Consider the following 51,755-nt stretch of genomic DNA (forward strand, 5'->3'; position numbering starts at 1 on the left):
CATGGCCCGGCTTGTCCTTATGCTTCTTTTTCTTCCCAAACGCAGGAGCCCCGTCGAATTTCGGCGCACGCTCGTCGTGTGGCTTGGCGCGGGGCTTGAATTCACGTGGCTCGCGCGGGCGATCATCGCGCTGTTCACGATGATCGCTGTCGCGGCTCTCGCGCCGGGGCGTGTGTGACCGCTCTTCCGCAGGCGCTTGCCGCTGCGGCGCGTCCGCCATCGGCTCGAGGCGGATATTGTCTTCCTTGTCCGGACGCTTGATCTTGGCAGCGAAGGATTCCGCGACCCGCTCGGAAATTTCGAACTCGGTCGTCGTGTCCATGATCTTGATGGCGCCGATGTCGCCCTTGTCGATGCCGCCGCGACGGCAAATCATCGGCAGAAGCCAGCGCGCTTCCGCGTTCTTTCTTCGTCCAATGTTGGCACGGAACCAGACGGTGGCCTCACCCACGCCGTGTTTCGGCGACGATCTCCCCGATTTGGGTCGAAGCCTTTCGGCGCGATCATCGCCGCGCGAATTGCGAGCGTCGTCGCGTGGCGTTCGATCGTCGCGCGGCGTGCGATCGTCGCGCGGCGTGCGGACATTGTCGCGACCGCGATCGTCACGCGGCCGGCTGCTTCGCTCGCCGGGATCCATGATGTCTTCCGGCGACGGCAGCCGCGCGCGATAAAGCCGCGCGAGTGCGGCGGCGATATCCTCAGCCGACCGCTCGGCCAACAGCGCCTGCGCCAGCACCAGATCGTCGGCGGTCGTCTCCTCCGTGAACAACACGTCCTTCATGCGGTCGTGATCGAGCTTGCGGATTTCCTCGGCCTGCGGTGCCGTCCCCCAGACCGCGTCGATCCCCGAGACGTTCAGCAGCATTTCCGCACGCCGCCGTCGGATCGGCGGCACCAGCAGGACGCTGGTCCCCTTTCGGCCCGCACGTCCCGTGCGGCCCGAACGATGCTGCATGACCTCGGCGTCATTGGGCAGGTCGGCATGGATGACGAGATCGAGGCTCGGCAGGTCGATGCCGCGGGCGGCAACGTCGGTCGCCACACAGACGCGGGCGCGCCCGTCGCGCAGCGACTGCAGCGCCATGGTCCGCTCGTTCTGCGTCAATTCGCCTGACAGCGCGACCACGGAGAAGCCGCGCTCCAGCAGCGCCGCCTGCAAATGCCTGACGTGATCGCGCGTGCTGCAAAACACCAGCGCGCTCGGCGCCTCGTAGAAGCGCAGCACGTTGACGACCGCGTGCTCGGCATCAGCGGGTGCGATCCGGATCGCGCGATACTCGATATCGGCGTGACCGCCCTCGTCGCCGGCGACCTCGATCCGGAACGCCTGCTGCTGATACTGCTTGGTCAGCGCCACGATGCCGCGCGGAAACGTCGCCGAGAACATCAGGGTGCGGCGCGTCTCCGGCGTAGTCTTGAGGATGAATTCCATGTCCTCGCGAAAACCGAGATTGAGCATCTCGTCGGCCTCGTCGAGAACGACGACCTTCAATTCCGAGATGTCGAGACGACCACGGCGCAAATGGTCGCACAACCGGCCGGGCGTGCCGACCACGATGTGAGCGCCGACCGCAAGCTCGCGCTGCTCGCGCCGCGGATCCATGCCGCCGACGCAGGAGACGACGCGTCCGTCCGCGTGCTCATACAGCCAGGCCAGTTCGCGATGGACCTGAAGTGCGAGCTCGCGGGTCGGCGCCACGATCAAGGCAAGCGGCGCGCCCGCCCGCTCGAACCGCTCGGAATCACCGAGCAGATCCTTGGCCATGGCCAGACCATAGGCCAGCGTCTTGCCGGAGCCGGTCTGGGCCGAAACCAAGAGGTCGCGGTCGGCTGCCTCGTCCGCCAGCACGGCGAGTTGAACGGGGGTCGGTGAATCATATTTGCGCTCGGCCAAAGCTTGGGCGAGCGGCGGGGTCAGGGCCGGAAAAGACACGGGATGGAGAACCTTGGTTAATTCAGGCGCGGAACGGCGAACCGAGGGGCCAAAGACGCCGCACTCGCGGCAGAAGGCCCAATCACACGCGTGACGATTTGATTTGGACGCTCTTTACGCCAAGCGCGGGCAAATCACCATGCTTATGATGCATGGCGTTGGCGACACGGTGAACAGGCCCGGGAGGCTCGCCCGGCGCTTTTGGCCCGCTTTTGGACCAAAACGGCGCACTTTACGGGTCATCCTAGCTGGATTGCGCGCGATCGGCGGTGCCGGATGCATGTATGACTTCGTCAAGCCGACGTCAGCGCCAGGGAACGACAGGGGCAACTATCGCGCCGTGCACCGGGCCTTGCGGTCCTCTTCGGCACGTTTCTCGCGCTCCGAATCCGCCAGCATTCTTCTTTTGAATGATACACCTTCTCGTATACTTTCGGTTCGTGTGAAGGTCCGTCGTAGGCGTTAGCGAAATCGGCAAGCGGTATGGTCAAAGCGACCGGCGAATCGGTCTTGTCGATGGCCCCGACAAACAAACTTTGTCCCCGCTTGAGTTGATCAACCAGCTCCGGTCCGGCCAGATATTCGGCCGTGCAGCCGCTGGCAAGGCAGTGCATGTAGGGCCGCTCTATGGGCTGGCCCTGATCGATGATGATCCGAACACCACTCCCCCGGCTCACGCTGGGTGGAAGCATGACCCGCAGAGCCTTTTTGTCGTCCACACTTCGCTCGACGAGCAGCGCCGATACAACCGATCCACAGTTGATGTTCGAAAGATTGTCCGGGCCGATGACGTTTCTGCGGCCATCCTTGCCGATGAAGCACGTGTCGCCCAGGCAGTGCTTCGTCCAGGGAGAGAAAGTCAGCGCCGGAGTGCCAGCCTCCTCAGCGATGACCGGCGTGGCAACGAGACAAGCGAGCGCGACCGAGCCGAACCAGCGCAGTGGCATGTTGGACATCGAGCTTTCCCCGAGAGCACAATAGGCTGAAGCATGCCGCAGACTTTGTCCGCATTAGGGAGGCCCTTGCCGCGCCGGCCATTCGATCACAAATCTTGCCTTACGAAAGAGCAATTCAGGGTGAAACATGGCCGACGGGATCTCGCTTGCCGACAAGCTCGCAACCTTTCAGGACCATTGGTCGCCGCGCACGGTCACGACCTTCAACGATTGCGACGTCATGGTGGTGAAGGTGAAGGGCGAGTTCACCTGGCACAAGCACGACGACACCGACGATTTCTTTCTCGTCCTGAAAGGCAAGCTGGACGTCGAATTGCGGGACCGCACCGTGACGCTCGGTCCCGGCGAACTCTATGTGGTGCCCAAAGGTGTCGAGCATCGCCCGGTGGCACGCGAGGAGGTTCATCTCCTGCTCATCGAGCCGAGCGGCACGCCGAACACGGGCGACAAGGCAACCGCCGCAGCGCGCAAGCTCGCATAGGAGGCAACGCGCGTGGCGCGGCTCTAGTCCCTGGCGGTCACCAGTCTGCTGAAGCCACCGACCAGCCGCGCGCGTGCCCACGCAACATAGTCTTTCGCCGTGCGGCTCAAGGCGCGAATGACGCGCCAGGCTTCGGTGGCGCGCAGCCACGCCCTCACGTCGGTGAATTTCCCGTAGGCCCACGCGAACGCCGGAATCCGCATCAGCTTGTCACGCGTAAGATGGAACAGCCGCTCGACCAGCACCAGCTTGAGCAGCTCGCAGCCGATGAACGCCGCCGCACCGCTCACGACTTGGCCGGTTGCGACGAGGTAGGCTGCCACCGGCTTGATCGGCTCCAGAATGATCACGGGCACGGAAAACAGCGCGAGCGATGGATAAGGCGGCAGCGATCTGATCCAGGCGCGCAAGCGCTTGAACTCGAAATGCCGCGCAATCCAGCGTGCGATCGGCTTCGCGACGGCCATGAAGACCGCATCCACCAGGAAGTAGATGGCGGCCAGGATGTAAGTGACGGGTTTCAGGATTTGCTTCACGATACCTCTCCCGCGAACTGAAAGCCGGAACTGGGGCCTAAGTTTCACCTCAGCGTGGATAAGTCGGGGATTCTCGATGGAACTTTCTGGGCGTCTCAGATCTCCGCGTAGATCTCCAGCAAATTCCCGTCGGGATCGCGGAAGAACAGCGTGCGGTGTCCAAACGACTGGTTCGTCGGCGGTGAGACCAGCGCCACACCGTGCCGCACGAGCTCGTCGGCGCATGCATCGACCTCAGTTGCGGACACTTTGAAGGCCAGTTGCAGCGAGGCACTCCCCGCCGGCGTCGGCGCATCCGCTGCGGTTCGGCTCGGTCTGGCCAGCGCCAGCGTGTTGCTGCCGAGGCCGTACTCGATCCAGTTGGGCGAAAGCTCACGCAGCAGGGACAAGGCGAGAACGTCCTCGTAGAAGCGGCGCATCGCGGCCATGTCGCGCACGAAGATGACGGTGTAGTCGATTGCGCGGATGGCGTGGAAGGGGGAGCGCGGCTCGTTTGACTGCGGCTCCATGGGTTTCTCTGCCAGGCGGTCGGCGACGAAGGTGCCGTTCGGCTGGTGAAAGACGATCTGGTTAATCCGATCGTCTTCTCCGCGAAATTCCACGGCAAAACCGTCCAGCTCGACGATGCGGAACCGGCGGCCCTGCTGCGGCTCGAGGCGATAGGCCGGCTGGAAGTCCGGCTTCAGAATGAGCCTGCCTTCGCTGTCCAAGGTCACGCGATGGGTCATGGCGCCGCTCCTGAACCGCCCGACACAGCGTGCGCGGAATGCGGGATCGAGGCAGTCGCCCGCGGCCCGGCGCTCGAACACGATGTCCTTCACCGTAGGCTCCAGCGGCACCGACAGATGCACGATGTTGCCCTCGCGGTCGGTCTGGAAGGTGATCGGGAGATTATCCGGATGAAGCTGGTCGATGATCTCCGGCGTGACGAACGTCTCGAAATGCCAGTGTGAGAGTGGCGCGCCCATGCCGCGCCACGACCAGTGCAGCACGCCGTCCCGCTCGCGGATCGATATGACACCATAGGCGGGATGGGCATAGTCCGCCGCATAAGTGGACAAAGCATGCGCCGGCCTTGTGTCCCTGTGACGCGCTTTCTCGCGCACCTCCTCGTTGGCGGGAATGTGAGCGATGAAGTCGTCGCGCATCTTGCGGAAGCGTGAGAGCCAGTCGACCGGCTCCCGGCCGCGCAGCCGATCGATGATGTACCACGTCAGGATCGATGTGACCTCGTTTCGACTGCGGTTCGTCAGCACGGCCACGCCGATGCCGGCGTCCGGCACCAGTGTCATCAGCGAGCCCCAGCCGTTCCAGCCGCCGCTGTGCAATACTACGCGCTCCCCCTGATACGTGTTGGACTGAAGCCCCAATCCATAGTGCCAGTGGCCGAACTCGGAAAATTCCGACTTGCCAACAGGCGCGAGCGGCGCGTGCAGCTGGTCCACCAGCGATGCCGGCAGCAGGCGTTCGCCCTCGAATTCGCCCCTGCCGAGATGCAGCCGCATCCAGTTGGCAAGATCGGCCACCGACGTGTTGATGGCGCCTGCGGCCGTGGTGCGGATCGGCAGCCGCAGCGCCGGCGACCGCGTGTCGACGTCGATCTTGTAGGGCCGCGCCGGCTCCTGTGCAGCTTCGAGTTCATCGAGCGAGAAACTGACCGTCATGCCGAGCCGGTTTGTCAGGCGCTCGCGGACGAAAGCCTCATAGCTCTGGCCGGTTACGCGCTCGATGAGGAGACCGGCGGCGTTGTAGCAGAGGTTGCAGTATTGCCAGGCGGCGCGGATGTCCCGGCTCAGTTCGAGATGCCGCATCAGCAGCAGCATCTCGGCCGGCGCGAGGTCTCCGGGCAGGTGAAGCCAGTCGTGTCGCGGTAACCCCGACTGATGGCTGAGCAGGTCGCGAACGGTGACGCGTTCGGTCGCGACCGCATCCGAGAGGCGAAACTCCGGCAGATAGTCGCGGACCGGCTTGGTCCAGTCGAGCAGCCCCTCGTTATGCAGCAATGCAATCGCGGTCGCGGTGAAGGATTTCGTAATCGAGCAGATCACGAATTGTGTACGCGGCGTGACCGGCAAATCGGCCTCGACGTCGCGTTGACCGTACGCGCGCGTGAGCACCACCTTGCCGTCCTGCACGATGGCGAGCGCTGCGCCCGGCACCTTCCAGACCGCCATCGCGTCAGCGGCAAGTCGGTCGATGTCGGGGATGAGGGATGCGAGGGAAACGTCGGGAAATTCGGATGAAATGTTCATTACACCTGCCGGGCCTTGCGAGCTGCGCAGGCTAGCGGGTTCAACGTCAAATGGAAGTCGCCGATGCGATTTTTTTGCGACAGCGTGCTCTTCACTCCACCAATTCCGGCCACGGCACGATGGTCGATTTCACCGTCTTCATCGCCATCGCGTCCCTCACCGCCTGCGCGACGCCTTCTTCCGTGAACGGATAGATCGTCTGCATCTTCAGCCAGGGATATTTGTCCCGCGTGCGGTAGAGCATGTCGACGCCGAGCGGCAGGTCGTTGCCGGTAAAGCCCCAGGATCCCAGCACATTGAGGTCCTTGGTGCAGATGCGGTGCCATGAGGTCTCGATCGAGCCGGCGTCGGTGAACTGGCCCATCTCGACATAGGTGCCGCCGTCGCGCAGCATCTCGATGCCCTCGGGGCCGGCGGTCGGATGGCCCGAGCAATCCATCACCAGATCGGCGCCGAAACCGCCGACGATCTCGCGCACGCGCGCGATGCGGTCCTGCGGCGATTTGATCTCTTCGATGTTCACCGTCGCTTCCGCGCCGAACTCGCGGGCGAGCTTGAGCCGCGGCTGCTCCGGCGCGCCGACGCAGATCACGCGCCCTGCTCCCATTTCCTTTGCGGCCGCGACTGCGAGAATGCCGATCGGGCCCGAGCCCTGGATCACCACCGTGTCGCCCCAGCTGAACCCGCCGGCGCGGGAGGCACGGTTGAAAGCGCGGATGCAGGAGGTCAGCGGCTCCGACAACGCGCCGAGCCGCAGCGACATGTCGTCGGGCAGCTTGTAGATCTTGGTGCCCGGCAGCATGTCGAGATCGGCATAGACATATTCGGCCCAGCCGCCCCACATGTGCGGCGCCTTGTCGAAGCCGAGATAGCGGCCGTAATAGACCGGCGTCAGGCATTTGTTGGCGGTCTGCGGATAGTGAATGCAGTAATAGCAACGCCCACACGGCATCAGCGGCGGGATCATCACTTTCGATCCGACCTTGAGCGGCTTGCTCATGAAGTCCTCGGTGAATTCATCGCCGCATTCAACGACGACGCCGCCGATTTCGTGGCCGAGCGTGAACGGCCAGGGCAGCGGCTTCGGCCAATGACCCTTGAGGATATGCAGATCGGTGCCGCAGACGCCGCAGGCGCCGATCTTGATCAGCGCGGCCTTCTTGCCGACCTTCGGCCATGGCACGGTCTTGATGACGGGCTCCGAACCCGGCCCTGCGTGGGTGCAGACGCGGATCTGTTCCATGGCTGTTTCCTCGATGCCCGCTTGTTATGATTGATGGTGCGGATCTGGGTCAGCCTATGACAGCATCGCGACGTTGGAAATACCAAGGCGTTGACACGCCGCAGTTGTATCCGCAGGCTGCACATGCGCTAGCTTCGCCTGCCTCGGAGCTCCGCCGGAATCAGACCATGGATTTGCGACCGGGCTCGGAACGAATCGTCGTCACGCCTGACACCGACCCGCGGGACGGACACGTTCAATGGGCGCCGGGCAAATCGCTGTGGCTGGCGGGCATGACGGCGGTCGCCATCGTGCTTGGACCGGCCTGCTTCTCCTGGTCGGCGTTCGCGCTGTTCATCGCGACCAGCGCCATCACGCTCTGCTGCGGCCATTCGGTCGGAATGCATCGCAAGCTGATCCATGCGAGCTTCGACTGTCCGCTCTGGCTCGAACGTCTGCTCGTTTATCTCGGCACGCTGGTCGGCATGGCCGGCCCGTTCGGCATGATCCGCCTGCACGATTTTCGCGACTGGGCGCAACGGCAGCCGGAATGTCACGACTATTCCCGTCATCGCGCCGGTTTCTGGCGCGATGCGTGGTGGCAATTGCATTGCCGGCTGGCGTTGCGTCATCCGCCGGATTTCAGACTCGAGCCGCGGCTCGCCGGTGACCGGTTCTACACCTTGGTCGAGCGCACCTGGATGTTGCAGCAATTGCCGTGGGCCATGCTCTTCTTGGCAATCGGCGGAGTGGACTGGCTGGTGTGGGGCATTTGTGTGCGGGTCAGCGTCTGCGTAACCGGGCACTGGCTGGTCGGCCACTTCTCCCACACCCGGGGCGATCAGGTCTGGGTTATCGATGGCGTCGCGGCCCAGGGCTACAATGTCGGCCTCGCCGCGCTGATCAGCATGGGCGAGAATTGGCACAACAATCATCACGCCTATCCGGGCTCGGCGAAGCTGGGACTCTTGCCGGGACAGGTCGATCCCGGCTGGTGGCTGATCCGGTCGCTTGAGGCTGTCGGGCTCGTCTGGAATGTCAGGACGCCCGATAATCTCCCGGAGCGAGCCGGCCTGCGACGGCTGACGGGCGCGAAGTCGCGCGATGGAGTAGCCGATGCTGCGTGACTATCGCGAAGAGGATGCTGAGCCGATCGTACGCGTTGCGCTGGCCGCATTCGCAGAGTTCGAGCCGCATTATTCCGACTGGCCGCTGTTTACGACCCATGTCGCGAAGATGCCGGAGCTTTCCACGACCGGCGAGATCATCGTCGCCGAAGATGGTGGCCAGATCGTCGGCGCTGTCGCCTATGTCGGGCCGCAAGCGCCGAAACCGGCGTTTTTCGAACCGGCCTGGCCGATCATCCGCATGCTGGTGGTCGATCCCTCGGCGCGCGGCAAGGGCATCGGCCGGCAACTAACGGAAGAATGCCTGCGCCGCGCCGAGCGCGACCAGTCGGCGATGATCGCGCTCCACACGACGCCCATCATGACGGTGGCGCTGCCGATGTATCTGCGGATGGGATTTGTCCGGGTTCGCGAGGCGCCGGATATTCTGGGCGTGCCTTATGGGGTGTATGTAAAGGCACTGGGATAGGACGGCCGCCGTTCCCGCAATTCAGAAAATCGATGCCGATCATCGAAATAAATGATTTCTCTGTTGGAGGAGAGCCAGCTAGTCCTCGCCCCGCACGGCGTCGGACGGGGTTTCGCAATGGACATGGTCGCACTCGGCATATTCCTGACTGCGGCCGTGGGATTACTGGGATCGCCGGGTCCCGCGATCGCGGCGCTCGTCGCGGTCGGTCGCGCCCGGGGCTTTGTCGGGGGATTGCCGTACTATCTCGGACTTCAGGTGGGGCTCGCGATCGCCGCCGGCGTGACCGCTGCAGGACTGTTTTCGCTGCTGGCGGCGTTTCCATCGGCACTGCGTGTCATGACGATCGCCGCCACGATCTACCTCATCTATCTCGCCTACAAGATCGCATCGTCCCCTGTAGGAGACGCCGCCGCGGAACGCAGCGGCACACACGCCTCGCCTGCGGCCGGATTTCTCCTGGGCATGACGAACCCGAAGGCCTATCTGGCCTTCGCGTCCCTGCTGGCGTCATACACCTTGATCAAGGAGAGCGCGCAACACGACACGCTTGCGAAGTGGTTCCTGCTGGTCGTGGTCATGATCGTGGTCGACATCATCTGGCTCTATGTCGGGGTGTTCCTGCGCGGACTGATGCTGTCGCCGAATGGCGAGCGCGCGCTCAACGTCACGCTCGGACTGATGGTGCTGATCGCGGCCGGATTGGCGTTCGTTTAGCCCGTAGCAAGAAGCACAGCGAAATGGGGCCAGCGGTCCCGGATTGCGCTTCGCTCCATCAGGGCTACCGTGACCCGACACACCAATTGTCTTGAGCACCGGCCAGCGACCGTGTAAGGCCGCAAGAGTCCTTTCCTGGTGATCTCTTGAACCCCCTCCCGCAAAATCCAGTGGCCGCGTCCGGCTCTTTCGCGGCGATGAAGTCCGTGCCGTACCGGCTCCAGTTCATCGCCTACGTGCTGGCGATGATGGCGGACAATATCGAGCATGTGATCAGCTATTGGGTGGTGTTCCAGAAATTCCATTCGCCGACGCTGGGAGGCTTTGCCGTGCTGTCGCACTGGCTGCCGTTCCTGCTGTTCTCGGTCGCGGTCGGCGGGCTCGCCGACCGGGTCGATCCGCGCCGCATCATCCAGTGCGGCATGCTGCTGTTCATATTGGCCTCGGCCGGATGGGGCTTCTTCTTCATCACCGACACCATCGAGATGTGGCACGCGATGCTGCTGCTGGTGATCCACGGCAGCGCCGGCGTGCTGTGGCAGACGCCGAACCAGCTGCTGCTCTACGACCTCGTCGGTCCCGCCGATCTTCCGAGCGCGGTACGGCTCAACGCGATGGCGCGCTATCTCGGCATTCTGGTCGGACCTGCCGTCGGCGGCATCATCATGCTCACGCTCGGCACCTCGCACGGCATCATCTTCAACACGCTGTTCTATCTGCCGATGCTGCTGTGGCTGTTCTGGGCGCCGGTGCGCGACAACAGCATCGCCGTGCGGCGTTTCGCGGTACGCGGCTTCGCCGACATCATGCTCACCATCCGCGCCATCGGTACGCAGCCGGTGCTGACAGCGATGACGTGGCTTGCCGGCCTCACCTCGTTCATGATCGGCAACGCCTATCATGCGCAGATGCCGGGCTTTGCCGGCGATCTCGGCCATGGCGATCCCGGCGTCTCCTACAGCGTGCTGCTCGCGGCGGACGCCGGCGGCGCACTGCTCGCCGGCATGGCGCTGGAATCCTGGGGGCGGCTGAAAGGCACGCCGCGTACCGCGATCATGCTCGCGATGCTCTGGAGCGTGGCGCTGTTCGGCTTCGCCGCAGTGAAAATCTATCCGGTTGCGATCGTGCTGCTGTTCTTCGCCGGCTTCTTCGAGCTATCGTTCAATACCATGGCGCAGGCGCTGGTACAGCTGAACGCGCCGCACGACATCCGCGGCCGCGTCGTCGGCCTCTACAACATGGCCGGACTCGGGATGCGGGCCTTCAGCGGCATCACCGTAGGCGTCCTGGGTGCTGCGATCGGCATTCACTGGTCGCTCGGGCTCTCGGCGGCGGTGCTGCTGGCGCTGCTGTGTCTGCTCTATCAGCGCGCGACGAGGAAGGCAGAAGGTTGACTCTCGTCCCTCCCCACCGCACCCTCGACACAGGGCTTGGGGAGATGAGGCGTTGCGCAATCGCTGGGGCATTCTTGCGATCCTGTTCGTCGTGCGCCTCACCATCGCGTTCCAGTTCCAGAGCGTGGCAGCGGTCGCGCCGCTGCTGCAACAGAGCTTTGGCGTCGGGCTCGCCGATATCGGCATCCTGATCGGGCTGTATTTCACACCTGGTATCGTGCTGGCGCTGCCGGGTGGCGCGATCGGCCGGACGCTTGGCGACAAGCCCACCACCATCGTTGCCCTGCTGCTGATGACGGCTGGCAGCCTCGTCATGGCCACGACCGATATCTGGGGCTGGCAGATGGCGGGTCGTCTCACCTCCGGCGCCGGCGGCGTGCTGCTGACGGTGCAGCTCACCAAGATGGGCACCGACTGGTTTGCAGGTAAGGAGATCGCAACCGCGATGGCGATCTTCGTCAACTCCTGGCCGGCCGGCGTTGCGATCTCGCTGCTGGTGCTGCCGGCGGTCGGCACGTCCTATGGCGCGGGCGCCGTGTTCCTGTCGACCGGCGCGCTGACCGCGATCGGCATTTTGTTGATCATGCTCTATCAGCCGCCGCAGGGCACCACCGTCAGCGCAGCCGGCTCGGGGCGTCTTGATGCGCTTGCTCTATCGGCGGTGATCGTCGCGGGCCTGATCTGGGGCCTCTATAACGTCGGCTTCGCCATGATCTTCTCGTTCGGCCCCTCCCTGCTCGCCGAGCGCGGCTGGAGCATCGCCGCGGCAGGCTCGGCAATCAGCGTCGTGATGTGGTTGTCGGTGATCTCGGTACCGGCAGGCGGCTATCTCGCCGATCGCTTCAAGCGGCCCTTTATATTGGCGATCGCCGCCAGCCTCATGGTGGCCGGACTACTGGCCTGGCTGACCCGGTCCGACGCGGTATTCACGATCCTGGTCCTGGTCGGCCTGTTCGGCGGCCTTCCGGCTGGCCCGATCATGAGCCTGGCCGCCCGCGTGCTCGCACCGGAAACCAGGGCGATCGGGATGGGCGTGTTCTACACACTCTTCTATGCCGCGATGATGCTGGGGCCGGCGGTGGCAGGTCGGCTGGCCAAATCGGCAGGCACAGCCGCGGTCGCGCTCGACCTCGGCGCGCTGACGGTACTCGCCTGCCCGCCCCTGATGTGGCTTTTTGAACGCATTGTGTCTGTCCGTCATCGACGCGCCCAATCCTAACGCGGCATTAACCCTGTGCACCTTAGGGTCGTCCCGGACTCCGCCAGGCGGGGGGTCGGGTTGTGAAAATGGCGTTGGCGAACAAAAAATTTCTTCCGGCCGCCGAGGAACGACGGCGTTTCCAGCGGGTGAAGGTTCACCTGCTCGGCCGCTACATGCTGCCGGACCGCCGTGAATTCCCCTGCCAGGTGATCAATATGTCGCCGGGCGGACTGGCCCTGCTCGCCCCCGGCATCGGCAATGTCGGCGATCGCGTGGTCGCCTATCTCGACCATATCGGCCGCGTCGAGGGCAAGATCACCCGCATCATCGACAACGGCTTCGCCATGACGGTGGGTGCGACGCCCCGCAAGCGCGACAAGCTCGCGGCCCAGCTGACCTGGCTCGCCAACCGCGACATCCTCAATCTGCCGGAGGACCGCCGCCACGACCGTATCGTGCCGCGCAACCCGATCGCGGTGCTGACGCTCGAGGACGGCACCAAGATGACCTGCCGCATCATCGACCTCTCGCTATCAGGTGCCGCCATCGCCGCGGAGAACCGCCCGCCGTTGAAATCGACGGTTCTGCTCGGACGGGTCCAGGGCCGCGTGGTCCGAAACCTCGAAGACGGCTTCGCCCTGGAGTTCTTGCACTCGCAGCCGATCGAGACACTCGAAGAGAGCGTTACCGCGCGGTAAAGCGCGAAGGCAGCAAAACCACTGGATTTCCAGCCCTGAAGGCGGCCTCCGCGATGCGGACGCCGCCTTTTTCATGCGTGCCTACGGGTCTCGCGCCGGTTAACGCGGGGCCTGTTGCGCGCGCAAACGACAGTTCCGCCAGCGTTTCCGCATTAATCCATAAAATTTGAATCAATTGCAGTCGTTTCAAATTTTATTCGAATTTGATTCAAGTATAAATCGAATTTGACGCTCGTTTTACTTTCATTCGTCTCGACTTTACTTGGCTGACTTAGCGGCAACTCAAAAGCTCCGTGCGAAATGTGGTCCCAACAAGAAACGGGGGCCGCAATGTTGGACTTCAGGGGACAGGGGAAGGGTTTGGCGCTGGCTGCCATGCTCTTCGGGATCAGCGCGACAGTGCAGGCCGGTGAGAGCCGTCTGCTCTACGCGAGCCTCGGCGACAGCACGCGTGCGCCGATCGGCTGGGTCGAGTTTTGTGCGGACAATACCGCGCAGTGCCAGGGCGGGCCGACGCAGCCGCGCGACATCGTGATGTCGCAGACCGCGTGGCGCGATCTGGTCAAGGTCAATCGCTGGGTCAACGAGACCATCAAGCCTTTGACGGACCAGGAGCACTGGGGCGTGATCGAGAAGTGGTCGCTGCCGACCGACGGTTATGGCGATTGTGAAGACTACGTGCTGTTGAAGCGCAAGATGCTGATGGACGCCGGTTGGCCTCGCGAGGCCCTGCTCATCACCGTCGTGCGCGACAAGAAGGGCGAAGGACACGCGGTGCTGACGGTGAAGACCGACAAGGGCGAGTTCGTTCTCGACAATCAGAACGAGAACGTCATTGCCTGGACGGAGACCGGCTACCGCTTCGTCAAGCGCCAGTCGCAGGGCGATCCCAACGTCTGGGTCTCGCTCGGCGATACCAAGCCGGCGGTCTCCACCGCCAGCGCAAGAGACCAGTAATTCGATCAGTAGGAACGAGACAACAGGTTACGCGACCCGGTCACATCCCCACCCCTCCCCGTCCCAGACCGGTTCGCGCGCGGCCAGCCATCCCCCAATGGCTGGCCGCAACTTTTTTGGGGGTGCGCTATCAGTTCAGCGACGACCACGGCACGCGCGCGGCGGTGAAATCGCGCCACGTGCTTTGCAAGGACGGCTGTACGCCGACCGATGCGCGCGCCTGCCAGCCGGCGATGGCCGCAGCAGCAATGGCGCTGTCGGGCTCGGCGCCGAGCCCGTCGAGCAGCGATGCCGTGACCGCCATGTCGTTGAAGGCGCCGAGCTCCTCCTGCAAGCCGGCGAGCCGTCGCGAGAATTTTCGCGCGGACTTGCGATCGGCAAAGAGCGGCAGCAGGAACTCGCTGAGATAGCGCAGCCGCTTGGTCGCGAGCCGCACCCGGTGCAGCTCTTCTGCGGGAAGCGACTTGAAGCGGCGGCCGCGCTTGAGCACCTTGGCATGTTGCGCCGACAGAATGCGCTGCGCGAAGTTGACGGCGGGCTCGGCGAGCTGGCCCAGATCTTCGGCGGCAACGCCGTTGCGCCAGCCCCTCGTCTCGATCCAGTTGCCGAGGCCGATCAGGAAGACGGCGCAGCGGCGATCGGCGAGCGCATGATGCGCCTTGCGATAGGCATCCGATTGACGCCCGGCCGCAGCCCGGCCCAGCGCGTCGAAGCCGGCGACCGACGGACAGGCCGTTGCGATCGTCGGCAAGGTCTCGAGCTGGAACACGTCCCAGTCGCGCGCGGCGGAGAGGTCCTGCGCCAGCCACTTGGCCTCCGATCGCAGCGCATCGAGATTGCTGAGGGCGCCGACCGATCGCATCAAATCGAGCGCAGAGCGCAGCCGGCGCAGCGAGACGCGCAGCTGATGCACGCCCTCCGGATTGCGTCCATCCTCCGCCGCCGGCAGCGACTGAAGCAGATGGAGGAAACAGGAGCGAAGGATCGTCGCGAAGGCTTGGTCGAGCGCGACCGATGCATCGAGGCGAAGTTTGCGCGGGCGTCTCGCCGCCGGCGGCTTGTCGGCGGCGAGATCAAAGCCCCGCGCCGACTTGGTGCGGATCGACGGCTTCACCGCCCCCTGCTCCGCAAGCAGCGAGGCGATCTCGTAGATCGTGCTTGCGGCGCCACTCTTGAGCTCCAGCTCGATCTCGCTCACCGGCAGCGAGCGATGGCCGGCCGTCAGCTCACCCTGGTCGAAGGCGATTTCGACGGTACCTGACGGCAGGTCGATCATCCGCGCGTGACGGTGGATGTCGGCGGTGAAGACGGCCTCGAGAGGATGCGCTTCGAGATGGCTGCGAAGCTTCTCCGGAATGAAGGGCATTGCCAAGGCGAGATCGGGCGCAAGCGACGGCACGCTCGCCTCCCACTCGCCGCGCCGCAGCGGATCGTCCACGGCATCGGTCTTCACGGTCTGCACGAAACGCGCGCCGCTCTGGCGCACGCGCAGGCTGAGGCCGTTGCGCCGAAGCAGGCGCTCGGGCGTGTCGTAATAGACGGATTTGAGATGTTTTCGCGAGCCCTTGTTGCGCGCATTGGCCGCAATGACAGGTGCGGCGTTGAAATGCGCCATGCGATCGGCATCGACGAGAAGCTTGAGCTCGATCTCGCCCGCAGGACGCGCGGCAGCGTTCGACTGGGCCGGTTCCGGTGCAGGCGTCACGTCCAGCGACGGCGTCTGATCGATCACAGCGCCCTCGGCGATCGCAGGTTCCGCGCCTGGCCCGGCCGGTTCAATGTGCCTGAGAAAGCCGGCGACGACTTGCGTTCTCTTGTTGTCCTTGGGGACAGGACTCCCGTCCGGCGCGCCCATAGTTTTGCGAGCCGGCGTAGCGTCTGATTTTAGCATTTCCGATGACATGACGATTTGATGACAGAACGACAGCATATAGCTGGTGCGGCCCGCGAGGAATAGTCACGTTAACTCGCAGCGCGCGATCGTCCACACGTCGTGCCCGATGCAATATCCGGCAAGGACTGTCATAATTCGACTCGGCATGACGAATTAAATTGCCGTCGCGTACGGTGAGTGATCGAATTGATAGCGAATCTCGCGGTTCCCGAAAGCGAGATGAAGGCGTCAGTGAGCTTGACTCATGCTAGCCGAGAAATTCTTTCTGGTTCTGGAGACGCTTAGAAGTCACGCCTCCGACGACAGACCTGAAATTGTGACGAGCCCTGCCCGGCTTCCCGCGGTCCCGGAGACCGAGTTCGGCTCGCGGCGCAAAGGGCCGGTTCCCGGAGAGCGGGACTAGAAGCGATCCAAAGTCAGGGCATCTTTCGTGCACATGCGCGTCAATGCGCGAGCGCGTTCTTGTAGACCTTGCCGCCCTTCATGATCACCACGAAATTCCTGGCGGGATCTTCGACCAGCTTGATGTTGTCGAGCGGATTGCCGTCGACCAGCAGGAGATCGGCGAGCGCGCCCTCCTCCACGACGCCGAGCTTGCCGGGGTAAGGGTTTCTCGGGCCGGATAGGCCCAAGAGCTCGGCATTGGTCGACGTCGCCATGATCAGCGCTTCGGCCGACGTGTACCAGCGCGTCAGCGCCGTCAGCATCGCACCCTGCTTGTCCGCCAGCGCCTTCGAGAACAGGACGTCGGTGCCGAACGCGGTCTTGATGCGGTACTTCTTCGCCAGCGCATAAACGCGGTCGGTGCCGGCAACCACTTGCCGCATCTTGTCCTGCTCCGCGGGCCCCAGTGCAGCGGCGCCGGAGATATCCAGGAATGGCTGCGTGCTGAGCCAGATCCCCTTCTCCGCCATCAGCTTCGCGCTCGCCTCGTCCATGAGATGGCCGTGCTCGATGCATCTGAGGCCGGCTGCGATCGAACGCTGGATCGCGACCGGTGTGTAGGCGTGCGTGGCGACATAGGTGCCCCAATTGTCGGCGGCTTCAACCGCGGCGCGCAGCTCCGGTTCGGTGAATGTGGAAACGTCGAGCGGGCTGAAGGGCGATGCAACACCGCCGCCGGCGGTGAGCTTGACCTGCGAAGCGCCCTGCATGAGCTGCTCGCGCGCGCGGACACGCACCTCGTCCGGACTGTCGGCGACCATGCTGCCGCCGATCCGTTCCATGCGGCTGAGCATGCCGCCGATGGTGCGCGGCAGATCGGCAATTTGCCGGAAGTCGCCATGGCCGCCGGTGATGGTGATCATCGCGCCGGACGGATAGATGCGGGGGCCTGTGACGAGATCCTCGTCAATGGCCTGCTTGAGGCCGAAGCTCGGCCCGCCCATGTCGCGCACGGTGGTGAAGCCGCGCATCAACGTCGCGGTCGCCTCGCTCGCGGCGAGCAGATTGTTGTAGCCGATATCGCCCGCGAGCACGGCCATCGGCGTCGGACGGACCAGCATCGCATGCCAATGCGCGTCGATCAGTCCCGGCATCAGTACGCGGCCGCCGCCGTCGATCACCTGACCGGTGGCGGCGATGTCGCTCGCCGAGATCTTCTCGATCTTCCTGTCCCTGACGAGAACATTGGACGCGGCCGAGAGCGCGGCGTTCTTTCCGTCGAAAATCCTGACATTGCGGAACAGGACGGCGGAGTCCTGCTGGGCCAGCGCAGGCCACGCGCCACAGATGAGCACCGCAAACAGCACCGCGAGCCCGGCCCGCGCCTTCAATCCAGACATCATCAGTTCTCCGCGCCGACAGGCTGCTACGCAGTTGCGCTCAGGGGCCGCATTCTTCACCGTCGCCAATGCGCTGTTCATTGGCTGGATGGCCATCGCTGCGGGCGCTTCGAGATTTTTCATGCGTTCAGCCAGAGATCGCACCATGGCACCATACCGCAGAACGGATTCAACTGATGTCGGCTCCGTTCTAGAACTCGACGCTCCGGACACAGTTGATTCCGTCGTCTGGACCGAGTCAATTTGCAACTTTAGGGAGATTATGCGGCCCTGCCATACGACTCCGGCAGGATGAATCGCGTGCGCAATGCAGCGGGAATTGTTGGCATATGCGTAAGTGCCCCTGTCCCGCATACGTCGAACTCTAATCAGTCGAACTCTAATCAAAAGGCGGATAGCGAAGTGAAGCCACTATCAACGCCAGATTGCAACTACCTTGCGCTGGAGTACGATCCCGCGCGGGCCGCGTGATGGATGGGGCAGGAGGAAATCTCGAAGACGGCCCGGCATCAAGTGAGCGAGGCGTAAGATGGTGGCACAGACGAGTGACGGACGCATTCTGCTGGTCAAGAAGCTTGGCGGACTCTTCGCAATCATATTCGGATGCCTGCTGACGGCCGTCGGCGTGACATTCGAATATGGCGGCACGACTTTCATCGGCGTGCTGCTGCTGATAGTTGGAGCCGCCCTGCTCGTGCTGAAGATTATCAGACGAAACCAAGGGCCTCCGTTGACCTAGAGCATGATCCGGAAAAGTGCGAAGCGGTTCTCCGAAAAGATCATGCGCAAACAACAACCTCAAGCGCGATGACGATTCATCCCGATCTCATCGCGCTTTAACCTGCGGCCGCGGCGGAACGAGAACGTCGCTGCCTGGACAGAGACCGGCTGCCGCTTCAACTGCGCTGTTGACTGATCCAGCGGTTGCTTCAATGGGTACCGCCACAGGCAATCACAAGGAGCTGCCATGGCGTCGTTCCGCCCCGTCATCGCGTTGTCCAGGGGTCTCGAAGTTCTGCGGGTGATCAACCAGGAACGGCAGTCGACCGTCGGCTCGCTGCACAAAGCGACGGGGCTGAACAAGGCAACGATCGTGCGCATGCTCGAGACGCTGGAGCATGAAGGCTATGTGGTTCGCCGTACCGAGCCCGCCAGCTACGCGCCAACGGGACGGGCGCTGCTGCTCAGCGCGGGCTATGACGAGCCCACCTGGATTGGCGGCATCGCCGAACCCATCCTGAACAAATTCCGCAAGCAGATCCATTGGCCATCAGACATCGCCGTACTCGATCAGGAGTCCATGGTCATCGCCCACACGACGCGGGTGGACGGCTCCCTGCTGTTCAACCGTCCGCCCGGCTTTCGCTTTCCCGTTCTGGGCACCTCGATGGGACGCGCCTATCTCGCCTTCTGCGAGCCCGCCGAGCGGGAGCGCATCGTCGCCCGCCTTGCCCTCAGTCCCGAGCCCTGGAACGATCTGGCGCGCAATCCCGGCAGGCTCGCCAAAGTGCTCCGCACGATCCGCAACGCCGGCTTCGCTGTCATGGACGAGAGCTACAGCCGCCACGTTTTCGGCGGCGCAGTTTGGGCAATCGGCGTTCCCGTCGTGCTGCGGGATCGCCTGTTCGCCAGCATGAACGTGATGATGCTCCGCGAAGCGGTCAGCACGGAGGACGGCGCACGTCGCTTCGTACCGCCGATGAGGAAAGTCGCCTCCGCGCTTGCCGAGGCGCTTGGCGCCAAACTTGCCGCGCCGAGCACTCTATCTGCCCAACGCTAGCCATTTCATACAGTGAAACGATATTTCTATTTCTTGACGCTCTTGCTTGCCCGTGTGAGACCTCTTCCCGGTGGCTACCGGCCGCCCAATGACGCAATGAAAAGGGGAGGCCGAAGTGTGGACATGCGCCAGAATTGTGGGTGCCGCAATTGCATGCCTGACGCTGGCCGTTGCTGACACCGCTTGGGCCGAAGCCTGGCCGACCCGGGCAATCAGGATCGTCGTCTCCACGCCGGCAGGCGGCATCACCGATGCCTTCGCCCGCTCCTATGGCGACTATATCTCGCAGAAGCTTGGCCAGCCGGTCATCGTCGAAAACAAAACCGGAGCCAGCGGTGCGCTGGCGGCGCAATCGGTGAAGGAGTCCCCGGCGGACGGCTATACGCTGATGTACACGATCTCATCCACCCTGCTCGGTAACCGGCTGCTGCTGAAATCGCTGGCCTATGATCCGGACAAGGATTTCGCAATCGTCGCGGTGACGCCTTCGGGACACCTGCCTTTGGTGGCCCATACGGTCACCGGCGCAAAGACGCTGGAAGAGTTCGTCGCCTATGCGCGTGCCAACAAGGTCACGGCCGGCTCGTACGGCATCGGCTCGTTCGCGCACATCGCGATCGCCCAGCTCAACCGGCAATTCGGCCTCGACATTTCCATCGTGCATTACCGCGGCGAAGCGCCGATGTGGCAGGATTTCGCAGCCGGAGTCATCCAGGCGGCGGTTGGCAGCTATCAGGCCGCGCTTCCGGTGCTCGATACCGGCGTCGGCCGCGCGATTGCCGTGCCGACACCGGTGCGCATGAAGAAGCTGCCCGAAACCAAGACGTTTATCGAGCAAGGCGTCACCGGCAATGTCTTCCAGCTCACCAGCTTCACCACGCTGGTTGCGCCCGCTGCGACGCCAACAGACCGGATCGAACTGCTCGCCAAACTGATGGTCGAAGGCGGCAAGACGGAGCGTGTGCAAAAGCTGCTCGATGCCTTCGGGGTCGACCAGCCGGCAATGGATCGCGCGTCGTCGTTGGCGCTCTACGAAAAGGAAGGGCCGGTCTGGCTCGAATCGATCAAGACTCTCGGGTTGGAGCCGCAATAGCCGCCGCCTCGCCCATCCGGGTGCGGACGCGCGTCGTTGAGCTTAGATGCCCAGCACGTCCGCAAGCCGCAACTCGTCGGCAGCAGGATCCTTCAGGAACAGCTCGGCCTCGATCTCGTTCAGATGCGACAGCATCTGCGCGCGCGCGGTCTCTCTGTCACGCTTGCGGATCGCGGCGACGATGCCGGCGTGGTGATCGGTGCCGCAGGCAGGCGTATCGTGACGGCGATAGAGCAGGATGATGAGCGAGGAGCGCGCGATCAGCTCCTTGAGGAAGCCGAGATAAATGCTGTGGCCGCTCATCTCCGCGATGAGCCTGTGAAACTCACCGGAGAGCCGCACCGAGGCACGCGCGTCGCCGCGCAGCTCTGCCTCGCGTTCTTCGGTGAGATGTTGCTGGAGACGACCGATCCAGGCCGGCGACACCGCCTCACAGGCGTGATCGACGATGGTCGGTTCGATCAGACGGCGTGCCTCGAACACTTCGCGGGCGTCGCCCGGTGTCGGCCGCGCGACGAAGGCGCCGCGGTTCTTTTCGATGCTGACGATGCCCTCATGGGCAAGCTGCTGAAGCGCCGTGCGGACCAGCGTGCGGCTGGCGCCATAGATTTCGCCGATCTCGTCCTCACCGAGCTTGGTGCCGGGCAACAGGCGATGCTCGAGGATTGCCGCGGTCACGCCCTCCCGGATACGGCTGACACGATCGCTCGCATCTGGCGCATCGGATTTCGGGCGAGTCTTGGCAGCCATGGGTGTGAGGGCTCGATCGGCGACTATGGCCTCGAATCCTAATCGACGAGCTGTATCCAATCACAGGCGAAAGATTATACAATCTGCGCCTGTTTTGTGTGCACGCAACTGCGAAGGCGGTGAGCCGCCCGGACGCACGCGCTCCGCTCTAACAATCTGACTCCGCTGCACTGTTTCGGAATTTGGCCGGCCGCGGGCGATTGGCATGGACCTTGCGGGGAGAGCAGAGCTTCGCCCTCCTCCCGGATACGCCATGGCCACTCCCGCCGCTCTCGAACTGGTCGCCGTCACCAAGCGCTACGACACCACGCTGGCGGTCGACACCGTCAACCTCAAGATCCCGGCCGGCACCTATTGCTGCCTGCTCGGCCCCTCCGGCTGCGGCAAAACCTCGACCCTGCGCATGATCGCGGGCCATGAGGCGGTCAGCGAAGGCGACATTATTCTCGGGGCACAGAACGTCACTGACCTCGAGCCGGCCAAGCGCGGCACGGCGATGATGTTTCAATCCTACGCCCTGTTTCCGCATTTGACCGTGCTCGACAACGTGGCGTTTGCCCTGAAAATGCGCGGCATAGACCGTGCCGTCAGGCACAAGCGCGCCGGCGAATTGCTCGAGCTGGTGGCGATGACCCCCTATGCCGCGCGCCTCCCGGCGCAGCTCTCCGGCGGCCAGCAGCAGCGCGTCGCGCTTGCGCGTGCCCTGATCACCGAGCCGCAGATCCTCCTGCTCGACGAGCCGCTGTCCGCGCTCGATCCGTTCCTGCGGGTGAAGATGCGTGGCGAGTTGAAACGGCTGCAGCGCGAGCTCGGCATCAGCTTCATCCAGGTCACCCACGGCCAGGAAGAGGCGATGGCGCTCGCAGACCACATCGTGGTGATGAACCAGGGCAAGATCGAGCAGCAGGGCACCGCCCGCGACATCTTCCACCATCCCCGCACCGAATTCGTGGCGCGCTTCATCGGCGGCCACAACGTCCTCAGCGACGCCGGCAAACTCATCGCCGTGCGCGCCGATCAGCTCGGCATCGTGCCGATCGCTGACGGCGCGGTCGGCGCGCCGGCGCTGCTGACCCAGACCGAGTACCAGGGCTCCTATGTCGCCGTCTCGCTCACGCTCGACGACGGCACCGCCCTGTTCTCCCACGTTTCCGAGGCCGCCTTCGACGTCCATCCGTTCCGGCCGGGCGATCGCGTGCTGGCCACCTGGGATCCCGCCAAGGCGCAGCGCCTGCAATAACGCCATTGTTTTGAAAATGCGCAACACAGAGGAGTGACTGGAATGACCGAGACGACCAGGAAGACCGGCGTCAGCCGCCGCACGCTATTGAAGAGCACCGCGGGTCTCGCCGGCCTCGCCGCCGGCTCCGGCGCCATCACCGGCTTTCCCTACGTGATGTCGGCCGAGCCGAAAGTGCTGCGCTATCTCGGCACCGCCGTGAACGAGGGCGACGAGATCTCCAAGCAGTGCCTGAAGGACACCGGCATCAAGATCGAATACATCACCGCGACCACCGACGACGTCACCAAACGCGTGATGACCCAGCCGAACTCCTTCGACGTGCTGGACACCGAATATTTCGCGCTGAAGAAGATCGTGCCCTCGGGCAACATCCTTGCCCTCGACGCCAAGAAGATCAAGGAGTTCGACAACATCACGCCGGTCTTCACCAAGGGGGTCACTCCCGGCGGCAAGAAGATCGGGGGCCAAGGCACCGCGCCCTGGAAGGTGCTCTATCTCGAGGGCAAGGATTCCAAGAAGTTCGCGACGTCGGCGACCGAATTCGTCACGCTGATCCCGACCGTCTACAACGCCGACACGCTCGGCATCCGTCCTGATATCATCAAGCGCCCGATCAGCTCGTGGGCTGAACTTCTCAATCCCGAGTTCAAGGGCAAGGCCTCGATCCTCAACATCCCCTCGATCGGCATCATGGACGCCGCGATGGTCGTCGAAGCCACCGGCAAATATAAGTATGCCGACAAGGGCAACATGACCAAGGAAGAGATCGATCTCACCATGAAGGTGATGACCGAAGCCAAGAAGGCCGGCCAGTTCCGCGCCTTCTGGAAAGACTTCAACGAGAGCGTCAATTTGATGGCTTCAGGCGAGACCGTGATCCAGTCGATGTGGTCGCCGGCGGTGACGAAAGTCCGCTCGATGGGCATCGCCTGCACCTTCCAGCCGCTCAAGGAAGGCTATCGTTCCTGGGCGTCGGGCTTCTGCGTCTCCAAGGGCGTGTCGGGTCAAAAGCTCGAATGGGCCTACGAGTTCGTCAACTGGTTTCTATCAGGTTATGCCGGCGCCTATCTCAATCGCCAGGGTTACTACTCCGCCGTGCTCTCCACCGCGAAGGCACATATGGAGCCCTACGAGTGGGCGTACTGGATGGACGGCAAGGCGGCCGAGAAGGACATCAAGGCGCCCGACGGCTCGCTGCTGGAGAAGGCCGGCGCGGTGCGCGACGGCGGCTCCTACGAGGACCGCATGGGCGGCGTCGCCTGCTGGAACGCGGTGATGGACGAGAACGACTACATGGTCCGCAAGTGGAACGAGTTCATCGCGGCGTGATGGATACGTCGGAAGACATCCTGCAACAGGCGGCCCCGGGCTTGATCCCGGGGGCGGGCACAGCGCGCGCCGCAAAGCCGACGCGGCTGTCGCCCTCTTTCATCTCCTGGCTCCAGGCCGGGCCGATGATGCTGGTGTTTCTCGCCTTCTTCCTCATTCCGCTCGTCTTCGTCGTCATCGTCTCGTTCTGGGACTACAACGAATACCAGCTGCTGCCGGCCTTCTCCGGCCGCGGCTACTCCGACACGTTCGAGGGTTGCATCGCGCAGCTCCCCGATCTCTGCACCATCGCAAAGACCTATCTGAAGACGCTGAAGCTCTGCTTCCTGGTCTGGGTGATCACGCTCTTCATTGGTTTCTGGGTCGCCTACTTCCTCGCCTTCCACGTCAAGTCCAAGACCTGGCAGATGGGATTGTCACTGCTCTGCACGATCCCGTTCTGGACCTCCAACGTGATCCGCATGATCGCCTGGATTCCGCTGCTCGGGCGCAACGGCCTCGTCAATTCCGGTCTGGTCAAGACGGGACTGATCAACCATCCCGTGGAATGGCTGCTGTTCTCCGAATTTTCCGTGGTGCTGGCGCTGGTCCACCTCTTCACCTTTTTCATGGTGGTGCCGATCTTCAATTCGATGGTGCGCATCGACAAATCGCTGATCGAGGCCGCCTATGACGCCGGCGCCACCGGCTTCCAGACGCTCGTCAACGTCATCATTCCCCTCACCAAGCCCGGCATCGTGATCGGCTCGATCTTCGTCATCACCATCGTGATGGGCGACTTCATCACCATCGGCGTGATGGGCGGCCAGCAGATCGCCGCCGCCGGCAAGATCATCGAGACGCGGGTCAACGCGCTGCAATTCCCGGCCGCCGCCGCCAACGCCGTGATCCTGCTCGTCATCACCTTCCTGATCATCACCTTGATGTCGCGCATCGTCGACATCAAGAAGGAGCTCTAGAGCATGAAGGAGGGACGCCCGCGCTCTTTTTACGTGCTCGCGATCTTCTTCGCGGCCTACACGCTGTTTCTCTACGGCCCGATGATCGCGATCTACGTGCTGTCGTTCCAGGGGCCGGCGGGCGGCCTCACCTTCCCGATGAACGGCGTGTCGACCTTCTGGATCGCAAAACTGTTCCAGGGCACCGGCATCGTCGATCTCGGCGCGGCCTTCCGCCGCTCGCTGCTGCTGGGTGTGATCGTGATGATCGTCACCGTCGTGCTGTCGGTCGCGGCCGGCATGGCCTTCCGCCGCAAATTCAAGGCGCAAAGCATTTTGTTCTACTCGGCGATCGCGAGCCTGATCGTGCCCTCGATCATCACCTCGCTCGGCATCTCCCTTGAATTCCGCATCATCGACGATCTGATCAAGGCGCATTGGAACGAGAACTTCGAGACCTCGATGGGCCTGCTCACCTCCGGCCTCGGCGCGCATCTGACCTGGACGCTGCCGTTCGGCCTTCTCATCATGTTCGCGATCTTCAACCGCTTTGATCCCCGGCTGGAAGAAGCCGCGCGCGATCTCGGCGCGACGCCGTGGCAGGCCTTCCGCCATGTCGTGCTGCCGATCATCCTGCCCTCGGTGATCGGCATCGGCCTGTTTGGCTTCACGCTGTCCTGGGACGAGCTCGCCCGCTCCAGTCAGGCGATCGGGGCGGTGAACACGCTGCCACTCGATCTGCAGGGCCTCACGACCACCGTGACCAACCCCGATATCTATGCGCTCGGCACCGTGATCTCGGCCGTCTCGTTCACGGTGATCAGCCTTGCGCTCGGCACCATCCACGTGCTCAACAAGCGGCAGGCGGCCAAGGGCTCGGACGCCGGCAAAGGACTTGTCTGATCGCGATGCGACTGCACGTCGTCAATCCCAACACGACCGCGTCGATGACGGCGAAGATCGCGGTCGCTGCGCGCGCGATCGCCCTGCCCGATACCATGATCGATGCACGTCAGCCCACCATGGGCCCGGTCTCGATCGAGGGCTTTTACGACGAAGCCTTCGCCGTCCCCGGCATGCTCGGCTGCATCCGCGAGGCCGACCGCGACGGCGCGGACGCGCACATCATCGCCTGCTTCGACGACACCGGCCTCGACGCCGCGCGCGCGGTCGCGAAAGCGCCGGTGATCGGCATTGGCGAAGCCGGCTTCCACATCGCGAGCCTGATCGCCGCGCGCTTTGCCGTGGTGACGACGCTCGGTGTCTCCATCGTGCCGATCGAGCACAACTTGCGGAAATACGGCCTCGCTGAGCGTTGCGCCCGTGTTCGCGCCGCGGAGGTCCCGGTGCTGGCACTGGAAGAGCGCAACACCGACGCGCTCGCAAAAATCTCCGCGGAGATCACCGCCGCGATCCGCGACGACCGCGCGGAGGCCATCGTGCTCGGCTGCGCCGGCATGGCCGATCTCGCCGCCGAGCTCGCCGCCACGCATGGCCTGCCCGTGGTCGACGGCGTCGCCGCCGCGGTGACGCTGGCAGAATCACTGGTGCGGCTGGGACTGAAGACGTCCCGGCTCGGGCCCTATGCGGCGCCGCGATCGAAGACCTATTCCGGGCCGTTTTCGCCGTTTCAGCCCTGAATCCTGCCACCCCGCCTGGACGCAAGGGGACGAAGCTTACTTTTTTGAGCTGCAGCCTCTTTTTGGTTCCAATTGTTGCCGAACAGTAACACTTTCGGGACATCCCGGCCGCCGCTTTTGGGTTGCCGGACTTCGCCACTCACCAAGATTCAATTTGGGTTTTGTCAGCGATGATCGATCTCGCAGAGGACACATCGTCCAACCCCCTGCTTCGCCTTGGCGCCCAGCCGATCGCGCTGACCGCCGCCGCCCTTCTCCTGCTGATCGCCGGCGTGACCTCGATCGCGATCTGGCGCGCCTATACGGGCTCTGCACCCGAACCCGACCGTGTGGTGGCGTCGCGGCAGCTCCAGACCCGCACCGCCCAAGCCTCCGAGCAGCTGGTCGAGAAGACCAAGGGGCTAGAGGCGACCCAGCAGGAATCGATCGACCAGCTCCAGGTCGTGCAGGACCAGCTCCAGACGATGAGACGTCTGATGGCGGCGCAGCAAGCCGACACCAAGCGCCTGTCCGAGCAGGTCACGACGCTGAACGAGTCCATCGACAGCCTGCGGCAGTCCTTCGCTAGCACGCGGGCCACCGAGGCCGAGACGCCCTCGGTTACCCGCAGGAAACCGGCGCGACATCGCCTCCACGCCAGCGCGCGCAAGCGCTCGCGCGGTTAGCTTGCGACATTAATTTTTTCGACTTGTGAACTGGATCACATTCGCCTGTATGATTCCGCGCCATGGTGTCCGCTACCGGATGGCGTGAGCCGATTTCAATGTCCGGGGCTGGCAAGGTCGTTGACGGTATATTGCGTCAACGGCCTTGTTTTTTAGTGGTTAGCTCTGCGTCGAGACTACTCGCAGACGTCCACGCGGCGGACACGCCAGCCTGACGGCGTCATCACGCGCTTGCGCACGACGTAGCAGCCGCCATAGCCGCCATCGTCGTAGCCGGTACCATAGTAATAGGGATCGCCGTAATAGGGGTTTCCGTAGCCGTAATAGCCGCCGTAGTAGCCGGCACCGGCGAGGCCTACCCCGATCCCGACGCCGGGCCAGAAGCCGCCGCCATGCCAATGGCCGCCATGGCCCCAGCCGCCACCGCCATGCCAGCCCCCGCCGCCATGGAAGCCGCCACCATGACCGAAACCGCCCGCAGCCTGGGCCGCCTGCGGCGCCGATAGTCCGACCGCCGCGACGGCCAAGGCCGCCATCATCATCTTGCGTAACATCACTCGATCCTCCGCGTGGACACGCTCCACGCTTTCACACCAGGACCAAGCTAACGTCACACAGGCGTTCCTGACAGCCTCCCTGCCTCACTTCCGCGCGAGCATCAGCAGCCGCGGCAGATGCTCTTGAGTTTCTTGTCGAGCATCCGGTTTTCAGCGTTCACCGTAGGGTCCGCGTTGGGATCCGCCCCCATCCCGGTGCCGGTCGTGACACCGGACGAACCCGACGACTGCGCGGTGCCCGCGCTATTGGTGCCGGGGGGCGAAGCGGGGGAATTTGCAACGCCACCAGCGGTGCCAGTCGTTCCGGCGGAGCCGGTACCGCCGGTTGCTTGTGCGAACGACACGGCCGGCATCGCGGCAAGGCTGAGGATCACGATCAAGGTCTTCGTTGAAATGGTTGCTGGCGATTTGGCCATCGGAAATTCTCCCTTTGGCCGTCAACGGTCCTGACAAGGACCCGTTCCGGAACAAATGCCGTCACATCAGCTTGAAACAGGGAGGCAGTCACGATCATGCGCAAACTGATCGCGTTCGATGAGGACACGTTCGACAAGCTGAAGCAATTGGGCCGCGACAGGATGGCGACGTTCCAGGAGCTTGCCGACGAAGCCTTCGCCGACCTCCTGAAGAAGCACGGCATCCCCATCGATCTCAGGGACGCGCTGCGCAAGAGCGCGAAGCTCGATCGTGAAACGAGCAAGGCGACGGCGCATCCCAAAACCAGAAAGGCAAAGTCACGATGACCGATCGCGATCCCTTTGCAGAGGGCGAACGCGCCGCGCGCGAGAACATTCCGGCAGGGGCCAATCCTTATCTCGACGGCAGCGACGAGCATGCGCTCTGGGCCGCCGGCCACGAGAAGGTCGCAGCAAGCATCGAAGCGCGCGAATCCGAGGGGAGCTGACGCCACGCTCGCAGCAGCTATGCTGCCGCCACCATCTTCTCGGTGCGGTCCTCGATCATGGTCACGAACATGTGGGACTCTTCGCCGGCGCCGCCGATCTGGACCCGGCGGGCGGAGATGACGCGGCGCCCGCGCGCCGGATTGTCGATGGTGTCGATGATCGGCTCGAGCTGTTGCTTCTGCGCGAGAAGCTGCTGGTCGCGCCGTTCGATCAATTCCGCCGCTTCCGGGGAGAACAGTTCCCGCGCGGTCTTGCCGATGATCTCGCCGCGCGACATGCCGATCATCTTCTCGGCGGCCTTGTTGACGAAGACGTAGCGCTGGTTGCGCGCGTCCTTGGCGATGATGCCTTCCGCCACGTTCTCGATGATGGTGGCGAGGAAGCGTTCCATCCGCTGAAGAATGCGCTCGCGCTGGCGCTGTTCGGTGACGTCCTCCTGCACCGACACCCATCCGCCGCCGTCCATCGGACGCTCGTAGATCTTGATGATACGGCCGTCATTCAAGGCGATCTCGTTGGCGGCCGGCTCGCGCTTGGCGATCCGGTCGAGGATTGCCGCGAGAAATTTCGCGATGTCGCCGCTGAACAGCCCGCTCTTGACCCGATGCTCGAGGATTTCCTCGAGCGTCGATCCCGCCTGGATCGTCTCGGGCAGATTGTAGATCTGCCGGTAGTTGCCGTTCATCGCGACGACATTGGCCTTGCCGTCGAGCATGATCAGGCCCTGCGGCATGCTGTTGATCGCGGCCGAAAGCTGCCACTTCTTGGCCTGGTACTTGTCGTTGAAATTGTCGCGCTCGGTCCTTGCCGCGTCGCGTGCCTGCGCGGTGCCGAGCTCGAGCTCCTCCAGCTCGAAGATCCGTGCGACGGCGTCGCGGAAGTGCTGCACGGCGCGTGCGAGATGCCCGATCTCGTCGTGGCGGCCGAGATGCGGCACCTCGCTCTTGACGTCGCCGTCGGCGATCCGGTCGGTCGCCTGGGTGATTTCGGCCAGCGCCCCGACCACTGAGCCCCGCATCACGACGACGTTCAGCCCGGCGAGAACGAGGGCCGCGAGCCCGAGCACAAAGAGGTAGGCGGCGGCGTAGCGGTTCTCATTGGCGAGATCGTCGGCATCGCGGGCCCGTTGACCATAAATTCGTTCGAGCGTCTCAAGATCGCTGTTGAGCTTGCTGCGCAGCGTCCGGTTGGCGTCGTTGTCGCCCCATTCGCGCGCCGCCGCCGGACTGATCTCCAGCCCGCGCCGCACCAGCTCCTGGCGGAATTCGATGAACTGCGCGATGCGCTGGCGAAAGCCGGCGATTTGCTCGGCGTCGTCGTCGCCGACGGTCCGCTCCATGCTCTTGACGGCGCCAGCGAGCTCGCGGTTGCGCCGCAGCAGCCCCTCGGCGAACGGCTTCACACTGGCGCGATCGGCGGACATGTAGATACCGCGCGACTCCATCACGATGGCGTAAATCAGTGTGTTGATGCGCCCGACATTGATCGCAGCCTCGGCGGAGCTGGCGTGCATGTGACGATAGGTCGTCTGCAACCGCACCGTCTGGATCGACATCACGAGCAGGAAGGTGGTCACGATCGCGAGGAACCCGGCGATGCTGTAGACCTTCTCCGCGACGCTCAGCGTGTCGGAGCCGCGCGCGAAACTGACGAACTTCTTGAATAGTTTGGTTCCGGCATCGAGCCCGGATCCCAGCGCCGCAGCGTTCATGGCGCCGCTCCTCCTGGTTGAAAACGCTCGAGGATAGGCACCTGGGCGCTAGCGGAGGATTAAATTACCTGTCGGTATTGTTACGGTAGGGAACCAGGCTGCGCAGGATCCGGCACGGCCCGCCGGCCTCAGCCGATCCGCTTCAGGCCCTTCGTGAAGCGTGGGCCGTTGGCGACGTAGAACCTGGCCGCGCTCCCCATCTTCTGGACCTGGGCGTCGTCGAGCGTGCGGATCACGCGCGCGGGCGAGCCAATGATCAGGGAGCGTTCGGGGAACTCCTTGCCCTCGGTGATGACCGAGCCGGCGCCGACGATGCTGTTGCGGCCGATCTTCGCGCCGTTCATCACGATCGAGCCCATGCCGATCAGCGCGCCCTCCTCGATGGTGCAGCCGTGCAGGATGACGTTGTGGCCGACGGTGCAGTTCTTGCCGATGACAAGCGGAAAGCCGAGATCGGTGTGGCAGGTCGAGCCGTCCTGCACATTGGCACCCTCGCCGATCTCGATCCACTCATTGTCACCGCGCAGCACGGCGCCGAACCAGACGCTGGCGCCCGGCTTCAGGCGCACGCGGCCGATCACGGTGGCGGTCTCCGCAATAAAGTAATTGCCGTCGGCGGGAAGATCGGGCGCCTGCCCGTCGAGCTCGTAGATCGCCATGGAAGTCTCCTGTCACACCGGGACTGGCATAGCGAAACGGGAGCGACGTGGCAAAGGGCAGCCAGACCGGGCAGCCCTGAAAGCGTCAGCCGGAAAAATCAGCCCAGGACGCCGGTCGCACGCAGCGTCATCAGGAAGAAGGTGCCGCTCATCATGCTCCAGAAGCCGGCGATGACGGTTGCCATCGCCACGAACTCGACGCGGCGGCTTTCAAGCCGCATGCCGCGCAGCGTGTTGCGCATGATGATGAAGGGCGCCGCGAACACCAGAAACGGCACCGCCGCGAACGTCCTTGGCGCCACGCCGTCCTGCAACAGGCCGAAGCCGGCGGACCGCTGCGTGGCCGCCTGGTATCCATTCGCGAGCGCGCCCGCGAGCGCGAAACCGATGCAGATCGAGAAGAAGGTATTGAAAGCTTCAGGTGTCATCGGAACGGTCCGCCCTTACGCAACGCGAGGTGCCCTCGTGTGACAAAAAGTGCCGGTTAACGCTACATTATCCTTAAGCGAGGGTTAACGCCGCCGCCCGGCCCACGCAGGGCCCTCCCCCGGTACCCGGTAGCCTGGAACCTTCCGCGAAATCGCCGCCGCATGGCATATTCGGCGCTGATTCGTCGGCCATCGGCCGACCTCGGGTCCGCGCGTGTTCATGATGACGGTGTTTTCGGCAGCCTCCCCTCGCACTCCCCGCGCCCGCGCGCATGTCGTGCCGATCGTGCTCGGCGGCGCGGCGGCGCTGTGCGCGGTCGCGCTGGTCGCCTATCTGCTGTGGCCGACCTGGGGAACCGGCGGCGCGAGCGCCCCTGACAAGCTGCCGGTGAGCATCGGCAGCACGCTGTTCAACCTGCCGACCACCGCGATCCGGATGAAGATCCAGCGGCACTCCGGGCCGCAGGAGCGTATCGATCTCGACTTCCTCTATCCCTCGCTGGAGCCGCCCGGCGCGCCGAAGCACGTCACCGCCGACACGGTGGAAACGGCCGTGCAATCGATCGACCGCATCTTCCTGTCGATATCAGCCCATCACGATGCGCTCTCGCCCGAACAGCGAACGGCCACGATCTATCCGCGCTATCTCGACCAGGCCACGACCATGCCCGAGGACGGGCTGACGATGCGGATGTTCCGCGCCGAGACGCCCTACGGCAGTGAGGATTTCTACTCCGCTTCAAGCCCCGCGCTGACCGCGCGCTGCACGCGCGATGGGGCCACGCCCGGCATGTGCCTCTCCGAGCGCCGCGTCGGCGGTGCCGACCTCACCTTTCGCTTTCCGCGCAGCTGGCTGACGCAATGGCGCGAATTGGCGGAGGCGATGGACCGGCTGACGGCACAGCTGCGCGGGCCGAAGGGCTGAGCGCGGCGTCTCTGCGCCCTGCGAGACCGGCTTGCAGCGATGAGCTGGAGCTTCCCGACTAAAAAATCGAAAACAACCCCATGCACAGTAGCGAAGTATCCGGCAGCATTGAATATTTCGTATTTTTCGAAGTCTGACTTGACCCGTCGGGCAAAACAGGAGCATGATGCCATCATGGGTCGATCGACTTGAACGATGCGGCAAGGCAGCTCCCACCCGGCCCCCAATTAAGCCGACCTCGTCGATGCGGGCGGCATCACTGTCGCTGATGCCACGGCGCGGCTGCGCGTTCTTGCAAAGAAATAGAGTATGAGGCTGCGGCGCGAGCTGCGGGAATAGTGTCCGTCATTGCGAGCGGAGCGAAGCAATCCAGACTGCATCCGCGGAGGGACTCTGGATTGCTTCGCTTCGCTCGCAATGACGAAAGAAAAAAATCACTCCTGATCGACGAGATCGTCCTCGAGGATCGCCATCTGGAATTGGAACGAGCGATCATCGTCCTCGTCGTCGACGAACAGCACGCCGATGAATTCCTCGCCGATATAGACTTCGGCGGAATCATCCTTCTTCGGCCGCGGCACGACGCGGATCTTGGGATTGCCGAATACGCGCTTCAGATAGGCGTCCAGCTTTCTGACTTCTTTGACGTCCACGGCAAGTCTCCGATCAAAATTGGCTGGCCGCGTTTTAGGACGAGACGCGACGAACCGCCAGCATGAATTGCCAAAGAATTTGGGGACGAAAAAGGCCGGAGAATCCGGCCCTTACAGGCGAAATCAAAGCCCCATGGCGTTGATCATCTGATCCATGGTGCGCGACGGCTCGGCGCAGCCAGCCTCGCCGACGATCTTGGCGGGCACGCCGGCAACCGTGACGTTGTGCGGCACCGGCTTGACCACGACCGAGCCTGCGGCGATGCGCGCGCAATGGCCGATCTCGATGTTGCCGAGGATCTTTGCGCCGGCACCGATCAGCACGCCGTGACGGATTTTCGGATGGCGGTCCTCGTTCTCCTTGCCGGTGCCGCCGAGCGTGACGCCGTGCAGGATCGAGACGTCGTCCTCGATCAGCGCCGTCTCGCCGCAGACGAAGCCGGTGGCGTGGTCGAGGAAGATGCCGCGGCCGATGCGCGCGGCCGGATTGATGTCGGTCTGGAATACCGCGGACGCACGGCTCTGGAGATAATACGCAAAATCCTTGCGGCCCTTCAGCCAGAGCCAGTGCGCGAGACGATGGGTCTGGATGGCGTGAAAGCCCTTGAAGTAGAGCAAGGGATCGATGAAGCGCGAGGTCGCGGGATCGCGGTCGTAGACGGCGACGAGATCGGCGCGGAAGGCATTGCCCAAATCAGGATCGTCGCGCAGCGCCTCGTCATAGGTCTGCCGCACCAGATCGCCCGACAGCGCGGAGTGATCGAGCCGGTCGGCGACACGATGGATCACCGCATCTTCCAGGCGGCTGTGATGCAGCACCGTCGAATAGATGAAGGTCGCAAGCTCGGGCTCGCGATGGACGATGTCCTCCGCTTCGCCGCGGATCCGATCCCAGATCGGATCAAGCGTTGCGAGCTTTCCTCCCGGATTGACCTGATGCACTGCCATAAGATCTGCTCTTTCGAATTGGCTGGTTTTGTTGGCTCTATAACACAGTCTAGGCGACAAAGTCCTGACGGGCTTGCCTGAGAGTGAACAGTGCCTTGCCCCGCGAAAGCACGCCAACGCGTTGAAACACAACAGTTTCTTCTGGCGCCCCCAGGCGGCAAGGTTGGCTAAAAATGGTCAGGCTTTTGGCAAATTCAAGCCGGGCCGCGTCAAACTATTGGTGAATTCTCCCCCGACCCTTATTGCGGGCATGGTCCCGGCGACCACGGAGCGAATTTGACCACCACCACCGATCATTTGCGGGCGCGAGCCGCGGACTCACTCTGGCTGCGGCTGGCGGCGATGGCCCTGCCCCTGCTCATGATCGCGCCGGCGTTCTGGAACGGCTATCCGCTGCTTCAATGGGATACCGGCGGCTACCTGGCGCGCTGGTACGAGGGCTATCTCGTCCCCAGCCGCTCCACCGTGTTCGGCCTCTATCTGCACTATGGCGAAAGCTTCGGATTCTGGATCAACCTCGCGGTCCAGTCGCTGGCGACGCTGTGGTTGCTTCAGCTCACCTTGCGCGTCCTCTCGATGATGCAGACCTTCCGCTTCGTCGCGATCAGCCTGCTCCTGATCCTTTCGACCGCATTGCCTTGGCTCGCCAGCATGCTGCTCACCGACATTTTTGCCGGGCTCTCGATCCTGTCGCTGTTCCTGCTGGTCGTCGGCGGCAGCAGGACTTCGACGCTCGAAAAGATCGCACTGTTTGCCTTCACCGCCTTTGCCGCCGCGACCCACAGCGCCACGCTCGGCGTGTTGCTTGGACTCTGCGTCGCCGGCTGGATGGTGCGGCCGTTCCTGGGCGCGCGGCTGCCGCTGGCCGGTCTGGCGCAGGCCAGCCTGACCATCGTCGCCGGCGCCCTGATGCTGGTGACAGCGAACCACGCGCTGTCGGGCAAATGGGCCTGGACGCCCGGCGGCACCGGCGTCGCCTTCGGCCGCATGATGCAGGACGGCATCGTCGCGCGTTATCTCGATGACCACTGCCCTCACGAAAACTTCAAGCTGTGTCCCTATCGCGACCAACTGCCGGCGACCGCCGACGAATTCCTGTGGGGCAAAAGCATGTTCAACACGCTTGGCCGCTTCGATGGGCTCAACGACGAGATGGGCGCCATCGTCGCGGGTTCGCTCAAAGACTATCCGGCCTGGCAGGCCCGCGCGGCGCTACGGGCGCTGGGCCAGCAATTGCTGCATGTGGCGACCGGCGAAGGCACCAATGGCTGGATCCCGCACACCCGTGGCATCATCGAGCGCTACATCCCCTCTCAGGTCGCGCCGATGCGCGGGGCGCGCCAGCAACACTGGGAGCTCGACTTCGACGTCATCAACCGGCTGCACGTTCCCGTCGCGCTGGCCTCGATGCTTGCGCTGGTCGCACTGCTCGCGCATTCGCTGGCTCAGCGCCGGCTGGACGATCTGACCTTGCTGGCGGCGACCGTCACGCTGGCGCTGCTCGGCAACGCCTTCATCTGCGCCGTCATCTCTGGCCCGCACGACCGCTACGGCGCACGAATGGTGTGGGTTGCGACCTTCGTGGTGCTGATGGCGCTGGCGCGCGCGCTCGGTGACGACATCGAAGCGCGATGAGATCGGCCGTTTCGCGGTCGACCACCCTGCCGACGTCCTTCTCGAATCGACCGCGCGCTGGCGCGCCAGTTAGCTCTCTTTGACTGCTGGGCGCCGAGAAAGGAAGCAGCTTGCCGGCGGGCAGGAGCTGCTCAAGGTCGCCGTCGGTTGCATTGGTCGCGAGGTCCGATAGCAGCCCTTAGTGGGCTCCAGCACCGCCCCGCCGCCTGTCAGTCAGGTCCGCAAGTGACCCAAAGCGGAAATTGTCGAGCCATGCTAGGGTGATCTTGCAGCGAGGGAGAAATCCGAATGAAAGGGACTATCGGGAACGCGATGGCTCTGCGCGTCTGGGGATTTTGTCTGGCGATCTGTTGCCTTGCTTCTACATGCGCGGTTGCATGTAGTCCGTCCACGGAGCGAGGCATCTTCTTTGAACATGTTCCAACCGACATCGACGCACCGGTGATAATCGAAACGACGATCTATGGCGACGGCTCGCAGGTGGGCGATGTTGCTGGCAATCAGATGATAATAATGAACGCGCGGGTCGACAGGGTGATCAAGGGGCCGATCGATGCCAAGACATTGAAGATATTTGTTTACCTTGGCGCGTGCACCCGAGTTGGCGCGGGAAAAGGCATCGTTCTTGGAGAGCTTCGCGACGATCCCTTGCGCGGTCCGATGCTAAAAGCAATTGAGGGAGCCAACTCCCGGTCGTACTCCAAAGAGTTCCGAGAAAAGCAAGAAGCCATCTGGGCTGCCGTAACTCACGAAAAATGAATGTCCATTCCAATGTCGCCTTCTGACCCTTAGCAGACCTTGGCACTTGCTCCTGCGATGTCTGCAAGCGACCCGTTGCAGACGTTAGTTGCTTCGCCGTCGGCCCTTCCGCGCAAAGAGTATCAATAGAGGATAGGCCAGCGCGAGAATGAAGATTGCGTCGAACAAATAGACCGTTATCAGCGTCCCAACGCTGAGGCGCCGAGCTTAGCTGACCTGCGACGCGCAGCGGCTCGAGGACCGCTTGCGACCCGAAACGGACAAAATCGTGCCATGGTCTTAACGCGTCGATATTGACGTGGTGCAGTCCAATTCAGAGGTCTGGCTTTGGTGGTCGTAACTCGCTTCTCGAAATGCGCGTTCATCCTTGGGCTCTTAACGCCATCCGGCGTTCTGGCAGAACCTTTCTTTGGCGTGCAATGCACTCATGTGTGGGGGTTAGACCAAGTAGTGCAGGTGCAAGCGCCGATTGCTGCCGGCCCGAATGCGGTCCAAGACACGAGAAAAAGCTTGATTGACCACTTTGGCGAACCTGCGTTTGAAAAACAAATGCCCGATGGCGTCGCATTGGCCTGGTTCACTCCTCAGAAAAACTCCGTGACGATAGGGCGGGACATTAAAATTCAAATTGTCCAAGGCACTCTGCACATCACCTGTGGGTCAACTTTCTAAGTCTGGATATCCTCGATGCGGAAAGCGCCAAGCAACGAGCGTTCTTGATGGTGATGCTGGTCCGCTTCTGACCCATTGCAGGCCTTGGCGACGGAGTAAACATCGGCGTAAGCTTGCGAGGCAATCAATGGGAGGCTTGTGTGCCTGCGAAGGCTGGTCTGAGACTTGGAGTGCTGTTGGTCGGGCTGGCTCTGATCGGCTCAACGCCGATGCAGGCGCAGAACCTCGCACTAAGTCCGTGTACACGCTACACCGCGCCTGGTGCCTCGTGCGCATGCAACCACGGCGTGATGCGTGGACGTAACGCCTTGGGCAAGCCCGGGTGGCATCTCGACGAAAGGCAGCACATGATCCGAGATGGATGGCACGCGACCTACTACAAGGGCACCCACAACGCTGTCTGCTCACGAGGCTCATGATCGAGCCTAGAATTAGAGCAATACTACTGCTCGCTCCTCGCCGAGGAGCAAGCGGACAAGTCTGCTTTTGGCTCCGAGCGGACATGCTGGGCGGCTTGGTTCGGACGTCCGATAACCGGCGTTAGCAGACTCAAGGATTATGCCGCTCTCAGCCGCGGCGTGACAGGAAATCCAGCACGCCGGTCTTGTAGACCTTGTCACCGACCGCGCGCATGTGGTCGCGACCGGGAATATCGAGCACTTCCGAGCCTGGAATGATGGCGCCGAGTGCGCTTGCGGATCCCGCCACGTCATCGGTCGAGCCGACCGCGATCAGCACGGGCACGTCGATGCGTGCAGCTTCATTCTTTGTCATGAGATCGCGCGTGCCGCGCAGGCACGCGGCGAGCGCGCGGCGGTCGGAGCGGGTCTGATCGGCGAAGGCGCGGAAGGTGCGCCCGACGGGATCGGTGACGTCGTCGAGCGAGGGCGCTTCCAGCGCCTTCGCGACATTCTCGCCGGGCCCGCTGCCCTCGATCAGGCCGCCGATGCCGATGCCGCCGAGGATCGCCGAGCGCAGGCGCTGCGGCTCGTTGAGGCCGAGCCAGGCCGTCATCCGCCCACCCATCGAATAGCCCATGATGTCGGCCTGCGGGATCGCAAGATGATCCATCAGCGCGAGCACGTCGCCAGCCATGGTGGGAATGGAATATTGCGCGGGCTCGTAGAGCTTTGCGCTTTCGCCATGGCCACGATTGTCGAGCGCAATGACGCGGCGGCCGTTCTTGCGCAGTTCCGAGACCCAGGTCGGATAGACCCAGTTCACGTTCTTGCTGGAGGCAAAGCCGTGCACCAGGATGATCGGATCGCCCTCGCCTTCGTCGAGATAGGCAATTTCAACGGCGCCGTTGTGAAAGCTCGGCATCAGCAGTTCCGCGATGTTGTGGGGAGTGATTGATCTTAGGCCGTGGCGGCTGAATTCGCCAGAGCAGCTTCAGCGGCAATCTGCGCCCGGCGGAGCCGCCGCGCCCGTTTGCGATCGCACCAGGCCTGGGTGAGCCGTTCGGTCGTGGCCTTGATCGAAGACAACAGGCCGAACAACGTCAGCGCCGCGCCGAACAGCCAGAGCGTCAGATCGAACATGCCGCCGATCAGCAGCAGCGCGCCGCGGCCGAACAGCTTCATGATCGCACGCGTCTTGCTGCCCTGCGCTTCGGCAAGCCGGGCGGCGCGTGCGACGTCTTTCGGGCCTTCGGCGATACGCAGCGTTTCCATCGCCCCGCGCGTGCCGGTCTTTTCGGCAACGCGCGTGACGTCCTTGCCGAGCCGGACCAGCGCACCGGCCTTCTCGACGCGGAACGCGGCCTTGATGGCGCTCACGGTCTCACCGGGGCGGAACACCGAGCCCTTGGCGACCGCGTTCTGAAGCATCGGCGCATCGACCACCTCGCGCGCGGACCGGCCGGCCCATACCGCGAGCCCCTCGCCGAGCCGTCCCACTTTGCGGGCGTCCTTGACCAGCGTCAGTCCGGCACGCACAGGCGCGGCGCCGCCGACCGACACGTAAGTCGCGGCCGTGACCGCAAGGCCCGCTGTCGCAAGGCCGAGCACCAGGCGGTCGGTGTCCTCGCCCATAGCGAGGTGCTTGCCTTCCCGGACCACGTCCCTGACGTCGCCGATCACGAAGAGATCGCCGGCCACGGTGCCGGACAGGCTCGCGACATCGTCGGCGGTGCCGGTGACGAGCCCGGTGGCAAACCGCTTGGCGAAATGCGAGGTGGAATTTTCGTCCTTGACCGCATCGCTCACGCGATTGAGCAGGTCGTCGGACAGCGCGATGTTGCGGTCGCGCGCGAGCGCCACAAAACTGTCGGCGAGATCGGCATCGCCCGCCGCGAGCGCGGCTTCGATGTTGTCCTGAACCAGGCGATCGTTCTGCGCGAGAGCCGCATCGAGCTTGAGTTCGGAGAGCGCGGCCGGATCGTCATGGGCGGCGAGGATCGCGCCGGCCTCGCGGGCATGCGGTGCTACCTGCGCGAGCAGGAAGCTGCATGCGGCAATACCGGTCAACGCTGTCGTGATTCGCAGCCATTTCATGCGGAAAGCCCGGACGGTCCTGAGATCCTGCGCCTGATGAGCAGTCTTTTCGTCGCAAATGCGCGCGTCCACAGACATAGTATGCCAAAATTGCGACACAACGTCCCCGACGAAAGAAGGGCTTCTCTCAGGCCGCAAGATTGTGTCGAATTTGCATGAGCAAATGAGCATGGGGCAATGCGGACGTTTCGGTTCCGCCGGACTAGCAATCATCAACACCCGCCAGTATGGTCCGCGGCGCCTTAAAGATGCCGCGCCAGTTCTTGATTGTGTCTGCCGCCATTGCCACTCCAGGATGAACTACGATGTCCGACCATGTCGTCCCGCACTTCCATAACGATGCCGGTGTTCCCGTCATCGAGATCGGCTCGCAAGAGTTCATGTGCGTGGGCGCCAACCCTCCGTTCGACCATCCGCACGTCTTCCTCGACCTCGGCAACGACAACGAGATCATCTGCCCCTACTGCTCGACGCTGTACCGCTTCGCGGCGGACCTGAAGGCCGGCGAAGCCCGTCCACCGGAATGCGTGCTGAAGGACAAGGTGGCCTGACCGCGCCCACCGGTCAGGGGTGGCGCTCTCCCGAACGATTGTCATCGCCGGAGCCGGCATCGGTGGTTTGACGGCCGCACTCGCGCTTGCCGCCCGCGGCTTCCGCATCGTCGTGCTGGAAAAAGCCGAGCGGCTCGAGGACGTCGGTGCCGGCCTGCAACTCTCCCCCAATGCCAGCCGCGTGCTGGTCGAGCTCGGCCTTGCGGAGCGGCTGAAGCTGCGCGCCGTCGTCCCGGAGGCGGTCTCGATCATGAGCGCGCGCGCCGGCGGCGAATTGCTGCGCATGCCGCTCGGCGAGCTGGCATCGGCACGCGCTGGCGCCCCCTATTGGGTGGTGCATCGCGCCGATCTGCAATCCGCGCTTGCCGGCGCAGTCGCCGACCATCCCGATATCGACCTCAAATTGGGTGCGACCTTCGAAGATTTCGCGCCTCACGCCAAGGGACTGACCGTGGTCCATCGCAGCGGCACGATCCGCCGCAGCGATCTCGCCAGCGCGCTGATCGGCGCCGACGGCATCTGGTCGACGGTCCGCCAGCATCTGTTTCCCGAGGTGCAGCCGCGCTTCTCCGGGCTGATCGCCTGGCGCGGCACGCTGGACGCCACGCAACTGCCGAAGGATTTTACCGCGCGGCGGGTGCAGCTCTGGATGGGCGCGAACGCCCATCTCGTCGCCTATCCGATCGCGGGCGGCCGCCAGATCAACGTGGTCGCGGTTCTGCCGGGCACCTGGAACAGGCCGGGCTGGAGCACGCCCGGCGATCCCAGCGAGGTGATGGACTCCTTCGCCGCGCCCCGCTGGCCGCCGGCGGCGCGGATGATGCTGGCGACGGTGGACAGCTGGCGCAAATGGGCGCTGTTCGGCGTGCCCGACGGCTGCCCCTGGAGCAGCGGCCCGGTCGCGCTGCTCGGCGACGCCGTGCACGCGATGCTGCCCTTCGCCGCGCAAGGCGCCGGCATGGCGATCGAGGATGCCGCCGTGCTCGCGCAGCATCTGAGCCTCGAGGCCGCCGAGAGCACCGCAGGCATCAGTGCGGCGCTGAAGCAATATGGCCGTGCGCGCCAGGCGCGGGTGCGGCGGGTACAGCGGACCGCGCGGCAACAGGGGCGCATCTATCATCTCGGCGGACCGCTCGCGGCCGCGCGCGATCTTGCGATCCGCGCGCTCGGGCCGGAGCGCATGCTGGCGCGCCAGGACTGGATCTACGGCTGGCGCCCCTGACGCGGCCGCAGTCGTGCGGACTCAGCGAACGGCGCGGCCTGATTTCGGGGCGGGCTTGATGTCAGGCCGCTGCGGCGCAGACGTCACGGGCGCGGTATTCGGCGGCGTCTCCCGGCACCTGTTACGGCGCCAGGCGTCGTCGGCGAGCTGCGCCCGACCGCGCACCGCGACGTAGTCGTTGCGATAGGCAAGCTCGGAGACGACCGCGCCGCCGGCCCCGGTCTCTGCCTTGTCCATCAGCTTCTGCAACTCGGCGGTGCGGGTGGCGAGCTGCCTGCGCTCGGTCTCGAGCTGCTTGCAGTCGTACAATTCGTATGCTCCGGGATCGGCAAAGGCCGGAGCGACCGTCTCGCTCATGCTGGCGCAGCCGGACAGCGCGGCGCCCGCAAGCAGCACGACAAGCGCGCCTGGGCCGCGCAGGGAAGAGGAAAACGAAACAGCCATGCCGGATGAATAGTCCCCGTGGATTGAGAATGCCTAAAGCAACAACAGATGTCCGGATTGAGGCTTTGCCTTGTGCGGCCGGCTCGCTTAAGGAAGAACCACCCACCCGGCCTTGCGAAGCGCCAATTCCAGACGGCCGAAGGTGGACTTAAGTGTTTGATCTCGTTGGATCAAGCGGGCATGGCGGAATTGGTAGACGCAAGGGACTTAAAATCCCTCGGTGCGCAAGCGCTGTGCCGGTTCGACCCCGGCTGCCCGCACCACGAGAGCTGACGGCGCAAGCCGCCGCGGCAGGATGCAGAAGCGGGCTCGTCACGCGCGCCCCTCACGCAATCATCTGTTTACCAACACGCCGCTCCGCCTCCAGAACCCTCGAGCCGCAATCGACCTTTACTCCACCTTAGATCGTCCTCCCCTAAAGCGAATGAGGTCTGCGCCTGTCGCGGCGGACCTCCTGCAAACGCTACGGCCGGAGCGGCGGCTTCGATGGTGAGAGCTCTCATGGACGCACGCGAGAATTGGTCGCAAGACCGGATTGGCGGGGCGCCCAGTGCGTTCGGGCGCCATTTGCACGGGCGCGAGGTCTACCTTTTCCTGATCGCGTTCCTGTCGGTGTTCTATCTTTCGAACGGGCCGATCCAGCTCAGCCATTACGACCTCGGCTGGCACATCGCCGCAGGCGACCTCATCCGGGAGCACGGCGCGGTACCGGTGCAGGATCCGTGGGCGTTCACGCTTGGCGACAAGCGATGGTACAATCTGTCGTGGCTCTGGGACGTGATCGCCAGCGTACTCTATCAACATTCAGGCTTTGCCGGGATCGTCCTGCTCGTCGTCGCCTGCGGCGCGATCATCGTTGGGTATCTGACGTTCTCGGCCTTGCGCAGCGGCGCATCGGCCGCCGCGGTTTGCATCACCGTCTTCGCCTCGTGCCTGCTCTACCCCTGCTATGAGGCGGCGCCCAACACCTATCTGGCGGCCTCACCGAATATCGCGACCATGCTGTTCGCGGTCGTCTTCTACGGGGAATGCTTGCGGCGGCGCGGCTGGTTCCTGTTGCCCGTGCTGATGGTGCTGTGGGTCAATTTGCATGGCGGCTTCATGCTCGCTTTTCCCATCATCGGCGTCTTCGCCGGCGTCGCCTTGCTGCGGCGGGATTGGGTGAGCTTCAGGAATTACTGCCTCGCGGGCGTGGGATGCTTTGCCGCGATCTTCGTCAACCCGCTGGGATGGCACATCCACGACGGCGTGATGGCGACGATGGGCCACTTCATCCAGGCCAATATCGGCGAATGGCGTCCCTACTTCCACAACATGGAGATCCCGGGAAGCATTCCCGGCATCGCCTATGCGTTGGCGTTCGTTGCGCTCGAGCTGTGGTACCGCAACTCAAAGCCCGTTCCATTAGAGCCGCGCCTGCTCGCATGGCTGTTTTTGGCGCTCGGCCTCTATCAGTTCAGATACGCCGCGTTCTTCTTCATCTTCTCGACGGTCCCGATGGCGCTTCACGTCGATCGGCTGTTGCCCGAACGCCTTGCGCGGTTCGACATCCGGCGCGCGATGCTGGCGGCGGGTCTCGTGGGGGTCCTGGTGCTGCCGCTCGCCTTCATCCAGGTCAGACCCGCGCTGGCGCTGCCGGACATGCTCTCGGACGAGGATGCCGGCTATCTCCTGGCGCATTCCACGCATTCGCGCGTGCTCAATCACTGGAATTCCGGCGGGCTCCTGATCTTCCGGACGCATGGATCGGTGCCCATGTTCGTCGACGGAAGGGCCGCGACCGCCTATCCGGACGAGTTGCTGCGCGACTATCTCAAGCTGGTCCGGTGGGAGATCGACGAGGCCGCCTGGGACAATGTGATCGGCAAATACAAGGTCGACGCGGTGCTCTGGATCAGAGGGCACGAACAGCTGAGGCAGTTCCTCGTCAGCCGCAGGGGCTGGAAAGAGGATTACACCGGCGCATATATGAGCCTCTATACCGCGCCGCCGGCCGCCGCGCGGTAGGATCAACTCGCCTGCGGTGCCGACTGGCCTGAGGGCTCACGCGGCAGCAGGAGCCAGAAGCAGATCAGCGCGATCGCAAGCTGGCCGAAGCCGCCCATGAATGCGATCCCCGAAACCGAAGCCAGCGTGGGGATGGCAACTGCAATCGCGAGCACCGCCGCCATCATCACCACGGGCAGGTCAACGACGAGAACGGCGGCGTAGAGCGCCACCTCGAAGAAGGCATATTCCTTCAGCCTGGGCGCGCAGAGATAGAGCGCATACATCGCGAGCACGGTGATGCGCATCGCGGCCTCGGGATGATCGATCAGCCAGCCGTCGAACGCCTGAAGCAGCGAGACGTCGCCGGCCGGACGCTGCGCCCTGAACATGTGCCATACGGACAGCGCGAGCGGCGCAAGCACGAACGCGACCGCAATGAGACCATAGAGCACGGCGACGACCGGCTTGCTGCCGGCGAGCCCAAAATGGTCTGCGAGCGTCAGCGACAGAAAGAGCAGCGACGGATTGACCTCATTCCCCGGCGCATGCTGTCCGGGGATCTGGCCGAAGATCGCGGCAAGCCAGCTCCTGAACAGGTCCGGATAGATCGCCAGCGACGCCAGGATCGGCAGGGCGAACATGCCGGCCGCCACCGCGATCAGCAGGAATTTGCGGCGTCTCGGCAGCGGCAGGAAATAGAGCGCGGCAAGCACTGGGAAGAACACCAGCTTGAACGAGGTCACGAGGCCGAGCAGTGCGGCACCGGCAAGCTGCGGCGCAATGCTCGCGCCGCCGCGCTCGGGCTGCGCGGGGCGCAGCAACAAAGCGAGCGATGCCGCCGTCAACAGGCCGCTCAGGATCGCGAAATTGCCGGTCGCGATAATCCAGTCGAAGCCGACGAAACCACCCAGCGCGAACACAACCCGCACAGCGACGTCCTGCAAGTCCCGGCGGCTCTTGCCGAGACCGGGCAGCAGCAGCGCACAGATCACCGCGAGGACAAGAAAGATCGGCTTGTAATGCGCGACGAGAAAGCCGCCGGCGCAGAGCGGTCGAAATGCATCGAGGGTGACAGGAAGATACGGGTAGGACAGCTTGGTGTCCTTCAGGTTCTTGACGAAATAGGGATCGAGCCCCGCGACATGGGCCTCCACCGCCGCGCAGTTCACCCGCGCGTCCCAGCCGAATGTCTCGTCCGCGCCGAGATCGATGGCGACAGCCGTTGCGACCAGGACGGCCACGGCCAGGATGAAGCGGGTCAACCAATTCCTCCGTGACGCTCCCGCAGCAACGGGGCGCTGTTGTCCAGCATCGGCGGACGAAGCAAGACTTGTCATGGATGCAGGCCTTCCGGCTCGAGGCGTCCGGGCTCGGCTCGAAAGTCGAGCAGCAGGATCCAGAAGCATGTCAGTGCGATGACGAGGAGACTGAAATTGCCTTCGACCGTGTACCCCGTCATCGAGATCAGCCCCGGGACGATGAGACCGACGCCGAGAACGGCGGCGAGTCCCTGGGCGGGAAGATCGACGACGAGAATCGCGGCATAGAGCGCGAGCTCGAAGAAGGCATATTCCTTGAGGCGCGGTGAAGAGAGATAGAGCGCGAACATGGCGAGCACCGTCACGCGCATCGCCGCGTGAGGATGATCGATCAGCCAGCGATCGAGCCGCAAGAGAGGCGATCCCGCCTCCCCGCTCCCGGCTGCACGCACGACAGACAGGATGAACGGCACCAGCACGAGCGCGAGTGCCAGGAGCGCGTAGGCCGCGAACAGGGCCGGCTTGCTGTGGGCGAGGCCGGCATGCTCCATGAGGCTGCGCGCCAGCAGCAGCAGCGACGGGTTGATCTCCACGAGGTCGACGGAATGCTGGTTCGGGATCTGTCCCGCGATGGCCAGCAGCCAGCTCGCGAACAGATCAGGGTACAGCAGCCACGATATCAGGATCGGCAATGCGAAGCAGAACGCCGCGACCGCGATCAGCATCAGCTTGCGCGCGCGCGGCAGCGGCAGGAAATAGAGCGCCGCGAGCACGGGACAGAACACCAGCTTGAACGATGTCGCAAAGCCGAGCAGAGCAGCGCCGGCGAGACGCAAGGAGAAGCTCCGGTCCGCCAAAGCGCCGGATGCCGGCGGACGCAGCAGAAGCTTTAGCGCGATCGCGGTCAGCACGCCGCTCAAGATGACGAAATTCCCCGACGCCACCACCCATTCGAAGCCGACGAACCCGCCGAGCGCGCAGAGCACCCTGAGCGCTGCATCGCGCGCGCTCGCGCGCGTCTGGCCAAGTCCGGGCAGGATCAGCCCGCACAGCACGGCGAGCACGAGATAGATGCTCCTGTAATGATCGACGACAAAGCTGCCCGCGCAGATCGGGCGAAACAGGTCGAGCGTGACAGGCAGATAGGGATAGGACAGTTTCGTGCCCTTCAGATTGCTGACGAAATAAGGATCGAGCCCGCCGGCATGCGCATCGACCGCCGCGCAATTGACCTCCGCGTCCCAGCCATATTTCGCGTCGCGCATGGCGTCGTTGGCGAGATTGCCGAGCACCAGCAGCGCGGTCAGCACGATCAAGGCGGCAAGCCAGACGTTGCGCCTCGCAGCCAAGCCGGCCGAGGATCCCATCCATCGTGCTGCACCGGTGACGTCGGACACCGCGAAAATACCCTGTCGCCCTGGTTGTCGTGTTGGGTTGCCCCGGCGCCCTGCGCGGCACCCGGTCAGGTCACAATGGACAGGATGGGTTGCGGATTCATCTCCCCGGTGTGGCGTCCCCGGTCTTATGGTGAACAGCTGGTTGCCGGCCCGAGGCCCGCAATCGGGACGACCTATGCTGATCTCTGGTCCGCCCCCGCCTGCCAGCCATCCCGAAACATGGGTTGTGCAACGCAACATCGACGATAGATAAAGCCTCTGAATTTCAGAGGTGAGCTTTCTTGTCCGACGTCAATGCCGACGATTGGGTGTCCTCGGGACACCGCCCTATGGGTTTTCCCGAATTTGTCATCGTGATCGCGTCCATCATGGCGCTCAATCCGCTTGCGATGGACATGATGCTGCCGGCGCTGCCCAATATCGGGGCAGCCTTCAACATTCCCAACGCCAATCATCTCCAGCTCGTGCTGTCGACCTTCCTGATCGGCTTTGGTGTGGGCCAGTTCATCATGGGCCCTCTGTCCGACCGGTTCGGCCGACGTCCCGTGCTGCTCGGCGGCATGGCGGTTTATGCGGTGGCGAGCGTGCTGGCGATTGCCGCGCCGTCGTTCGAGACGCTGCTGCTGGCGCGCGCGCTCCAGGGTTTTGGCACCTCGGCAACGCGCGTCATCGCCACGTCGATCGTGCGCGATTGTTACGTCGGCCGCCGCATGGCGAGCGTGATGTCGCTGGCGATGATGATCTTCATCGCCGTCCCCGTGATCGCGCCCTCGTTCGGACAGGCGGTACTGCTGGTGACGCACTGGCGCGGCATCTTCGTCGTGCTGATGCTCTATGGCCTGCTCGCGCTCGCATGGTCGGTGCTGCGGCTGCCCGAGACCTTGCCTGAGAGCGAACGCAGGTCGCTTGCACCGCGCGACGTGCTCGCGGCCTATTGGCAGACCGTGACCAATCGCCAGACCATCGGTTACGCGCTCGCGGCCGGCTGCGTCATGGGTGCGCTGTTCGCCTACGTTTTCGCGGCTCAGCAGGTTTTTGTCGGCATCTATCACCTCGGCCATTATTTTCCGCTCGCCTTCGCTGCGATCGCGGCCGGCACCGCCGTCGCCGGCTTCCTCAACGCCAAGTTTGTCGGGACCCTCGGCATGCGCGTGATCTCGCACGGCGCGCTGACGCTCTACACCGCGGTCGCGGGCGTGATGCTGCTGACGGAAATCCTCGGCGTGCTGCCGCTTCCGCTGTTCATGGTGCTCTCGGCGCTGATGATGTTCTCGTTCGGCATGATGTTCGCGAACTTCACCGCGCTCGCCATGGAGCCGCAGGGGCACATCGCCGGCACCGCCTCCTCGCTCTACGGCTCGATCACGACGCTGATCGGCATCGTGGTCGGCATGGCGATCGGCCAGAGCTTTGACGGCACGCTGCTGCCGTTCTCGGTCGGCTTCTTCCTGTCGACGGTCGCGGCGCTCGCGATCGTCCTGGTGGTGGAAAAGGGACGGCTGTTCAAGCCGCATCATCGCCCGATCGGGTGAGGAACTTCCCGGCGGCGTCGATGTTGTACTGCAGCAATTCGAAAGGCGCCGCAATGGAACCGAAACACCGCGAAGACCGTACTGCCTCGGACCGGCAGGCGCCGGAGCGATCCGCACCGACTACCGACAAGGCTGCGTTCACCGCGCCGTTCGTGAGCGAAGGTCTCGAGCAGGTGCGCGACAGCCATTGCTGAGCGCAAAGCCTAATCCGCAGGACGTCTGCTGGCGCTGAAATCGTCGGCAGCGCTCTCGGGCGACGCGCTGTCTCCGCGTGGCGGCACCATCAATATCACGACCTCTCGCGTGAGACCGGACTGCCCCCACAATGTCGCTTGCACGGTGAACTCGCGCTTGATGAAATGCCCGGCGCTTCCGGAAACCCACTCCATCCACCGGCCGCAATAGTCCTGCCCGCGGAAACAGAGCGCGGCCCAGCCGCGATCCAGCGTGGTCTTGCGCGGCAGGCCCCAGCTGTACTGGTACTCGAAGGGCCGCGCATAATTCGGATGGTCGGGGCTGTAGAACGCCGTCGCAAACGCCAGAGAGTCATCGCCACTCACGGCGCTCAGCGGCTCGCCCGTCAGCTCGCGCCACTCGCGGGTCAGCTCGTTTGCCGCCTGCGCGTAGAAATTCCGGCCCTCTTCATAGCCCCGATCGTTGCGATAGACGGCATGGATCGGCGCTACGACCAGGACGGCGGCAAGCGCAGCGCCGGCCGCGATCACCGTGACGTTGACGGTGTAGAAGCGCTCGATCGGATAGCGCGTGCCGCAGACCACGAGAACGGCGAACAGGAACAGCCCCTGCAACGCCCACAGCGACGGCAGATCGGTTCCCATCACGAGCGACGTCAGGACCGGCAGCACGATCGTGCCGACCGCAACTGAGAAGAGAAGCCGCAGGCCTGGACTCATCGCGGCGAAGTCGGCCGGAAACTGCTTGAGCCGCGTGCCGGCGATGAATATCCAGAGCACGGTCGACACGCTCATCGCCGCCGCCAGCCCCAGCAGAAAATTCCTGGCCTCACCGATCGAACTCGCGGCGTTGCCGTTGGCGTGGGCCAGCGCATAGGTGAAGGTCGATGCGCCCGTCGTCTCCAGCCAGTAGATATGCGGTGACAGAACCGCGAGCCCCGAGACAGTCGAGATCCAGGGCGAAGCCGAGGCGAAATAGGCGCGCCGCGCCGGATGTGCCAGCGCAGCAAACACAAAGCTCGTGACGAGAAAGATCGAATAATATTTGCCGACCATCGCCAGCGCCGTCGCGCATCCCGCCGCAACCGCCCACAGCGCTGAGCGCGTCTCGAACGCGCGCAGGAAGCACCAGGTCGCGAGCGGCCAGGTCGCCAGCAGCACCGAATTGGCGTTGAAGCGCTGCGCATGGAATTGATAGGCCGGCGTCAGCATCAGGAGCAGCAGCACCAGGATCCGCTTGTGCCCGGTCACGAACTGACGCGACACCAGATCGACGAAGAACAGCGCGAGCCCCGCATTCGCCATCGCCATCAGCTGCAGCGACCAGTCGCTGGACGGGAAGACGAAGGTCCAGCTCGCGGCGATCCAGCCCATCAGCGGCGGATGCTTGTGATAGCCCCAGGCGAAATTCCGTCCCAGCGTCCAGGCCTCGAGCGTATCGGGATGCAGGCCGCTGCCGGCATAGGCGATCGCCAGATAAAGCGTCCAGACCACAACGAAGCACGCAATGAGAAGCGGTACCGCCCAGCCTGCCGCGATGCCATCGAGCCAGCGTAGAAACGGCCGACGCCATCGCGCCGGCGCGCGATCGGACCGTTCGGCCATCGCCTGGAGTGCAAAATCGATCGGCAAGGGACTCAAATCAAATCGGCGGGAGAGAAATATTGTCGAAGACGAACCTCTATTTCAGATTGGAAACAAATAGCAACAATTGGAGACTGGAAGAGTTAAAAGCGCGACGCTTTTGCGCAATATGGCCAGCAAACGACACCCGACAAACGACACGCGACAAACGACAACGGCGCCGCTGATGACAGCGGCGCCGCGTGTTGATTCGGATGAAAGGTGCAAACGCACCTTCCTTTACTCCGACTTGTCGATGTTCCAGAACACCGGGGTGGCCGGGCCATCGAGCACACCGGTCAGCGACTTGCGCCAGGCGCTGGGCGACAGATACTGGCCGAGCGGCATGTAGAGCACCTGATCGTAGGCTTCCTTCTGGATCTCGGTCGCGATCTTCTTCTGCTCGTCGAGCGAGGCAGCGCGAACGAAGGTGTCCTTGAGCTGCTCGATCTTGGCGTCCTCCGGCCAGCCGAACCAGCCGCCCTTCTTGCCCTGCCCGCCGACAGCGACATTGGAGATCGGGTTGCTCGCGTCGGCGCTGACCCAGTTGGTGACGAACATGTTCCAGCCGCCCTCCTTCGGGGGCTTCTGGCTGGCGCGCCGGCTCACCACCGTCTGCCAATCGGTGGCCTGCAAGTCGACCTTGAAGCCGGCTTCGCGCAATTGCTGGGCCACCACGATCGGTTGAGCCTTCAGCGTCAGCACGTCGCCGGGCGCCATCAGCACGATTGGTGTCCCGTCGTAACCGGATTCGGCGAGCGCCTTCTTCGCCGCGGCAATGTCGCCGCCCTTTGCCAGCGTCTCGCCGCCAACCTCCGTCGCGAACGGCGTGTCGCAGATGAAGGCCGCGGCGCAAGTCTTGTAGTATTTGGGATTGCCGATCAGCGCATCGAGCACGTCCTTCTGCTTGATCGCCAGGAACGCCGCGCGGCGGATTTTGACGTTATCGAAGGGCGGATGGAGGAAGTTCATCCGTGCGCCGGTCTGGAATCCGAACTTGTTCAGAATCTCGATTTTGAGGTCCTTGTCGGCCTCGATGGCGGGCAACATTTCGATGGCGGGAACTTCCATGAAATCGATGTCGCCCGACTGAAGCGCATTCAACGCCGTCTGCGCGTCCGGCATCGTAATCCATTCGACGCGGTCGACCTTCACCACCTTGCCGCCGGCGGTCCAGCTCGCCGCCTCCTTGCGCGGCACGTAGTCGGTGTTCTTGACATAGATCGACTTCACCCCGGGCTGGAATTCAGCCTGCACGAACTTGAAGGGGCCGGAGCCGATCTGCTCTGGGATTTGCTTTTCCACCGGCGTCTCGGCGAGACGCTTCGGCATCATGAAAGCGACCCGCGAGGACGGCTTGCCGATCGATTCCAGCACGAGCGCGTACGGCTCCTTCAGCTTCAGCGTGATGGTCTTGGGGTCGGTCGCCTCGATGCTCGCGGTGAACAGCATCATCTGCTGCCCCATGCCATCGACGGCGGCCCAGCGCTTCAGCGAGGCAACGCAATCTTCCGCGGTGACGGGCGTTCCGTCGTGCCACTTCAGGCCATCGCGCAGCGTGAAGGTGTAGGTCAGCTTGTCGTCGGAGATTGTCCAGTCCGCCATCTGCGGCTGGATCTTGAAATTCGAATCCGTCGCGATGAGCGTGTCGTAGACCATGTAGCCATGATCACGCGAGATATAGGCGCTGGTGAAGATCGGATCGAGGACACGCAGATCCGAATGCATCACGGCGGTAATGGTCTTGCCTGCGGCGAAAGCTGGCGAGGCCAGTGCCGAAAGCGCGAACACCGAAAGCGCAAATCTGGAGGCGAACGCACGACGCATGAGTCGGAACATTGAAGCTCTCCTGGGAAGTTCTCTTGAGAAGTTCTCTTGGCAAGTTCTCTTGGCAAACGGCGCCGCTGATGACAACGGCGCCGCACGATGATCGGAACCAAGGGTGCGTGACACGCACCCTTGCTTAATCGGACTTGCCTTACTCGGACTTGTCGATGTTCCAGAATAGCGGGGTCGCCGGGCCGTCGAGCACGCCGGTCAGCGACTTCCGCCACGCGCTCGGCGCCAGATACTGGCCGAGCGGCACGTAGATCACCTGATCGTAGGCTTCCTTCTGGATCTCGGTCGCGATCTTCTTC

50 protein-coding genes, 1 tRNA gene and 2 pseudogenes (1 of these 53 running past the window's edge) are annotated in these 51,755 nt (G+C 63.7%); 28 read left to right on the top strand and 25 right to left on the bottom strand.

Translation table 11 applies throughout. From position 1 onward, the window contains the following. Both IVB29_RS28375 and IVB29_RS28380 read right to left on the bottom strand, forming a co-directional pair. Positions 1-1,933 carry the 5' portion of a DEAD/DEAH box helicase gene (locus tag IVB29_RS28375; protein ID WP_247506693.1) on the bottom strand. Its footprint begins 74 nt before the window's first position, so only the first 1,933 of its 2,007 coding nucleotides appear in the window; it begins with the start codon at positions 1,931-1,933; its stop codon lies beyond the left edge, outside the window. Between the two features lie 293 nt (positions 1,934-2,226). Continuing rightward, entirely contained in the window at positions 2,227-2,889 is a 663-nt protein-coding gene (locus IVB29_RS28380) for an invasion associated locus B family protein (RefSeq protein ID WP_247506694.1), read from the bottom strand. A gap of 127 nt (positions 2,890-3,016) precedes the next feature. Here IVB29_RS28380 and IVB29_RS28385 point away from each other — a divergent pair, with 127 nt between their 5' ends. Beyond that, positions 3,017-3,370, top strand: a complete 354-nt coding sequence (locus tag IVB29_RS28385) for a cupin domain-containing protein (RefSeq protein WP_247506695.1) — start codon at positions 3,017-3,019, stop codon at positions 3,368-3,370. 23 nt (positions 3,371-3,393) lie between these two features. On the opposite strand, the gene IVB29_RS28390 is transcribed toward IVB29_RS28385, so the two are convergent. The 4 genes and pseudogenes from IVB29_RS28390 to IVB29_RS28405 form a co-directional block, all read right to left on the bottom strand. After that, complete coding sequence (locus tag IVB29_RS28390) at positions 3,394-3,906, bottom strand: hypothetical protein (protein WP_247506696.1); 513 nt, start codon at positions 3,904-3,906, stop codon at positions 3,394-3,396. Positions 3,907-4,001: 95 nt separating this feature from the next. Continuing rightward, positions 4,002-4,415, bottom strand: coding sequence for a VOC family protein (locus IVB29_RS28395; protein WP_247507005.1), 414 nt, complete (start codon positions 4,413-4,415; stop codon positions 4,002-4,004). Positions 4,416-4,715: 300 nt separating this feature from the next. Further along, positions 4,716-6,158, bottom strand: a pseudogene (locus IVB29_RS28400) (serine hydrolase); the annotation flags it as partial. A gap of 91 nt (positions 6,159-6,249) precedes the next feature. Beyond that, positions 6,250-7,401 carry a zinc-binding dehydrogenase gene (locus tag IVB29_RS28405; protein ID WP_247506697.1) on the bottom strand — a complete coding sequence of 384 codons (1,152 nt, stop codon included), beginning with the start codon at positions 7,399-7,401 and terminating at the stop codon, positions 6,250-6,252. Positions 7,402-7,568: 167 nt separating this feature from the next. Here IVB29_RS28405 and IVB29_RS28410 point away from each other — a divergent pair, with 167 nt between their 5' ends. From IVB29_RS28410 to IVB29_RS28435, 6 genes are all read left to right on the top strand, one after another. After that, on the top strand, positions 7,569-8,507 hold the full coding sequence (locus tag IVB29_RS28410) for an acyl-CoA desaturase (RefSeq protein WP_247506698.1): 939 nt from the start codon (positions 7,569-7,571) through the stop codon (positions 8,505-8,507). Further along, entirely contained in the window at positions 8,497-8,976 is a 480-nt protein-coding gene (locus IVB29_RS28415; RefSeq protein WP_247506699.1) for a GNAT family N-acetyltransferase, read from the top strand. Before IVB29_RS28410 ends, IVB29_RS28415 begins: the two co-directional genes overlap by 11 nt. 117 nt (positions 8,977-9,093) lie before the next feature. Beyond that, positions 9,094-9,693 carry a LysE family transporter gene (locus tag IVB29_RS28420; RefSeq protein WP_247506700.1) on the top strand — a complete coding sequence of 200 codons (600 nt, stop codon included), beginning with the start codon at positions 9,094-9,096 and terminating at the stop codon, positions 9,691-9,693. Positions 9,694-9,839: 146 nt separating this feature from the next. Further along, a complete protein-coding gene (locus IVB29_RS28425) occupies positions 9,840-11,087 on the top strand; it encodes an MFS transporter (protein WP_256466914.1) in 1,248 nt (415 codons plus the stop codon). A gap of 52 nt (positions 11,088-11,139) precedes the next feature. After that, positions 11,140-12,306 carry an MFS transporter gene (locus IVB29_RS28430; protein WP_247506702.1) on the top strand — a complete coding sequence of 389 codons (1,167 nt, stop codon included), beginning with the start codon at positions 11,140-11,142 and terminating at the stop codon, positions 12,304-12,306. A 68-nt stretch (positions 12,307-12,374) separates the two neighbouring features. Further along, entirely contained in the window at positions 12,375-12,986 is a 612-nt protein-coding gene (locus IVB29_RS28435) for a PilZ domain-containing protein (RefSeq protein WP_027536189.1), read from the top strand. Here IVB29_RS28435 and IVB29_RS28440 read toward each other — a convergent pair. Next, positions 12,973-13,176, bottom strand: coding sequence for a hypothetical protein (locus IVB29_RS28440; RefSeq protein ID WP_247506703.1), 204 nt, complete (start codon positions 13,174-13,176; stop codon positions 12,973-12,975). The genes IVB29_RS28435 and IVB29_RS28440 overlap by 14 nt on opposite strands. Before the next feature lie 140 nt (positions 13,177-13,316). On the opposite strand from IVB29_RS28440, the gene IVB29_RS28445 reads away from it, so the two are divergent. Next, positions 13,317-13,943, top strand: coding sequence for a transglutaminase-like cysteine peptidase (locus IVB29_RS28445; RefSeq protein WP_247506704.1), 627 nt, complete (start codon positions 13,317-13,319; stop codon positions 13,941-13,943). Positions 13,944-14,073: 130 nt separating this feature from the next. On the opposite strand, the gene IVB29_RS28450 is transcribed toward IVB29_RS28445, so the two are convergent. Beyond that, positions 14,074-15,834: a CYTH and CHAD domain-containing protein gene (locus IVB29_RS28450; RefSeq protein WP_247506705.1), complete on the bottom strand. Its 1,761-nt coding sequence runs from the start codon at positions 15,832-15,834 to the stop codon at positions 14,074-14,076. 446 nt (positions 15,835-16,280) lie between these two features. Next, on the bottom strand, positions 16,281-17,621 hold the full coding sequence (locus IVB29_RS28455) for an amidohydrolase family protein (protein ID WP_247507006.1): 1,341 nt from the start codon (positions 17,619-17,621) through the stop codon (positions 16,281-16,283). Positions 17,622-18,150: 529 nt separating this feature from the next. Here IVB29_RS28455 and IVB29_RS28460 point away from each other — a divergent pair. From IVB29_RS28460 to IVB29_RS28470, 3 genes are all read left to right on the top strand, one after another. Continuing rightward, positions 18,151-18,360, top strand: a complete 210-nt coding sequence (locus tag IVB29_RS28460; RefSeq protein WP_247506706.1) for a hypothetical protein — start codon at positions 18,151-18,153, stop codon at positions 18,358-18,360. Between the two features lie 228 nt (positions 18,361-18,588). After that, complete coding sequence (locus IVB29_RS28465; protein ID WP_247506707.1) at positions 18,589-19,401, top strand: helix-turn-helix domain-containing protein; 813 nt, start codon at positions 18,589-18,591, stop codon at positions 19,399-19,401. Between the two features lie 136 nt (positions 19,402-19,537). Then, a complete protein-coding gene (locus IVB29_RS28470) occupies positions 19,538-20,494 on the top strand; it encodes a tripartite tricarboxylate transporter substrate binding protein (RefSeq protein WP_247506708.1) in 957 nt (318 codons plus the stop codon). A 42-nt stretch (positions 20,495-20,536) separates the two neighbouring features. Here the strand turns inward: IVB29_RS28470 and IVB29_RS28475 are convergent, their stop codons facing one another. After that, positions 20,537-21,244 carry a GntR family transcriptional regulator gene (locus IVB29_RS28475; RefSeq protein WP_247506709.1) on the bottom strand — a complete coding sequence of 236 codons (708 nt, stop codon included), beginning with the start codon at positions 21,242-21,244 and terminating at the stop codon, positions 20,537-20,539. A gap of 253 nt (positions 21,245-21,497) precedes the next feature. Here IVB29_RS28475 and IVB29_RS28480 point away from each other — a divergent pair, with 253 nt between their 5' ends. From IVB29_RS28480 to IVB29_RS28505, 6 genes are all read left to right on the top strand, one after another. Beyond that, entirely contained in the window at positions 21,498-22,484 is a 987-nt protein-coding gene (locus tag IVB29_RS28480; RefSeq protein ID WP_247506710.1) for an ABC transporter ATP-binding protein, read from the top strand. Between the two features lie 42 nt (positions 22,485-22,526). Continuing rightward, the gene (locus tag IVB29_RS28485; protein WP_247506711.1) at positions 22,527-23,816 is read left to right on the top strand and encodes a PotD/PotF family extracellular solute-binding protein; all 1,290 of its coding nucleotides are present in this window, start codon (positions 22,527-22,529) and stop codon (positions 23,814-23,816) included. Then, positions 23,816-24,775 (top strand): ABC transporter permease, encoded by a 960-nt coding sequence (locus IVB29_RS28490; RefSeq protein WP_247507007.1) that lies wholly within the window; start codon positions 23,816-23,818, stop codon positions 24,773-24,775. Before IVB29_RS28485 ends, IVB29_RS28490 begins: the two co-directional genes overlap by 1 nt. Positions 24,776-24,778: 3 nt before the next feature. Beyond that, the gene (locus IVB29_RS28495; RefSeq protein ID WP_247506712.1) at positions 24,779-25,657 is read left to right on the top strand and encodes an ABC transporter permease; all 879 of its coding nucleotides are present in this window, start codon (positions 24,779-24,781) and stop codon (positions 25,655-25,657) included. A gap of 5 nt (positions 25,658-25,662) precedes the next feature. Continuing rightward, positions 25,663-26,394, top strand: a complete 732-nt coding sequence (locus tag IVB29_RS28500; protein ID WP_247506713.1) for an aspartate/glutamate racemase family protein — start codon at positions 25,663-25,665, stop codon at positions 26,392-26,394. 170 nt (positions 26,395-26,564) lie between these two features. Further along, positions 26,565-27,059 (top strand): hypothetical protein, encoded by a 495-nt coding sequence (locus IVB29_RS28505; RefSeq protein ID WP_247506714.1) that lies wholly within the window; start codon positions 26,565-26,567, stop codon positions 27,057-27,059. Positions 27,060-27,235: 176 nt separating this feature from the next. On the opposite strand, the gene IVB29_RS28510 is transcribed toward IVB29_RS28505, so the two are convergent. Both IVB29_RS28510 and IVB29_RS28515 read right to left on the bottom strand, forming a co-directional pair. Next, a complete protein-coding gene (locus tag IVB29_RS28510; protein WP_247506715.1) occupies positions 27,236-27,613 on the bottom strand; it encodes a hypothetical protein in 378 nt (125 codons plus the stop codon). Between the two features lie 104 nt (positions 27,614-27,717). Beyond that, a complete protein-coding gene (locus tag IVB29_RS28515) occupies positions 27,718-28,032 on the bottom strand; it encodes a hypothetical protein (RefSeq protein ID WP_247506716.1) in 315 nt (104 codons plus the stop codon). Positions 28,033-28,128: 96 nt separating this feature from the next. On the opposite strand from IVB29_RS28515, the gene IVB29_RS28520 reads away from it, so the two are divergent. Together IVB29_RS28520 and IVB29_RS28525 are read left to right on the top strand one after the other, a co-directional pair. Next, positions 28,129-28,359: a hypothetical protein gene (locus IVB29_RS28520; protein ID WP_247506717.1), complete on the top strand. Its 231-nt coding sequence runs from the start codon at positions 28,129-28,131 to the stop codon at positions 28,357-28,359. Then, positions 28,356-28,520 carry a hypothetical protein gene (locus tag IVB29_RS28525; RefSeq protein WP_247506718.1) on the top strand — a complete coding sequence of 55 codons (165 nt, stop codon included), beginning with the start codon at positions 28,356-28,358 and terminating at the stop codon, positions 28,518-28,520. Before IVB29_RS28520 ends, IVB29_RS28525 begins: the two co-directional genes overlap by 4 nt. A 17-nt stretch (positions 28,521-28,537) precedes the next feature. Here IVB29_RS28525 and IVB29_RS28530 read toward each other — a convergent pair whose 3' ends face one another. The 3 genes from IVB29_RS28530 to IVB29_RS28540 all read right to left on the bottom strand — a co-directional run bounded on the left by IVB29_RS28530 (position 28,538) and on the right by IVB29_RS28540 (position 31,319). Then, complete coding sequence (locus IVB29_RS28530; RefSeq protein ID WP_247506719.1) at positions 28,538-30,232, bottom strand: PAS-domain containing protein; 1,695 nt, start codon at positions 30,230-30,232, stop codon at positions 28,538-28,540. A gap of 128 nt (positions 30,233-30,360) precedes the next feature. Further along, on the bottom strand, positions 30,361-30,891 hold the full coding sequence (locus tag IVB29_RS28535) for a gamma carbonic anhydrase family protein (protein ID WP_247506720.1): 531 nt from the start codon (positions 30,889-30,891) through the stop codon (positions 30,361-30,363). A 98-nt stretch (positions 30,892-30,989) separates the two neighbouring features. Then, positions 30,990-31,319 (bottom strand): hypothetical protein, encoded by a 330-nt coding sequence (locus IVB29_RS28540; protein WP_247506721.1) that lies wholly within the window; start codon positions 31,317-31,319, stop codon positions 30,990-30,992. Positions 31,320-31,542: 223 nt separating this feature from the next. Between IVB29_RS28540 and IVB29_RS28545 the strand changes: the two genes are divergently transcribed. Beyond that, complete coding sequence (locus tag IVB29_RS28545) at positions 31,543-32,244, top strand: hypothetical protein (RefSeq protein WP_247507008.1); 702 nt, start codon at positions 31,543-31,545, stop codon at positions 32,242-32,244. Between the two features lie 434 nt (positions 32,245-32,678). Here IVB29_RS28545 and IVB29_RS28550 read toward each other — a convergent pair whose 3' ends face one another. After that, a complete protein-coding gene (locus tag IVB29_RS28550) occupies positions 32,679-32,897 on the bottom strand; it encodes a DUF3126 family protein (protein WP_007602550.1) in 219 nt (72 codons plus the stop codon). A 123-nt stretch (positions 32,898-33,020) separates the two neighbouring features. Beyond that, on the bottom strand, positions 33,021-33,845 hold the full coding sequence (gene cysE / locus IVB29_RS28555; protein WP_247506722.1) for a serine O-acetyltransferase: 825 nt from the start codon (positions 33,843-33,845) through the stop codon (positions 33,021-33,023). A 276-nt stretch (positions 33,846-34,121) separates the two neighbouring features. Between cysE and IVB29_RS28560 the strand changes: the two genes are divergently transcribed. Continuing rightward, on the top strand, positions 34,122-35,480 hold the full coding sequence (locus tag IVB29_RS28560; protein WP_247506723.1) for a hypothetical protein: 1,359 nt from the start codon (positions 34,122-34,124) through the stop codon (positions 35,478-35,480). 288 nt (positions 35,481-35,768) lie between these two features. Continuing rightward, entirely contained in the window at positions 35,769-36,239 is a 471-nt protein-coding gene (locus tag IVB29_RS28565) for a hypothetical protein (RefSeq protein ID WP_247506724.1), read from the top strand. 1,239 nt (positions 36,240-37,478) lie between these two features. On the opposite strand, the gene IVB29_RS28570 is transcribed toward IVB29_RS28565, so the two are convergent. Both IVB29_RS28570 and IVB29_RS28575 read right to left on the bottom strand, forming a co-directional pair. Then, positions 37,479-38,234: an alpha/beta hydrolase gene (locus tag IVB29_RS28570; protein WP_247506725.1), complete on the bottom strand. Its 756-nt coding sequence runs from the start codon at positions 38,232-38,234 to the stop codon at positions 37,479-37,481. Between the two features lie 35 nt (positions 38,235-38,269). After that, complete coding sequence (locus tag IVB29_RS28575; protein ID WP_247506726.1) at positions 38,270-39,406, bottom strand: hypothetical protein; 1,137 nt, start codon at positions 39,404-39,406, stop codon at positions 38,270-38,272. 305 nt (positions 39,407-39,711) lie between these two features. Between IVB29_RS28575 and IVB29_RS28580 the strand changes: the two genes are divergently transcribed. Beyond that, positions 39,712-39,957 carry a zinc-finger domain-containing protein gene (locus IVB29_RS28580; protein WP_007602543.1) on the top strand — a complete coding sequence of 82 codons (246 nt, stop codon included), beginning with the start codon at positions 39,712-39,714 and terminating at the stop codon, positions 39,955-39,957. A 19-nt stretch (positions 39,958-39,976) separates the two neighbouring features. Next, a complete protein-coding gene (locus IVB29_RS28585) occupies positions 39,977-41,179 on the top strand; it encodes an FAD-dependent monooxygenase (RefSeq protein WP_247506727.1) in 1,203 nt (400 codons plus the stop codon). A 21-nt stretch (positions 41,180-41,200) separates the two neighbouring features. Here IVB29_RS28585 and IVB29_RS28590 read toward each other — a convergent pair whose 3' ends face one another. Continuing rightward, positions 41,201-41,623: a twin-arginine translocation pathway signal gene (locus IVB29_RS28590; protein ID WP_247506728.1), complete on the bottom strand. Its 423-nt coding sequence runs from the start codon at positions 41,621-41,623 to the stop codon at positions 41,201-41,203. A gap of 174 nt (positions 41,624-41,797) precedes the next feature. Between IVB29_RS28590 and IVB29_RS28595 the strand changes: the two genes are divergently transcribed. Continuing rightward, a tRNA-Leu gene (locus IVB29_RS28595) sits at positions 41,798-41,886 on the top strand. 238 nt (positions 41,887-42,124) lie between these two features. After that, a complete protein-coding gene (locus tag IVB29_RS28600) occupies positions 42,125-43,630 on the top strand; it encodes a hypothetical protein (protein WP_247506729.1) in 1,506 nt (501 codons plus the stop codon). A gap of 2 nt (positions 43,631-43,632) precedes the next feature. Here the strand turns inward: IVB29_RS28600 and IVB29_RS28605 are convergent, their stop codons facing one another. Then, complete coding sequence (locus IVB29_RS28605) at positions 43,633-44,874, bottom strand: glycosyltransferase 87 family protein (protein ID WP_247506730.1); 1,242 nt, start codon at positions 44,872-44,874, stop codon at positions 43,633-43,635. Between the two features lie 71 nt (positions 44,875-44,945). After that, positions 44,946-46,268, bottom strand: a complete 1,323-nt coding sequence (locus tag IVB29_RS28610; RefSeq protein ID WP_247506731.1) for a hypothetical protein — start codon at positions 46,266-46,268, stop codon at positions 44,946-44,948. A gap of 281 nt (positions 46,269-46,549) precedes the next feature. On the opposite strand from IVB29_RS28610, the gene IVB29_RS28615 reads away from it, so the two are divergent. Then, positions 46,550-47,800 (top strand): multidrug effflux MFS transporter, encoded by a 1,251-nt coding sequence (locus IVB29_RS28615; RefSeq protein ID WP_247506732.1) that lies wholly within the window; start codon positions 46,550-46,552, stop codon positions 47,798-47,800. Positions 47,801-47,853: 53 nt separating this feature from the next. After that, a complete protein-coding gene (locus tag IVB29_RS28620; protein ID WP_247506733.1) occupies positions 47,854-47,994 on the top strand; it encodes a hypothetical protein in 141 nt (46 codons plus the stop codon). Positions 47,995-48,003: 9 nt separating this feature from the next. On the opposite strand, the gene IVB29_RS28625 is transcribed toward IVB29_RS28620, so the two are convergent. From IVB29_RS28625 to IVB29_RS28635, 3 genes and pseudogenes are all read right to left on the bottom strand, one after another. After that, positions 48,004-49,599: a glycosyltransferase family 39 protein gene (locus tag IVB29_RS28625; RefSeq protein ID WP_247507009.1), complete on the bottom strand. Its 1,596-nt coding sequence runs from the start codon at positions 49,597-49,599 to the stop codon at positions 48,004-48,006. Positions 49,600-49,857: 258 nt separating this feature from the next. Beyond that, entirely contained in the window at positions 49,858-51,456 is a 1,599-nt protein-coding gene (locus IVB29_RS28630) for an ABC transporter substrate-binding protein (RefSeq protein ID WP_247506734.1), read from the bottom strand. Positions 51,457-51,595: 139 nt separating this feature from the next. Then, a pseudogene (locus IVB29_RS28635) lies at positions 51,596-51,755 on the bottom strand (ABC transporter substrate-binding protein); the annotation flags it as partial.

Source organism: Bradyrhizobium sp. 1 (assembly GCF_023073315.1).
Taxonomy (GTDB): domain Bacteria; phylum Pseudomonadota; class Alphaproteobacteria; order Rhizobiales; family Xanthobacteraceae; genus Bradyrhizobium.

Excerpts from the sequence above, each read along its gene's own strand:
- IVB29_RS28455 (WP_247507006.1), bottom strand. The coding sequence starts at position 17,621 with ATGTCTGGATTGAAGGCGCGGGCCGGGCTCGCGGTGCTGTTTGCGGTG.
- IVB29_RS28530 (WP_247506719.1), bottom strand. The coding sequence starts at position 30,232 with ATGAACGCTGCGGCGCTGGGATCCGGGCTCGATGCCGGAACCAAACTA.
- IVB29_RS28575 (WP_247506726.1), bottom strand. The coding sequence starts at position 39,406 with ATGAAATGGCTGCGAATCACGACAGCGTTGACCGGTATTGCCGCATGC.
- IVB29_RS28495 (WP_247506712.1), top strand. The coding sequence starts at position 24,779 with ATGAAGGAGGGACGCCCGCGCTCTTTTTACGTGCTCGCGATCTTCTTC.
- IVB29_RS28520 (WP_247506717.1), top strand. The coding sequence starts at position 28,129 with ATGCGCAAACTGATCGCGTTCGATGAGGACACGTTCGACAAGCTGAAG.
- IVB29_RS28540 (WP_247506721.1), bottom strand. The coding sequence starts at position 31,319 with ATGACACCTGAAGCTTTCAATACCTTCTTCTCGATCTGCATCGGTTTC.
- IVB29_RS28405 (WP_247506697.1), bottom strand. The coding sequence starts at position 7,401 with ATGGAACAGATCCGCGTCTGCACCCACGCAGGGCCGGGTTCGGAGCCC.
- IVB29_RS28570 (WP_247506725.1), bottom strand. The coding sequence starts at position 38,234 with ATGCCGAGCTTTCACAACGGCGCCGTTGAAATTGCCTATCTCGACGAA.
- IVB29_RS28590 (WP_247506728.1), bottom strand. The coding sequence starts at position 41,623 with ATGGCTGTTTCGTTTTCCTCTTCCCTGCGCGGCCCAGGCGCGCTTGTC.
- IVB29_RS28450 (WP_247506705.1), bottom strand. The coding sequence starts at position 15,834 with ATGCTAAAATCAGACGCTACGCCGGCTCGCAAAACTATGGGCGCGCCG.
- IVB29_RS28410 (WP_247506698.1), top strand. The coding sequence starts at position 7,569 with ATGGATTTGCGACCGGGCTCGGAACGAATCGTCGTCACGCCTGACACC.
- IVB29_RS28535 (WP_247506720.1), bottom strand. The coding sequence starts at position 30,891 with ATGGCGATCTACGAGCTCGACGGGCAGGCGCCCGATCTTCCCGCCGAC.
- IVB29_RS28385 (WP_247506695.1), top strand. The coding sequence starts at position 3,017 with ATGGCCGACGGGATCTCGCTTGCCGACAAGCTCGCAACCTTTCAGGAC.
- IVB29_RS28380 (WP_247506694.1), bottom strand. The coding sequence starts at position 2,889 with ATGTCCAACATGCCACTGCGCTGGTTCGGCTCGGTCGCGCTCGCTTGT.
- IVB29_RS28485 (WP_247506711.1), top strand. The coding sequence starts at position 22,527 with ATGACCGAGACGACCAGGAAGACCGGCGTCAGCCGCCGCACGCTATTG.
- IVB29_RS28515 (WP_247506716.1), bottom strand. The coding sequence starts at position 28,032 with ATGGCCAAATCGCCAGCAACCATTTCAACGAAGACCTTGATCGTGATC.
- IVB29_RS28460 (WP_247506706.1), top strand. The coding sequence starts at position 18,151 with ATGGTGGCACAGACGAGTGACGGACGCATTCTGCTGGTCAAGAAGCTT.
- IVB29_RS28490 (WP_247507007.1), top strand. The coding sequence starts at position 23,816 with ATGGATACGTCGGAAGACATCCTGCAACAGGCGGCCCCGGGCTTGATC.
- IVB29_RS28445 (WP_247506704.1), top strand. The coding sequence starts at position 13,317 with ATGTTGGACTTCAGGGGACAGGGGAAGGGTTTGGCGCTGGCTGCCATG.
- IVB29_RS28510 (WP_247506715.1), bottom strand. The coding sequence starts at position 27,613 with ATGTTACGCAAGATGATGATGGCGGCCTTGGCCGTCGCGGCGGTCGGA.
- IVB29_RS28415 (WP_247506699.1), top strand. The coding sequence starts at position 8,497 with ATGCTGCGTGACTATCGCGAAGAGGATGCTGAGCCGATCGTACGCGTT.
- IVB29_RS28420 (WP_247506700.1), top strand. The coding sequence starts at position 9,094 with ATGGACATGGTCGCACTCGGCATATTCCTGACTGCGGCCGTGGGATTA.
- IVB29_RS28500 (WP_247506713.1), top strand. The coding sequence starts at position 25,663 with ATGCGACTGCACGTCGTCAATCCCAACACGACCGCGTCGATGACGGCG.
- IVB29_RS28545 (WP_247507008.1), top strand. The coding sequence starts at position 31,543 with ATGACGGTGTTTTCGGCAGCCTCCCCTCGCACTCCCCGCGCCCGCGCG.
- cysE (WP_247506722.1), bottom strand. The coding sequence starts at position 33,845 with ATGGCAGTGCATCAGGTCAATCCGGGAGGAAAGCTCGCAACGCTTGAT.
- IVB29_RS28525 (WP_247506718.1), top strand. The coding sequence starts at position 28,356 with ATGACCGATCGCGATCCCTTTGCAGAGGGCGAACGCGCCGCGCGCGAG.
- IVB29_RS28580 (WP_007602543.1), top strand. The coding sequence starts at position 39,712 with ATGTCCGACCATGTCGTCCCGCACTTCCATAACGATGCCGGTGTTCCC.
- IVB29_RS28620 (WP_247506733.1), top strand. The coding sequence starts at position 47,854 with ATGGAACCGAAACACCGCGAAGACCGTACTGCCTCGGACCGGCAGGCG.
- IVB29_RS28465 (WP_247506707.1), top strand. The coding sequence starts at position 18,589 with ATGGCGTCGTTCCGCCCCGTCATCGCGTTGTCCAGGGGTCTCGAAGTT.
- IVB29_RS28600 (WP_247506729.1), top strand. The coding sequence starts at position 42,125 with ATGGACGCACGCGAGAATTGGTCGCAAGACCGGATTGGCGGGGCGCCC.
- IVB29_RS28505 (WP_247506714.1), top strand. The coding sequence starts at position 26,565 with ATGATCGATCTCGCAGAGGACACATCGTCCAACCCCCTGCTTCGCCTT.
- IVB29_RS28565 (WP_247506724.1), top strand. The coding sequence starts at position 35,769 with ATGAAAGGGACTATCGGGAACGCGATGGCTCTGCGCGTCTGGGGATTT.
- IVB29_RS28395 (WP_247507005.1), bottom strand. The coding sequence starts at position 4,415 with ATGGAGCCGCAGTCAAACGAGCCGCGCTCCCCCTTCCACGCCATCCGC.
- IVB29_RS28435 (WP_027536189.1), top strand. The coding sequence starts at position 12,375 with ATGGCGTTGGCGAACAAAAAATTTCTTCCGGCCGCCGAGGAACGACGG.
- IVB29_RS28475 (WP_247506709.1), bottom strand. The coding sequence starts at position 21,244 with ATGGCTGCCAAGACTCGCCCGAAATCCGATGCGCCAGATGCGAGCGAT.
- IVB29_RS28625 (WP_247507009.1), bottom strand. The coding sequence starts at position 49,599 with ATGGCCGAACGGTCCGATCGCGCGCCGGCGCGATGGCGTCGGCCGTTT.
- IVB29_RS28480 (WP_247506710.1), top strand. The coding sequence starts at position 21,498 with ATGGCCACTCCCGCCGCTCTCGAACTGGTCGCCGTCACCAAGCGCTAC.
- IVB29_RS28630 (WP_247506734.1), bottom strand. The coding sequence starts at position 51,456 with ATGTTCCGACTCATGCGTCGTGCGTTCGCCTCCAGATTTGCGCTTTCG.